This window comes from Moraxella bovoculi 237 (assembly GCF_000696305.2).
Taxonomy (GTDB): domain Bacteria; phylum Pseudomonadota; class Gammaproteobacteria; order Pseudomonadales; family Moraxellaceae; genus Moraxella; species Moraxella bovoculi.
Map to the genome: position 1 here is coordinate 1 of NZ_AOMT01000004.1, position 45642 is coordinate 45642.

Consider the following 45642-nt stretch of genomic DNA (forward strand, 5'->3'; position numbering starts at 1 on the left):
AAAGCAGTGTTTGACCCTAATGGGGTTATGAATCGTGGTAAAGTCTTTGATATCGAGTAATATCCTACTCACAAAAACGCCTTGATAGATCAAGGCGTTTTTTCATTGGTGCCATCTGAGGTCTGGGCGGCATGATTTAAATTTGAAGTTAGTCAGCAGTGTGCTAAAATAGCGCGATTTTTAATAACTAAGGTCCGTCATGGCAAATTTTCGCACCCATCTCACCGTCGCGGCAGCGGCCAGCACTGTGCTCGCTGCCTGCGGTGTGTACGCCAAATTATTCGGACTAACAACAGGCGTGCTGTGCGCCATCATTGGCACAATTGGCGGATTACTGCCTGACATTGACCTAGATCACTCCACCCCTGCCAAGCGAGGGTTTTTCTTAGGTAGCCTCATCACCTCCATGCTCATTGTGATACCGTATGCCAATGCCTACCGGCAAAATGAGCTGATCTTAGACTCTTTAATCCTATGGGGGATCAGCTTTATCATCATTCGCTTTGTGATCATTGAGACATTTAGCCGCTTGACGGTACATCGTGGGGTGGTGCATTCTGTGCCTTATATGGCGGTATTTGGGCTCTTGGTGGTGCATGGGGTGTTTTATGGATTGCAAATGACTGCTTTTGTAAGCTGGATGTTTGGGCTATTTTTATTCATTGGCAGTCTCATTCATCTACTGCTTGATGAGATTTATAGCGTCAATGTACTAGGGCTTCGACTCAAAAAATCCGCAGGTACGGCATTCAAATTCTTCGAAATCAAAAAACCACTTCATTATGCCGCGCTATATACCGTGATGATCGGTCTGTTTTTTACCGCGCCGCCTTATCAAGATGCTTGGCGTGTGATAAAAAAGCTCATCGCTTAGCCGCGGAACATCGCCCCCGTCACCACAAACGCCACGCTCCACAGACAGATCAGCGCCACATGAACGCCCATCACCTTTAAAGTGCTGTCCGTATAAATGCCCTGTTCAAGCTTGGCAACGACGCGAAACCTCGCGTGCAATGCGGTAATGATCGTTAATGCCAGCCATGTCAATTTACCATGAATCAGCGCTGACAAAAACCCCATTGGCTCGCCCCACATGCCAACAGGCACAATGTCATGCATCATGTATAGTCCTGTCATCACCTGTACAGCCAGCGCACTCATGCCCAGTGGTTCATAGCTTTTTTCAAATTTTAAAAACCCTGCCACGTCATTATGACGAATAAACCCAGGCATCAAGCGAATGAGTAAATACAGATGGCCGCCAACCCAGATGCTTGCGCCCAATAAGTGCAAAATCAATGCCATCTGATACATACTCACGCCCTTCTCCCCGATCTAAACACATTCGCATCATCATAAAATGACGCATCTTCATTATCCCAAAAATACGGCACGCCCAAAATTGGCAATGGCGAGAGGTCTCTTGGTGTCGCCCCATCAACGAGCCATTGATCCAATCTGCTCGCAAGCACCTCATCCACATATGCCAGCCTATCCGCCAAACCAAGCTCAAAAAACTCATCATCCACGCTCAAAATAAGTGTATGGCTACAAAGTGGCTTGCGCGGATAAATCAACTGCTCAAGCAAAGCATGGCCAAAGATAAAAATCTGCGCAGCATCATCAGCACTTGGTAGAGCTGGGTTATGCCATTGATTGCGCGGCTTGACAAGTGCATTTTGCCAATCAAAATTCTGCAGCGCCTTGCCAATATCGCGATCTTTTACCATAAGTATCGCGCCATTTTCATCAAAGACTGTAATCGCATCGCGGACACGGTTGCGCCCATTATGCTCATTAGCGCCCTTTGCCATCTCGCGGATGTGAACGTGGTTTAATACCGACTTTGATTTTGGAAATGCTGACCACACGCACGCACCGAACCAGTCGTGCAGATTATTGCGTGTTGGGATATTAGCAGTTGCATGGATGTGCGCCTCGTACGCTGTGCCGTGTGGTAGATCGTCTTGATTGACGAATGTTAGAGGATTATTCGAATTATGCAATGTCGGCTTGATGGCATGATCTTTAAAGTAGCTATTTAGCCAGTCGGCAAGCTCACCCGTTGGCAAATCCTGATTGAAAACTTGATGTATGCCCAGATAAGGCATAAGCCAAGGTGCGGACAAGTCGATGTTCTTAAAGGCAGGAATAAAGTCACTCATAATCAATGGTTCGTTATCGTCATTCGTTTATTTTACAACGTTCGGTCTGATTTCGCCATGTTCTTAATCAATAAAAAACGCCCAACTTGTGAGCGTTTTTTATTGATATTGATTATTTCAGCAGCAGTTTGTTGATGCGTTTTAGGTAGCCTGCTGGATCTTCAAGCTGACCACCATCTGCCAAGAGTGCTTGATCGAACACCACCTGCGCCAGATCATCAAAATCGCTCGATGTCTCTAGACGCTCGATGAGTGGGTGCGTCGGGTTAATCTCAAGGATGGGCTTAACGTCAGGCACAGGCTGCCCCATTGCTTTTAACATCTGCGCCATCTGCGGCGTCAGCTCGCCATCACCAACGACCAGGCAAGCAGGACTGTCCACCAGACGGCTCGACACGCGTACTTCTTTGGCACGATCAGCCAGGGCGCTTTGCAGCTTCTCAACGACTGGCTTTAGGCTCTCTTCGGCTTGGCGAGCTTCTTCTTTTTCGGCTTCATCAGTCAGGTCACCCAGATCAACCGCACCTTTGGCGATGTTCTGTAGCGGCGTACCGTCAAATTCGGTCAGAAAGTTCATCGCCCACTCATCCACGCGCGCCGTCATTAAGATGACCTCGATGCCTTTTTTGTTAAACAACTCCAGCTGCGGACTATTCTTGGCGGCGGCTAGGTTGTCAGCGGTCAGATAGTAGATCGCCTTTTGACCCTCTTTCATGCGTGCTTTATAGTCAGCAAAGCCTGTATTCAAGGCATCATCTGTGCTTGTGGCGTAGCGTACTAGCTTGGCGATGCGCTCTTGGTTTGAGATGTCCTCGCCCAGACCTTCTTTTAATACATCGCCAAACTCACGATAAAAATCAGCGAATTTGGCTTGTTTATCCGCATCTTCAGAATTGGCAAGGCTTGCAATCATGGTAAGTACGCGGCGCGCATTACCCTCGCGGATAGACTTGGTGTCGCGCGACTCTTGAAGAATCTCACGGCTGACATTCAGCGGTAGATCCGCCGTATCAATCACACCTTTCACGAAGCGCAGGTACATTGGCAACAGCTGCTCGGCATCGTCCATGATGAAGACGCGTTTTACATACAGCTTTAACCCACGCTGCTGCTCGCGCGCATACAGATCCATCGGGGCTTTTTTGGGAATATAGAGGAGCTGAGTGTACTGCACACGACCTTCGACACGGTTATGTGACCACGTCAATGGCGCATCAAAATCATGCGTCAAATTCTGATAAAAATCCGCATACTCTTCATCGCTCACCTCGCTAGGCGTACGTGTCCACAGCGCAGTGGCTTTATTGATGGTCTCGTATTCATCAGTTAGGACATATTCGCCCTTACCCGTCGGCTCGCCTGCATCATCCAGCTCATCTTGCCAGACTTGTTTGCGCATCTGAATGGGTAGACTGATATGATCAGAGTATTTATTTACCAGTGATTTGATGGTGTATTCATTGGTATAATCCTGCTCGCCTGTACTGTAGTCGTCTTTTAGGTGCAAGGTGATGGTCGTGCCTTTGTTTGGCTTGGTGATGGTCTGTGTGGTGAATCGACCTGTGCCGTCAGACACCCAGCGCACGCCAACATCATGTGCTTCGCCTGCCTTACGACTCTCAACGACAATCTGATCCGCCACGATAAATCCTGAATAAAATCCCACACCGAACTGACCGATGAGATTACCGTCTTTCTTATCATTATCAGACAGACGCTCCAAGAATGCCTTAGTGCCTGACTTGGCAATGGTACCTAGGTTGGCAATCGCCTCTTCTTCTGTCATGCCGATACCATTATCGCTAAAGCTGATGGTCTTGGCATTCTTATCGATGTCGATCTTGATGGCAAGCTCGCCATCATTCTCATACAGACTGTCGTCCGATGTCGCCAAAAAGCGTAATTTATCACACGCATCAGACGCGTTCGATACCAATTCACGCACAAAAATATCCGCATTAGAATACAAAGAATGCGTCACCAAATGCAAAAGCTGTGCCACTTCGGCTTCAAATTGATGTTGGTTAATGTCGCTCATGATCTCTCCAAGATGTTAAAAATCTACCCAAAAAAATAGGGTCGTTTTCTTGCTTTTCAAGGCAAATCCCAAAAAGATGCCCAAAAATCATGCTACAATATAACTTAATTTTTGGTTAATGTATTGTCGTGAAAAAAGTGTTTAAGATTATATTTAAAATACTGCTGTTATTTGTGATTATCATATTAGTGGCGGCAGCGTTAGGCTTTGGATATTTATTATCTAAAGAGCAGACACAGGGGGAAGTCTCATGGCAGTCCTGCTATCGCCCGACATTTTGGTCATGGTTTAGTCTGCCACCGCCCGCACAGCTACAGTGCGCTGCCATTGAGCTGCCCTTAGACGATACCCAAGACAAAACCATCACGATCGCCATGACGCGCCTGCCATCAGCCAATGCCGATGCCAAAGACTTGCTGTTATTAAGCGGTGGACCCGGTGGTCACAGCCTTGACATGATCGGCTGGCTGTCTGATGATGAATACACTCGCACCCTAAAGGACAGCTTTCACGTCCTAGGCGTCGCACAGCGCGGTGTGAAGCCATCCACTGCGATCGACTGCGGTGGCGCACTCGAAGAAGATGGCGCAAAAGCCTATGTTGATGCGTGCGTGGCGCATTCAGGACTGGATTTTATCAAGTCCATCAGCACCATCCACACCGTACACGACTTAGATAAAATACGCACCAAGCTAAATATCGACAGCTGGTCGATGCTTGGCTACTCCTACGGCACAAAAATCGTCGCCCAGTACGCCGAATATTACCCGTCGCACCTAAGAGCAGGCGTATTAGACGGCGTGGTGGACACAAGCGAGGATTTATTTACGATTTGGGCGAATCAGCAGACAGGCGCTCAGATTGCTTTTTATCGATTCATGTCAAATTGCCATCAAGATGAATCTTGTATCTTTGGTCAATCTGATGAACAAAATCGTGAATTTTTGACAAAAATCGCCAAACTTGCCGCCCAAAAACTCACCGATAAGAACAACGATCCCATCGATGAGCGAGCGATTCTAGGCCTGATTGAAAATAATCTGGGTGATGAGCTGGCTTGGCCGGAGATGTATGTCATGCTTGATGAATTAAGTCATGGCAAAACGAGCAAATATAACGAATTGCTATTCATTCAAGAATTTGGCGAGCAGGATTTTAGCCAAGATGCCTTTGTCGGGATTAACTGTGCAGATTCCGCCCCAAAAGATCGTAGCAACTACCTAAACAGGACAAAAGCCATCGGCAAAATCGCCGCCTACAACGACATTGAGCGCAGCGATGATGAGCTGCTGGATGCTTGCTATTATTGGCCTTTTGATGGTGCGGATGACTTAGATGCCAATCTTATCAGCGATGCCACGCCAACACTACTGTTCGTGGCGCAGGCGCATGACTTCGCCACACCATTATCGAACGCCAAGAACATGGCGAATCGCTTTGGTGATTATTTGATTTATACGCCATATTTCGGTCACACCATCAGCTTATCAGGCGCCAATGCTTGCATCGATGGTGCGGTGGTTGATTATCTGATAAATGGTGATGAGCCTGATGTGATGGTTTGCCACTAATTAAAGCGCCATCAAGAAATCCACCAAAGCGCCCATCTCTTCATCGTTTAGCGCCAAAGGCTTGATGAGCGGATCTAAGTGATTCTTGTGAGCAATGGCGGGTGCATTTTTGATGGGTGGGATTGTCATGCCTGATTATAGATTGCCACCACACCCCATAAATTTGTAAATAGTCCATGATGAAACCAAGGCTTTGAGCTGGATAGATTTCTTAAAGACGGTGTTTTGAATTTGCCAAAATCCTTAGCATCTCTCGTGACAGCACACTTACCAAAATCTTGACGCGGCCGCCCTGCCAGAGTCTGATTTAGATTATGAAATTTATCATCGCTCATTGCCATCCCAAAATGGCAATTCATACATCTGCCTTTGGTACGAAATACATACAATTCCAAAAGCTCACTGTCGGATAATGCCGCACTGTCACCCAGCAAGAATTCATCAAATCGGGTACGTACAGGCGTAAGAGTAATAAGATATGCATTTAAAGCCTGAGCAACTTGGTCAATCTCAATAGCGGTCAATGTCTCACCAAATACTAATTCAAACTTCGGCAGACAGCCTTTTTTGATTCAAGCGCATTGGCACACTTTCTAGCGTTATGTCCATTTCGTTGGGATCAGTTAAGGGCATGAGTGCCTGCTCAGACAGACTGCGCGCCCTTTCATCCCAAAAAAATCCTTGCGACTTAGAACTTAATCCTAGGTGTATCAAAGACTGGCTATTACGACTGCCTTGCCTGCCATACACGCCAATCGAAACAGCCCTTGGGTCTGAAAACCCATAAAGTGGATCATGACAATTGACATATCCAACCCGCCCATCTGATGATAATGCGGTTTCAAAAAAATAACTGCCCACCCAGAATGGCAATTGGCGTAGGCGATTTATCATCAATAACAATCGGCGCAAGCTTCAACCATACCACACCCTCATCAACCGTTGGTGGATGCCATTGGCTGCTGGGCTTTTGATAATGATTGCGCAAGCATATTAAGTCATAATGTTTGTCTTTTTGGCAAAAAGCGTGGGCATGAACACCTATCAATCCCATCCATATCGCCAAAAGCCAGCCACGCATCAGCAGTCCTGATCTGCCTTACATGCCTGATACGCCATCGTTACGCCCTGTATGATGGACGGATAAGCATTCTCACCGTGCGAATAACCTGAATTAAACTCAAAGTTAACTTTGGCATTGGGCAGTTGTTGCTGCAAAAACTCATACATCAAATACGCGTCGCTATTGGGCAGATCTGTGCTCGGCGCGTTCGGATTTCGATGGCGCGCGGTTAGCTCCTGCTCGCCTAGCGTGATAAGAACATTTTTGATATTAGATGTATCAATCAGCCCGCTTCTATGCCCCAGAATACTCTTATCGTTCCACCAGATTGACGGACTTGCGATCGCATAATGATCAAAGCTCTCACTGCGAGAAAATAGCACATACAACCCAAACAGCCCACCATACGAATGACCAATCAGCGTGCGATAATTCGGATTGATGCCAAATTTTTTATCGAGCATGGGTGCTAGCTCATCTACCATAAAGGCATGAAAATAATCAGCACCACCAAAAGCCACTTGCTCACCTTTTGGCTCTGGATAATCTTCAGCTGGCGGCGTGTAGTCGTGCGTGCGTTTTGGAATGTCAAACTGCTTGCCTGAAGTATAGCCAATCCCAACCACCATGAAGGATTTGGGATTTTTTTCACTTGGCTTGCCATGCATCATCTGCGCGATGGATAATGCTACCGCAAAGAATGCATTGCCATCAAGCACATAGATGACAGGATAGCCGCTGGCAGGTCTATCACCAATGGTCGCCACTTGAATCAAATATTCCTTATCTGTATAGGATGGATGCATGATCGTCTCTTGGCTATTTAGCATCGTCGCGGGCTGCCAAGTTGCCACTGGCTCACTCAAAGGCTTAGTCGCACAGCCTTGGAACATCAACGCCATCAAACTGACAGCTGCTAACTTTTTTATCATGATTGGACACCCAATGTCATAAAAAGAGCGGAAAAAATCCGCTCTTAATGGTTAAAACTCATATTTTAACCTGGCGAAGTAAGATCTTCCCGGCTCATTATAGATTTGGCTAATCGTATTGTCACGCAGCTTTTGTTTGTCGAACAGGTTATTCACGCCGATGCGTCCACTTAGATAATCATTGAGACGGTAGCCAGTATTGAGTGAGACAATATTATGGCTTTTAACTTCTTTGTTATGCAATAAGTCATCTTTTGCAGAGTTTTGGATGTTACTCTCGGCAAATTGGCGCGGCTTTTGGCGACCGTATTGGGTAAAGGTGAAATTCACATCCCAATTATCATCAATGTCATAACCAAAAATCGAATTCCATGTATAATTTGGAATCATCGACAATGGGTTGCCGCTGCGCTTATCAATGGACTCCATCATATAGGTGACGTTGTTCGTCCAGCGCGCATCGCCCCAATTCCACGTCAAGCTACCTTCCACGCCTTCGATTTTGGCTTCAGGGATGTTTTCCCATTGCAGCAGGTTATATCATGTCACTAGTAGTTCTGCGAGCCGTGTAGGGCAATGTCACACTACCAATCAGCGTATTACCTGCGGTGATCTTATCCTTATAATCACTGTGGAAATACGTCAAGCTGGCGTTAGTCACCGCATCACGATATTGAATGCCAAGCTCGGTGTTTAATGAGGTTTTAGGTTTTAGGTTTCCATTGCCTTGAAGCACACACCACTGACCTGCTGGCACAAGATAAATCGGACAACCCTGTCCACGCGTGCCCAACAGATAGTCATTTGAAATTTGATAAAGATTTGGCGCTTTATAGGCGCGCGCCACGCCTGCCTTTAGTGTCCAGTTGTCATTCAAATGATGCGTTAAGTTTAAGGCAGGGCTTAGGTCTGAGCCTGATTTGTTGTGATGATCATAACGCAATGCTAGCATAAGATTCGTGTTCTCGTTCAGTTCTAAGTTATCCTCAATGTGCGCTGAAGTAATCTTTGAGGTGCTTTTGCTTCGATCGCCCGTTACAAAGGCATCAGCATACAGCGCATTAGCATCTGTACCAGTTAAAGTACTTTCATCCATGTTCGCGGTGTCTGTCAGCTCATCTTTGACATATTCGGCGCCGATGGTGATTTTGTGAGGTACACCAAAGGTAAAAGGGATACTCGTCTCGCCGTGGGCGCGCCATGTTTTTAGCTCAGTATCTTCAAAAGTCGGCGCCTCATTATTCACCGAACGTATCACCCCTTCAGGACCGCCTGCTAAGCCTTTGTCAAGACGGGTGTTTTTGGTTTGGTCATATTGCAGGGTAAATTTGCTATCCCCCAATCATACAGCCCGTCGTGCGTCAATGAATAGCTGTCTTGGCGCATGATGTTCGTCTCGGTGCCAATCAGGCTGTTTAGCAAGGCGTTGCTTTGGGCTTGGTTGCCTGTGGCTTTCGCGCTAGAGTCACGGTTGGAGTATTGGGTATCGCCAGAGTATTCATTGCCTTGGCGACCATAAGCAGCATCAAAGGTCAGTGCATGATCAGGGTTGATCTGATAGGCCAGTCGCAGACCCGCGTCTTTATTCTCAACACCTTCACGCCCTGCTGCGCGTGCCAGATAGCTTGAACCATTAGCATTCATATAAGGAACAAGCGGGTTAATGTCTACCGCATCCATGTCATTCTTATCCCTTAACTTGCATTTGTGCCAAACTTCCCCTAACATAGCTATCTTTATAAGGACAAAGACATCAACTCATGGATAAATTCACGCCCTATCACGAACGACTGTCCGCCTTGCAGAATGCGGGTAACATCCGCAGTTTTCGCCTTCAGACGGACTTATTAAACCTCTCTAGCAATGATTATCTTGGGCTAGCGCGCTCACACCTAAAGGATGAATTCATCAGAACCCATCAGCACCACGCCGATTTTTGTTTTGGTGCTTCATCTTCTCGTCTTTTGACGGGTAATTTTGATGCTCACGAAATGCTAGAGCAAGCCCTGCAAGCTGCCTATGGGCGATCGGTGCTGACCTTTAATAGTGGTTATCACATGAATATTGGCATCCTGCCTGCCATCGCGGATGATCAGACGCTGATCTTGGCGGATAAATGGGTGCACGCCAGCATGATTGATGGCATCTTATTGGCCAAAGAGCGCGGGGCGAAATTCTTCCGTTATGCGCATCAGAATCTGACCCAGCTGGCTCAGCTTCTTGATAAGCACCATGCCAATTATCGCCACATCATCATCATGACTGAGTCGGTATTTAGCATGGATGGTGATGTGACCGACCTGCAGGCACTCATCACCCTAAAACAACAATACCCAAACGTCTCGCTATATGTCGATGAGGCGCACGGCGTGGGCGTGTTCGGTGAGTGTGGTCTTGGCGTAGCAGAGACGCTGGGCGTGATGGATGAGATTGATTTTTTGGTGGGGACATTCGGGAAGGCATGGGCAAGCGTGGGCGGCTTCATCGTCTGTGATGACATCATCAAGCAGCTACTGATTAACAGCATGCGCCCTTTGATTTTCAGCACCAACGTACCGCCCGTCAACGCACTGTGGTCTGCTTTTGTGTTCAATCAGTCAATCACGATGCAAACTCAACGTAAGGCACTGCTGGACAATGCCAGATATTTTAGAAATAAAATCAAATCTTTAGACTATGAATGTCCTTCAGACAGCCACATCATCCCCATCATCATCGGCGACAATCAAAAGACCATTGATTTGGCAGAAGCACTTCAAGACAGAGGCTTTTATGTGCTGCCCATCCGCCCACCCACCGTACCTGTGAACACAGCACGCATTCGCATTTGTCTGACCGCAGGCATTACCACAGATCAGATTGATGAATTCTGCCGAACACTTGAGGAATTGACACGATGTTAAATGCCGACATCAGTACAGAATTCATCGCGCATAATTTTAAAAAAGCACATGCCACTTACGATCAGTCTGCATTGGTTCAGCATCAGATGTGTCAGCATCTTATCACACTCATCCAGACACGCCTGCCCGATGCATCGCCCAAGTCCATCCTAGAGATCGGCTGCGGCGTGGGCAATCTGACCAAACTTTATCACCCACTATGGCAGATAGATGAGCTCTATCTGAATGATCTGTACGATGTGCATTCTGCCATTGACCGCGCCAAGTTTATCATCGGCGACATTGAGCACATCGATCTACCTAGGGTGGACATGGCGCTATCAAGCTCAGCATTGCAGTGGATGAAAGATCTACCCACCCTGTGCCATCGCATTCATCACGCACTGTCAGATGCTAGCACGTTCGCCTTTGCCACATTCGGGCAGGATAATTTGCATGAGATGAAGACGCTGACAGGCATCGGGCTTGATTATCACAGTCTTGATGACATCATACAGATGCTGTCTAAGGCTGGATTTGATGTCATCCATACCGAACAAACGCCGTACACGCTATATTTTGATCAGCCAAAGCAGATTCTACGCCACATCAAAGAAACGGGCGTATCTGTGGGCAGCGTAGGATGGACGAAGTCGTCATTGGCACAATTTTATGAAAATTACCGCAAAAAATTCGCCATTTTCAACGATGGAAAATGGCGATATCCTTTGACTTATGATGCCATCTATGTGATCGCGGTCAAACGCTAGACGCTCGCACCCACACTTCGGGCTAAGGCGATGCCATCTTCGATGGACAGATAGGTTTTTTTGCTCGGTGTGTCTCTAAACACCACATCACCATCTTGGAAAACCAAGCATTCATCCACCGCGATCTGTTGCCACGTCTCGTTTTTGGTTAAAGGGATGGTTACAAGAATGGTCACCTTGTCCTTATCGGTGGTCAAATCGCCAAAATTCACGCTCATCTCGCCATCAGACAGATGCGCTTCGCCAAATGGCGCCTTGCGAGTCAGATAAAACAAAAGGCTGCCCGCATACGCCAACTGCCAATGACCGTTCGAAATCAGACAATTAAACAGCCCATTAGCGGACAGATAGCGGCATTGTGCGGTCAAAAAGGCAAATAACGCTTCGTCTGATGGGCGAGATTTAAAGGTTGATTTTAAGCGGTTTAATAGATAACAGAACGCTAACTCGCTGTCAGTCATACCCACAGGCGAATAATGTTCTGCGTTGCCATTGTCATGCAGCCTTTGGGTGCGACGAATGAAGCTGTCTGTCATCTGCCCATTATGCGCAAATGCCCACTGCTCGCCCCATACCTCACGGACGAAGGGATGCGTATTAGCAAGGCTGTTTTTCTCGCCGGTGGTTGCCTTACGAATATGCGCAATCACGTTCATCGCCTTGATAGGATGATGATTGATCAGATCAGCGACAGGCGACAGATGGCTTGGCTTGTTGTCATGAAATTGACGCAAGCCTAGCCTACCCGAGTCACTGCGCTCAAAAAACGCAATCCCAAAGCCATCTTCGTGATGATCCGTTCCACCGCCCCGCTGACGAAAGCCAGCAAAGCTAAAACCGATGTCGGTTGGCGTGTTGCAATTCATTCCAAGTAGTTGGCACATTGTAAATTCACTTATTAATTGGTGGGTTTGACTTTATTCCAGTGATAGCTTGCCAGCCGTTTCATCAAATCAGGATTTTTGACCATGATGTCATCGCCCGTCCGCCCTTGCTCACGGTTATAGCAGATGACGTTTAGACGCAGTAGCCAAAAAATCGTGGCAGAGTAGGCAAGCATGACAGGCAGGGCGGTTTTTTCGTTGTCGGTCAAGGGGCGGACGCTCTCATAGCCGTCTATAAAGGCAGTCATTTTGTCGGTGTTAAAATTCACGCTCTCGCCGTCTGTCGCATTGCCCCAAGTCGTACAAAAATCGTTAATGGTAATGGCAATGTCCATCAAATAATGCTCAACCGATACTTCGGTAAAGTCCAAAAGCCCCGTAAGTGTAGCCGTATCCCCCGAAAAATCCCACAAGGTATTATCAGTAAACATATCCAAATGACAAAGCCCCTTTGGCAAATCATCGGGCAGATTGGCATATGTTGTCCAGATGTCGTTCATCAGGCGGGCTTCATCGGTGGGCATATAGGCGGTTTCACGCTTTTTGACTCTTGCCCAGTCGTACAGTGGCACGCCATAGTTTTCGGCAGGTTGCAGGGTTTGTAAGGTCTCGTGCAGTGTCGCCAACGCTTGTCCCATAGTGTGGCACATGGCGGTGTCTGTATTGGTGGGGTGCCTACCTTCTAGCTTTGGCACGACTAGGATTGCCTTGTTTTCGTATCGCATGACGCAGTCGGTGCCGATGTCATCGCCTTTGGCGGTAAGCTTGACAAGCGGCGGGGCGATTGGCAATTTGTCTTTTAGGGCGTGCATGACGGTTGCCATTTTGATAATATCAGCAGGCACACGCTCTTCAAATAGCGTAAACACATAGCTAAACTCATCGCCCACGTCGCTGTCCTTCTGAATGAACCAGTTGGAATTTTTGACACCTTGCACGATGGGAATGGCTTTTTTAAATTTTACGCCAAACAAACCACAAAACGCAAAAAATTCATCATCGGATAGGTGGGTATAGACGGACATGGACTTTTCCTGCTTTTACCAAAAGTGCATATTTTAAAGGGTTTTTACTGATTTTACGAACACTTTCTTGGAATTTTTGGGTTTTAGTTATTTGGCAAACCCTGCCTTATCAGCTCAGAAAACTCACGACTGCTCATATCCACACACGTAAGGTGCGCTACATTCAGCATTGTCGCCATAAATATAAAGAATTTAGGTTGTATAAAACGGTCTTTATTGTCATAATATCGCAACATAATATCAGCCAAAAATGAAGAGAAAATCATGCTAGCCAAACGCCTAATCCCCTGCCTTGATGTTGAAAATGGTCGTGTCGTCAAAGGCGTGAACTTCGTGGACATCAAAGATGCAGGCGACCCTGTACAAGTCGCCACTCGTTATAATGATGAAGGTGCCGATGAGATCACCTTTTTGGACATCACTGCCACCTCTGATGGTCGAGATACGACCTATCACATGGTAGAGCAGATCGCCAAGAATATCTTTATCCCGCTGACCGTTGGCGGTGGCGTACGTAAGATCGATGACATTCGCAATCTGCTTAATGCAGGCGCTGACAAGGTTGGTATTAATTCTGCTGCCATCACCAACCCCGATCTTGTTAATGATGCCGCTTCACGCTTTGGCAGTCAGTGTATCGTGGTATCCATCGATGCCAAGCGCGTCACCAGACCAGATGGCAGTATTGGCTTTGAGATTTTTACTCATGGCGGGCGTAAAGTCACAGGCATCGATGCCATTGACTGGGCGGTGCAGATGACCAAACGTGGTGCAGGCGAATTGTTAGTGACCAGCATGGATGGCGATGGCACACGCCAAGGCTACGACCTACTGCTCACCAAGACCATCAGCGAGCTAGTTAACATCCCCGTCATCGCATCAGGCGGTGTTGGCAACCTACAACATCTGGCCGATGGCATATTACAAGGCGGAGCTGATGCTGTGCTTGCCGCGAGCATCTTCCATTTCGGTGATCACACGATACGCGAGGCCAAAGAATTCATGGCAGCCCAAGGCATTCCTGTACGACTGTAATTCTATTAGAATTCATTTGGTAATTTTCGCATCAATTTGGCATGAAAATCGCCCACTCCATGGCAAAATATGCTAAAATAAACGATGATTTTCACTCATAAAAATAGGCGAGAACATGAATTACACCAACCAAAAATCAGCCGTTACCCATCTAGATGGCGCACTTGACCAGAACCAAGGTCTTCGCATTGGTATCGCGGTTGGTCGTTTTAATGGTTTTTTAGTAGAGAGCTTGGTTGAAGGCGCGCTGGACGCCCTACTTCGTCACGGTGTACAAGGCGAGAACATCACCGTTGTGCGTGTGCCAGGTGCGTTCGAGCTACCACTGACCGTCAAGCGCATGGCAACTTCTGGTAAATATGATGCGATCGTGGTACTTGGTGCGATCATTCGTGGTGCGACACCGCATTTTGATATCGTGGCAAGCGAGTCTGCCAAAGGCTTATCGCACGTGGCGCTACATCACGACATCCCTGTGATTAACGGCATCTTAACCACCGAAAACATCGAGCAGACCATCGAGCGTGCCGGCACCAAGGCAGGCAATAAAGGCTACGAAGCTGCCATGACCGCCATCGAGATGGCAAGCGTCCTAAAAGCGCTATAATTTGACCTCACACTCTAGGGCAAATTTACGCAATTTGCCCTTTTATTATTTAACAGCATAATCGGTCATTATCACACAACAACGTAAAAAGATGAGATCTTCACGATTTTTTGTTATGATAAATTACCCAATGACAAGGCTTTGACATGAATACTCCGACTTCTGACCAATCTTTTGACATTAACGAAACAGGCTATAAGACCAGTTATACCGCCATTCGTAAGGCACGTCGTTTTGCCGTGCAGGGGCTTTATGAATGGCTGATGACCGATTATCGCTTCGCCACTCAGCAGCGAGATCTCCTGGGCGGTAACGAACCGCACACCATCGTTGCGCGCACTCGCAGCGTGAACGCCATGCACACCGTACATCTTGGCTACTATCACGAGCTGATGCGTGAGATTCCGATGAAGGCAGGTGAGCTCATCGTGGACATCACCCGCTATCTTGAACGCAGTTTTGATAAATTAGACACCATTGAGAAGGCGATTTTGCTCATTGGTGCTTATGAGCTTAAGCACAGCCTGCACATTCCTTATAAAGTCGTGCTGGATGAAGCCATGCAATTGAACACCCATTTTGGGGCAACCGATGCACATAAATTCATCAATGCCATCCTAGACAGATATGCCAAAGAAGTGCGAGAATTGGAATATCAAGCGAACAAAGCTGAGAAAAAAGCCAAAAAAGAAAGCGAGTAATTAAAAGGGTGGATAATTCTGCCCTTTTTTAAAATCATCAAATAAATAACCATGTCCGAATTTTCCCTAATCTACACCCATTTTAAACACGCCACTACACGCCACCCAAGCACCGTTTTGGGCATTGGCGATGACTGTGCGATAAGCCACATTCCGCCAAATAGCCAGCTTGTCAGCTGTGTGGATACGCTCGTGGCAGGACGGCATTTTGTTCATGAGACCTGCCCGCACGCCATTGCCTATAAAGCGGTGGCGGTCAATCTGTCCGACCTTGCCAGCATGGGGGCGACACCTTACGCCATTTTGGTGGGATTATCCTTGCCAAAAGCTATGGCGAATGATGATTTTTGCAAGGCATTTGCACACGGTTTGGCGGATGCTTGCACGCCCTTTGGCGTGGAGCTGATTGGGGGTGATACCACAGGCTCGCCTGTTTTGACGATTTCGGTTACGGCTTTGGGTTTTGTTCCGTCAAATCAAGCAATCACACGGCAAGGAGCGTGCGTGGGTGATGTGGTGTGCATGAGTGGCACGGTGGGGCTTGCAAGCCTTGGGTTGCATCGGATTTTGGACGATTTGAACGGGGACGGTCACGCCAACCGACCGCCAGACACTCTGCCCCACGACTTACACCAAGCCCTGCAATACCCTGCCCCACAGGTGGCACTTGGTGGGCGACTCATCGGCTTTGCAAGCAGCATGATTGACGTCTCGGACGGCCTGGGGCAGGACTTGGGGCATATTTTGAGGGCAAGTGGCGTGGGGGCGGTGATTGACCTTGATGCCATACCAAGCCATGCCCTGCTTGATGCCTTGCCCCACGCCCAAAAATGGCAACATCAAATCAATGGCGGAGACGACTATCAATTGTGCTTTACCATGCCTTCTGCTAAACTTGATTTATTCAAAACCCAAAATCCTGATATGCCAATTTATCCCATTGGGCACATTGTGGCGGATAAAGGGCTAGTGTTTTTGCGCAATAAAAAAGAAGTGGATTTATTGGTAAAAGGGTGGGAGCATTTTTAATTAAATATTTGCCAATCAAAAGGCGTTAATCATGAATAAATTTATTTTGACAATATTATTATCTCTTAACCTGTTTAATATAAACGCTATCGCTCAAAACACCCAAAAGGCGATGACAGATGCTCAAAAAAGTGCTTATGTTGACTTTCAGACCAATGCTGATATTATTCGTTTAAATCATTTGGTTTATTGGGGTAAATTGATTGATGAATATCATCAAAAAATGGGACATTATCCTTTTGCTAATCAATCAAAACACCCCATTTATGTGGAGATTGCCACGCCATTACAGCAAAGTTTCTTTAACGGCAATAAACCGCCTGCACCTGCAACAATAAAATCCATGAAAGATTTCGTACAAGAGTTAGAAAAAGGCTTGGGGCGAACCATTGATGAATATTATGACCCACAATATGCCCCAGACGGCAAACCAAATTTTTATATCTATATGATAGACGGGCAAGACTATTATTTGGCGGTACATACTTTTTCGCCGTTTTCTTTTGCTCGTCATATTGATGTTAATTATCATAAGGTGGAAATTTCTAATATCAAAAATCGCACGCTTAATATCACAACTTTGCAAGAATTATTAAACAACAATGCCTTTAAAAAAGCAATGAATAAGCCGATTGATAAGATTGGATTTTTTAATCAGCGAGAACAAAAAAATTTGCACAGCACCAAAGAGTAACTTGAATGCAAAACCACAAACCCGACATTCGTAAATCAAACCTTTGTCCGCCCTATCCGCCCACCGCCACCGCCTTTGAAAGATGCGTATATTGGCTAGGGATTGGCTTAGGTTCTGGTCTGCCCAAAAAAGCTGCTGGTACTTGGGGGACGGTGGGCGGAGCCATCATTGCTTTACCCATGCTTTTATTGGGATTTTGGGGATTTTTGATAATTACCATTATTGGCTGTCTGATTGGCAGTTATATTTGTGGCAAAACGTCTGATTTAATGAATACTCACGATGATCCGCATATTGTTTTTGATGAATGGGTGGGAATGTGGATTGCATTATTACCAAGCGTTTGGTTGTTGATAGGAATACCGGATGATAAAAGCGGATTGGCATATTGGCACCCAAGTTTAATTTTATTTTTGATTATCCCTTTTATCTTATTTCGTTTTTTTGATATTATTAAGCCTTTTCCGATTAAATGGGTGGATAAAAACGTCTCTGGCGGATTTGGCATATTGATTGATGATATATTGGCAGGGGTGATGTCGGCGGTGGTTATGCTGGTCATTATGTCTATCGCGCTATGATCGAAGCTACCTAAGCAATCGCCATCCATTAATAATCACCACTACCGAGAAATACAACACCGTCAACACAATCAGCAGCAGCTGGAATATACCAAGCATCGACGCAGGGTCATCGCCATATAGTGGCAAGCAGGCGATCAGCATGGCGAAGAGAATTATTGATAAGGTTTTCTTGCCTGACAAAGACTGGATTTGGCGTGTCTGCTGCGTAATCCCATCATGCCCGTAGGATGATTCATACAAAGCCCCTAATGATGCGTCCTGCCGATACCTCTTAGCTTCATGATAACCGCACACCGCATACAGAGCGACACACACCAACCACACCGGTATAAACACAAAAAACAAATGCACACCGCCCATTAATAAGCCAGCCGCCAGCATTAGCCCTGCCAACCATGTGATGATGGCGCTTTTATTGATGCGATTCTTAACTCGCCATAGCGGACGAATGCCAACTCTTGGCAGGATAAAGTGCTCCGCCGCAATCATCGCCCCTACAGGCGCCATGATGATGTTAAAATACGCCATCAAGTCCAGCCAGCGCAGGAATATCAGCGGAAAGCAAGCAATGATGGTTGTTATCGTGCCCAAGAATACTGTCATCTTCACAAAGCCAATTCGGCACACACCATCGAACGCCAGCGTCGCTCGGTACAGGCTGGGGACAGCTGTCGTGATGGATGCCAGCACAACGGCCGTCACGCCTGCCACGCCAAGCACTGGCACCACCACACCACCAATATCTAGATTGCCAATCGGTACACCCATCAGTAGTGCGCTGGTCGCACCCAGCATTCCTGCACCTACCCACGCCACGAAGTGACCGCCGTAGGTTGCCCAAGCTGAATGATAACCATACTGCCATTTTTTGGCAAATCTAAGCGTGCTCATGTCGCCCATGCCTAGATGCAGGGGAAGGTTGAGCCCCCATGCAAAAGCTGCAATGTGCCAGATACTAAAAGGCTCTTTGCCATCAGGTGTTCTGCCCGTCCAGATATACACCTCAAAAATCCGCCAAAATCCCAGACCTTCTGCCCTGCCCATCTGCCAAAGCAGCGGCAAGCTCGCCAAACCACACACCACGAATATCGTCAATAGATAAGGCGACAAATAACGAGCGACAGTCGTGAGTCGATGAAAACCCAAAGTGCTAATCATCATCACCAACATGCCCACTAGCGCAACCATCCCAATGAAGGCAGGACTGTCAGAATACCAGTTCGTCTGAGCAGGTAGCCCCAGCGCAACATGTAATGCCTGCGCGCTGATGGTTAGCATTCCACCGGCAATCACCGCAAAGATGATGCCATTAACGACGTTAAACACCTTGACAAAACCCACGCCAGCCATGCGTGACAAATATTCATATAAGGTTAATCTGGCGCGCACCGCAACAGGACTGCACACCCATGCCCAGCTGAGCACCGCCAACAGATTGCCGATGATCAGCCCCATCAATACCGCCGACGGAGACGCACCCCATGCAGCGAACGCAGCCCCCACCACGAACTCGCCGCCCGCGACGTGCTCAGCACTATACCCTGCCGCAAAATGACTGCCGCCCAAAAGCTTGTTGCTGGGCGGTCGAGATGTTGGGTATTCTTCGCTGCTGTGCGGGTAGGTCATGATCTTATAAATTAGGCTTGTGGTGAAATTTTGCTCATTTTATCATAACTCACCGATCGGATAATTGACTATTTTTTATGATTATGATGAGTTTTGATCAATGACTAACAGCATGACGCACCACCTCAATCCACCAACCATTTTTAACCAATCTTAACACACCCTCTTAAACGCCTGCGACGAATATGCTAAAATACACCAATTTTATTCATCATTCACATTGGAAATCTCATGTTAAATATCATCATTTTAGCAGGTGGCAAAGGCACTCGCATGAAGTCGGTTAAGCCAAAAGTATTACAAACCTTAGCGGGCAAACCACTACTTCGCCATGTATTAGATACTTGCCGTGCATTAAATGCTGATAATACCATTTTGATTTATGGTTATAACGGTCAAATGGTCAAAGATGAGATTACCGACAGCGATTTAATATGGGCGGAGCAAGCCGAACAGCTCGGTACAGGTCATGCGGTGCAAATGGCATTGCCCCATTTGCCAAAAGACGGCAAAAGCCTAATTTTGTATGGCGATGTGCCATTGACAAGATTGGATGCTCTGCAAAATCTTATTGAACAAAACACGCATGGCATTAGCATGCTGACAATGAGTGTGGACAATCCTTTTGGGCTTGGGCGAATTGTCCGTCAAGATGATAAAGTCATCGCCATTGTCGAACAAAAAGACGCCACCGCCGCCCAAAGACAAATTAAAGAAATTAATAGCGGTATTTATTGCGTGGATAATGCACTATTGCATAAATATTTGCCAAAGCTCGATAATAACAACGCCCAAGGCGAATATTATCTGACCGATATTATTAAAATGGCGGTGGCGGATAATATTGAGATTAACACCATTAGCCCAACGTTCGAATTTGAAATAGACGGCGTGAATGACCGCATTCAACTTGCCAATTTAGAACGCACTTATCAAGCTCATCTGATTCACGAGTTACAATTAAATGGCGTGCAATTTGCCGACCCCAATCGTGTGGATATTCGTGGTACATTAAAATGCGGTAGCGATGTGTTTATTGATATTAACACCGTATTTATGGGCGATGTGGTATTGGGCGATAATGTACAAATTGATGCGGGCAATGTCATCTCCAATTGCACAGTTGGTAATAATACCCACATTAAGCCAAATTGCGTGCTTGATGATAGCACCATTGGGGCGGATGTTGCCATCGGTCCTTTTGCCCATATTCGCCCAAAAGCGGATATTAAAGATAAAGTCAAAATTGGCAATTTTGTAGAAATCAAAAAATCTACATTAAACCAAGGGGCGAAAGTAAGTCATCTAAGCTATATTGGCGATGCTGATGTGGGGCATGATGTTAATATTGGGGCAGGGGTAATTACTTGTAATTATGACGGCGTGAATAAATTTAAAACGCACATTGGTGATAATGCCTTTGTGGGTAGCAATAGCTCGCTGGTCGCCCCTGTCAAGATTGGAGCAAATGCCACGATTGGGGCGGGGTCTGTGATTACCAAAGATACGCCTGATGATAAGCTAACTTTAGCTCGCAGCAAGCAAAGCACCATCGACAGCTGGGCACGTCCGACCAAGAAGGCATAACAGATCCCCAAGATTTATGATATAGTGTATCAAATTTAAGATTGGTGTGTGGCGATTTCAAAGCACGCCAATTTTTTATGGTAATTATCTGACTGTTGATTTTGTGGTAGGTCATCAACTGTGGTTTGACATCAAAGGAACACTCATGTTAAAAGCCTATCTTAATAGACAAAACATCGTATTCTCATGGCAGCGCTACGGCATTGACGCCTTAAATGGCATGGCACTGGGCCTATTTAGCTCGCTCATTATTGGTCTTATCCTAAAAAACATCGGCACATGGACGCACTTCTCACCCTTAGTCACGGCAGGTGGTCATGCTCAGGCGGCAGTGGGTGCGGCGATCGGCGCGGGTGTGGCATTTGGGCTAAAGGCACCGCCTTTGGTGCTGTTTTCTAGCGTGGCAACTGGTCTGGTTGGTGCAGAGCTTGGCGGCGTGGTGGGCGCGCTGGTGGCGAGTGTGATCGGTGCAGAGCTTGGTAAATTCGTCCATAAGACTACACCCGTTGATATCATCATCACGCCTGCCATTACATTATGTGCAGGCATGGGCGCAGCGTACGCCATCGCACCCGCCATCGCAAGCCTGATGACCAGCCTAGGGCAGTTCATCGGATGGGCGATGGAATTATCACCCATCCTAATGAGTATCATCATTGCGATCACGATGGGAGCGCTTCTAACTTTGCCCATCTCTAGTGCTGCGATTGCCATCAGTCTAGGGCTGTCAGGGCTGTCAGCAGGTGCGGCGACGGTGGGATGCGCAGCACAAATGATTGGCTTTGCCGTGATGAGCTATCGTGATAACGGCATCTCAGGCGTGGTCGCTCAAGGGCTTGGCACCAGTATGTTGCAGATGCCAAACATCCTAAAAAACCCTAAAGTCTGGCTACCGCCCACCCTGGCAGGGGCGGTTTTGGCACCTTTTGCCACGGTCATCTTTGGCATGACAAACATTCCCATCGGTGCAGGCATGGGCACATCAGGTCTGGTTGGTCAGGTTGGCACGCTCGATGCCATGGGGGTTAGCATTTATACGATTGGGCTGATCGCACTGTTTCATGTCGTGCTGCCTGCCATTTTAACGCTCATATTTGCAAAAGTCATGCGCAGCCGCGGCATGATCAAAGATGGCGATCTCAAGCTCCCTGAAGCCTAAACTTAGCAGTACGCAATTAAGTATCGCCATTTGATAAAATTTATTTTAAAATTAAACACAAACTTGCTATCATACGCAACCTAAAAATTATCCATCATAAGGCAAACTCATGACCCTAAATGTCCACATCATCGACCACCCACTGGTTCGTCACAAGCTATCACTCATGCGCGCCGCTGAGTGCAGCACCTACAAATTCCGCACTCTGACCAAAGAGCTTGGCAGACTCATGGCGTACGAAGCGAGTCGCGATTTTGAAATTGAGACTTTCAAGATACAAGGCTGGTGCGGCGAGATCGGTGGCGAACAGATTAAAGGTAAAACCGTTACCTTAGTGCCGATTCTGCGCGCTGGCATTGGTATGCTAGATGGCGTGCTCGACCTTTTACCTACCGCAAAAATCTCTGTGGTCGGACTACAGCGCGACGAAGAGACGCTTGAGCCTGTGCCTTTTTTTGAAAAGTTTGTCAGCGACATCGACAAACGCCCTGCTCTTATCCTAGACCCAATGCTTGCCACTGGCGGCAGTATGATCGCCACGATCGACATGCTAAAAAAACACGGCTGCACGAACATCAAAGCATTGGTGCTGGTCGCTGCGCCCGAAGGTGTTCGCTTGGTCAATGAAGCGCATCCGGATGTTAAAATTTACACCGCCGCCCTAGACAGCCACCTTAATGAGAACGGCTACATCATCCCAGGTCTGGGCGATGCTGGTGATAAGATTTTTGGCACAAAACAGCTGTAATCTGTATCCACACATAAAAAATATCCGCCATGTCGCGGATATTTTTATTTATTATTCATTCTAGCCAAATTAGCAAAACATCACGCATCGGGCAATCTTGCCATCCATATCGCCGTTACGGCGCAGATTGCCGCTGTTAGGATAGTGACCCACATCTTGTCAGGTGGTAATTTAAAATACATAAACACACACGACGCCGTCATCATGCTCCATGCCAGATACTTGGCAAAGCGTGGCATCGCACGACGTTCTTCCCAGTCTCTTAGCATCTTTCCGAAGATCTTATGGTGCATGAGCCAGCCGTAGAACCTCTCCGAACTCTTCGCCCAGCAATACCCCGCAAGCAAGATAAATACTGTCGTTGGCATGCCAGGCAATACCGCGCCCAAAATCGCCAATCCCACAAAAGCAAATCCAAGCAAAAAGAACACCCAACGAACCAGCCTATTGGCGTGTACGGTGTGTTTTTTGGTGTCAGATGACGGGTTATCGAACGAATCTTGCATGTATTAACAATCTAAATGAAAATAAGTACCAATTTTATTTGAACATTATCAGCAATAGCCTATAATTATGGGGATATTGTAACACCATTAGATCCCAGATCGTTGTGTCATGAGTACTGATTTTATTAATGATTGTCAACAATCAAATTAATACTACTTATGATAGCACAAAGTATCGCATTTAATAGAAACGATTATCTTTATTTTTAAACAATAAGTCAATTTTGCGATTTTTTGGACAGTTTTTCTGCGGTTTGACCGCTTTTATCATAAAAACAGGTGAAATATGAGCCAACTTACCCTAACCGAAGTCCCACACATGATGCGGTGGATTATCTGCTCATGAGCATGAATCCATTCGCTAGCCATGACAACTATCGCAAGTTCCTACAAGCACAATACGAATTTCACAGCACCGTGAACCCCATCTATCAAGACGCTCAATTGGCAGGTCAGTTTGATGGTCTGACAGATCTTGCTCGCCTTGACCGCGTAAAATCCGACATGAAAGACTTGGAGGTTGAACCCTATGGCAAAGATGTAGAAACCTCTGTCATCACAGGCAGCGAAGCCATCGGATGGCTATATTGCGTCGAAGGCTCTAATGTCGGCGCTGCAATTTTGTATAAAGAATCAGGTAAAATCGATCTAAAAAGACGACTTTGGTGCATCTCATCTGGCGTCACACGCCGATGGTCGTATGCCGCACTGGCGCGACACCAAAGCCAAGATCGATGAGCTACCGCTCACAGATGAAGATCGTGCAGCCACGATGAAAGTTGCTGATGATGCCTTTGCTTACTTTAAGCGTGTCATCTGCAAGATCTACAACGTGACAGAATAATCCTTTATTTACAGCGTTAATTAGACCGCCAAGCTGGACGGTCTTTTTTATCATCACAAAAAACACGCCCAAAGGCGTGTTTTTAAATGAATCAGTCAATCTCACCAAAACGACGTTTTTCTTTTTTTGCTTGACGCTTGGCGAAGAATACTTCTTCAACTGGCTTAGGTTTCTTGTAGCCGCGTGGCTTGTCAGTTTTGTCGAATTTTGGCTTATCGAACTGGCGCTCAGTGCGGCCACCACCAAATTCACGGCGACTGCGATCACCTTGGCGATCATCACGGCGATCGTGACGCGTTGCATCATAGCCCCTACGTGATTCACGGTCGAAGCGCGGTCTGTCAGCTCTATCATCACGACGATCGAAGCTGCGCTGCTCACGCGGACGATATTCGCCATAGCCACGATCTTGGCGATCGCCATAACGACGTTCGCCACCTTGGCGCTCTGGGCGGTCATTACGATAGTAACCAAGCTCTTCATCGAAGCGGCGTTCAACACGATAAGGTTCACGCTCAAAACGCGGTTTATCATCAAAGCGGCGCTCACGATGATCATTATAATTGCGCTCGCCACGACGCTCAAAACCAGCATCAGCATGGCGATCACGACGATCAAAGCGATCATCACGACGTTCATTATAGCGCGGCTTATCGTCGAAACGACGCTCTGAGCGCTCAGCACGAGCGCCAAATCCACGGTCATCACGACGCTCAAAGCGGCGACGCCCTTCGCGGCGATCTTGACGACCGCGACCGTCTCTACCGCCTTTTTTGCGGCGTTCTTCTTGCTCGAATGGCGCGCGTTTTGGCTCTAGACCTTCGACCACCGCCTCGCTCATGTTGCGCTTTAGGTAGCGATTGATGTTACGTAGTTGCCCACGATCATCAAAACTACACAGATTCATCGCCACACCCGTACGGCCAGCGCGACCACAGCGTCCGATGCGATGCACATAATCTTCAACTTGGCGCGGTAAGTCGTAGTTTACAACATGGCTAATCGCAGAAATATCAATACCACGCGCTGCCACGTCAGTTGCGATCAAAAAGTCGCATTTACCGTTTTTGACATCACTGATGATGCGATTGCGCTTACCTTGTGGCAGATCGCCATGCAGATAACGCGCCTTTAGACCTGCATCGGTCAGCGTCTCGGTCAGCTGCTCGGTGCTGCGCTTGGTGGCGGTAAAGATCACTGCTTGATTGATGTCTTGGTCGTTAAGTAGTTCAAGTAGGATCTTGTTTTTGTGATGGAAATCATCACAAAAATACACAGATTCTTCAATGTGCGCACTCTCAACCTTGATAGACACACGCTCAGGATTAACGGTAAAGCTCTCAGCGATTTTACCGACCGCACCGTCCCACGTCGCAGAAGACATGACCGTCTGACGAGTTTGTGGTGCATTTTCTAGGATGGTTTTGATGTCATCAGCAAAACCCATGTCAAGCATGCGATCCGCTTCGTCTAGAACCAATACGTCCAGTTTCGATAGATCGACACGACCTTCATTCATGTGGTCGATCAGACGGCCAGGGGTTGCGATGACAATCTGCACGCCCTTTCTTAGTGCGCGAATCTGCCCACTATAAGGCGCGCCACCCACCAGAGGAATGCTATAAAGACCACGCACATTCGCACCATAGCCGCGCACGCTGTCATGCACCTGCTGAGCAAGTTCGCGCGTTGGCGTTAGGATAAGCGCATAAATGTTCTTCTCTAGGCGTTCTTCACGGCTTAATTTGTCCAAGATCGGCAACACGAACGCTGCTGTCTTACCCGAACCTGTTTGAGCGGATAACAATAGATCGCGACCGTCTAACGCATGCGGAATTGCGCCTGCTTGGATGGGCGTTGGATTGGTATAGCCGCTTTTGGTTAGGGCTTTTAGGATGGGTTTGTTTAGCTTTAAATCTTCAAAAGTGATGGCATCGCTATTGGCGGTGTCATTTTCTGTGGCAGCACAGTGGCTTGGCTGCGCATCGTCTTGGATGGCGGCATCGATATGATGAGTCATAATTTACCTTTTTATCATTAAGACCACGAGATGAGAAAAAACACAAGCCGCCAAATAACTGGCGAGTTTAAGGCTGAACGTTTTGGCATTTTGTCGGGGTGAAAAAATGGGCAAGTCGCCCTCAAAATCATCGCGGCTTAGGAAAGGAAGTCTGCCACACGGCACAGATAAAGTGTGTTTTTCTGACAATTAATTGTCCAAACACGCATATACAACTCAAATCAAAAATGCGATGTCATCTTAGTAAGTATCTTTTTGGCAAGATTAGCCTACAAGATAGTAAGCTCAAGATTATAACACAATAACGAGCAATCACCAAGGTAAATTTTTTAAAATATTTTTACCATCAAGACAAAAGGATTTTGGTGATTTTGCTTTAAAAAACACGCAGAAAATGCCATAATATCCGATACTTTCAGCAGATGATAATAACCTAGGGAAAAAGGAAATCTCGTGGTACAAATTCGTGAAGGCTTACCGCTTTTGGGCGGGGCGAACAGCGACACCGACAGCGCAACTTTGGCAGCCAGCATGGTCGCCAAGGAGCTTCACCCCGATTTTAAGGCTCAGCTTAATAACCCCAAGCTTACCACCACGCTTGATTATTCCAATCAAAGCCGATCTCCTGCCAGCATCAGCGAGTCAGACATCGATGTCGAGACATGGCTTGAGAGTGTTGCGGCTCGCATTGGCAAGGATGATCTACCCCTACTGCGCCGCGCGTGTGAATTTGTCAAAGTCCATTCCAACAAACCCCACGTCAGCCGCTCAGGTGCTTATGCCACAGGGATTGGCATGGCGGATATTTTGGCTTATTTATTCCAGGACGAGAATGCCTTGGTCGCCGCCATGCTGTATCGTACGGCGCGCCGCGAAGTGGTTAGCGTTGATACCATCAAGAATAATTTTGGTGAAGACATCGCACATCTGGTTGAAGATACGCTTGCCATGGGGCGACTCTCAGAGAGCATCGAAGGGAATAAGCGCCTAGAAGACTACTTTGAAAGCGAACAACGCGATCAGCTCTCCACCATTTACAGCATGCTCATCAGCACGACCAACGATGTGCGAGCGGTACTTATCAAGCTTGCCGAGCGCACCTTTGCCATGCGCGAGCTGTCATTCGCCCCGCCCGACCGCCAAAAACGCGTCGCTCGCGAAGTGATGACCATCTACGCACCGCTGGCGCACCGCCTGTCCATCGCCCAATTAAAATGGGAATTAGAAGACCTTGCGTTTCGCTACCTTGCCCCCGATGAATACAAAAAAATCGCAAGTCTACTCTCAGAGAAGCGCAGCGAGCGTGAAGCCTATATTGACATCGTCAAAGAAGACCTAAGCCAAGCACTGGCAAAAGCAGGCATCGACGCAGAAGTATCTGGCCGCGTCAAGCACATCTACTCCATCTGGCGTAAGATGAAAAAGAAAAATCTGTCTTTTGATCAGTTGTATGACATCCGTGCGCTGCGCGTTTTAGTGAACAGCAATGCGCAATGTTACTACACGCTTGGCATCGTGCATGGACTTTGGCGGCACATACCAGAGCAGTTCGATGATTACATCACCAACCCTAAGCCCAATGGCTATAAATCACTGCACACCGCCGTCATCGCCAATCACCGCACGCTAGAAGTGCAGATTCGCACCTTTGACATGCACTTTGAGGCCGAGCTTGGCAAGGCAGCGCACGTCAATTACAAAGAAGGTCTAAAAGCCAAAAAAGACGACTACCTTACCCAAAAAATCAGTTCACTACGTCAATTGCTCGCCAATGATAAGCCCGAGAATGGCGCAGAAGCCGAAGACGATCTTGATCTAGACAATGCAGAACGCATTTATGTGTTCAGCCGTGATGGCGATATTACTGAGCTACCAAAGGGCGCAACGGTGCTGGACTTTGCTTATTATGTGCACACCGAAGTTGGCAACCAAGCTCAAGGCGCGCGCGTCAATGGTCGCTATGTGCCGCTTACTCACCAACCCAAGACAGGCGATCAAGTTGAAATCATCACTAAGTCGAATCGCGAACCTAATCGCGATTGGCTCGTGTCATCGCTGGGCTATATTCACACTAACCGTGCCAAATCAAAATTACGCCAATGGTTTAACAAACAAGACCGTGATAAAAACATCGAGATGGGTCGAGGCATGTTCTTTCGCGAGCTGGACAGACTCTCCATCAGCCCAAACCAAGTCAATATCAATGACCATCTAGAAGAGTTTAACACCAAGAACGAAGATGAACTATTTTTGTCTTTGGTCATGGGTGATGTCGGTGTGCTGCAACTGGTCGGCAAAATCAGCAATAAGCTAAACCTAGGTACGCCGCCGGTTGATGAAGAAAGCATTGAGATTAAGACGCCTTCTCGCCCCAATAAATATCAAATTGATCTGGATGGTTTTGATAATGTCGAGATCCATCTGGCGGGCTGCTGCACGCCTGTGCATGGTGAGCCAATTGCTGGCTTCGTCACGCTATCGCATGGCGTTAGCATTCATAACGCCAAGTGCCCAGAATATCTGCGACTGATCGAGCGCGAGCCAGAGCGTCAAGTGAGTGCTAACTGGCAGGAAAGTTTTGGCCGTTATCAACCCGTCACAATTCATGTCGAGGCCAATAACCGCCGCGGTCTTCTAAGAGATCTCGTCAATATCATCGACAAAGAAAAAGTGAACATCCATCGCGCCGAGACCGTCAGCACTGACGAATCAGTCAGTCATATGAAGTTTTATGTTGAGGTGGCGGGACTGGCTCACTTATCACGCCTCCTTGCCAAAATCGAACAGCAGCCAGACGTTCTACACGCCAGACGCAGCACCAACTAAGAAGCTTATGCCTGAATTACCCGAAGTTGAAACTACCAAAAAAAGCCTAGAACCCCTACTGAATCATGCCGTGACTAATGTTCACGTCTATCAGCCAAAACTTCGCTACATGATGCCGAATGACTTGGATAGCTTGGTGGGATTTTGCCTAGATAAATTAGAACGCCGCGCCAAATATCTGCTGTTGCATTTTTATCACGAAACAGACAACAGCCGAAAGGTGCTCATGGTACATCTTGGCATGTCAGGCAGCCTCCAGCAGCATCCTATTAATGATGAGCTTGAGCCTAGAAAGCACGACCATCTCATCATATGCTTTGGTGATATTGCTCTACACTATCACGACCCCAGACGCTTTGGCATCATTCTGTGGGCAGATAATGACGATCATATCGATGATAAAGACAATGCGCGCGATCGATTTTTGAATCATCTGGGTGTTGAGCCTCTTGATGAGACTTTCAATGCTGCCTATCTATATGGGCATATTCAACGCCGTGGCAAGAAGTCCAAACCCATCACCAAGCCCATCAAGACCCTCATCATGGATCAGGCAGTCGTCGTTGGTGTGGGCAATATCTATGCTGCCGAGAGCTTATTTTTATCAGGGATTCACCCAGCAAAACCTGCCAATCAACTGGATGAAATCCAAATCGAACAGCTTGTAAATCACATCAAAAACATTCTAGCCAAAGCCATCGAAAAAGGCGGTTCAACCTTACGCGACTTCACAGTGGGCAATGGTAAAACAGGCTATTTTCAGCAGACTCTGCTGGCGTATGGCAATCATGGTAAGCCCTGCACTATCTGCGGCACCATTCTTGAAAATCAAAAAATCGGCGGACGGGCTAGTGTCTACTGCCCCAATTGCCAGCCCATTTAATTTAAATTTCACATAAAAAACACCTTAAAAAAGGTGTTTTTTATTTTGTTCACGCTTTATTTGCAGAAAACTTCAGCAGTGTGTGGCGTGTAGATACCCAAAGTTAGTACTGTTAAACCAATGTCTTTTGGTTTTTGTAAGCTTTGAACTTTAGCAACCTTATCAGCAGCACCACAAACCTCTGCAGCATTAACGGTCTTTTCTTGACCAATGCCTGAGATATAAAAACTCTGTGACTTACTGAAAGTAGGTTCTACTTTTGCGCCATTTTGGATAAATGCAGTTTGGGTAGCACAGCCAGTTAGAGCAAACAAGCCAAGGCAAGCGATAATGTGTTTCATTGATATTCCTTAATGATTGTTTATTTGCAATAAATGCGTACTTGGCGCGGAGTATAGATGCCCGAGCTAATCGTGCCTAGAACGCCATTTAGGAAACTGTGCTGAGTTTCAACCTTAGCAACATTGTTCGCGCCATTACAAACTTCAGCTGCGTTAATTTCTCGCTGCTGAGCCAACCCGCTAACAAAGAAAGTCTGAGCCTTATCAACACTTGGTGTAGCCTGGGATTGATTGGATAGTAGGTACGTTTGAGTAGCGCAACCTGTGCTTAATGCGGCAAATACACCTAAGAATACTAGTTTCTTCATGATTACTCTCTATGGATAGAATGTTATAAAATTTAATAACGTTTGCTATTATATAATATTTTTACCAAAAGGCAAGCTTTAGGTAATAAAAAACAACTTTTAGAAAGGTGTTTTTTATTACCTAAAGCTGGTTACTTACGTTCGCCCAGCTTTGCGCTGATTTCACGAAGTAATACCACTTCTTCTGACGTTTCTTCAGGTGCCACCTCTTCTTCTGAGTTACGGCGCATCTTATTCATGCCTTTAACCCTCATAAAGATGATGAATGCTAGGATGATGAATTAATAACCACTGTTAAGAAGCTACCGTAAGCAAGCATTGGCGCGCCCGCCTCTTTAAGTGCATCATAAGTCATCGGTACGCCTGCTGGTACATCGCCGAATAGAACGAACATATTTTTGAAATCAATGTCATCACCAACGATGAATGCAACGATTGGCATGGTGATATCTTCAACGAATGAAGTGGTGATTTTACCAAAAGCAGCACCAATGATCACACCCACTGCTAGGTCGATCACGTTGACTTTTAGGGCAAATTCTTTAAATTCTTAAATCATACCCATGAGGGAATCTCTATTTTGAATAAACTATAAAAATACAGACCTAAATTAGGTCTGTATTAATTATATTGACAGATACTTTAGCCCTATTATAACAATAGTCGCAGCAAAAAAATGTTTTTTGTATGCTATTATTGTTAAATATTGTAAATGACTATCAATCTTTTTTACGACCGAAACGCTTACGCTCATTCTCTGTCAAATAACGCTTACGGATACGGATTGATTTTGGTGTTACTTCAACCAGTTCATCATCTTCGATAAATTCAAGCGCTTGCTCTAGCGTGTATTCTAGCGCGGGAGTTAGGATGATGGCATCGTCAGAGCCAGAAGCACGAATGTTCGTTAGCTGCTTGGCTTTGGTTGGGTTAACTACCATGTCATCAGAACGCGAGTTGATACCTACGATCATGCCTTCATAAACTTCAAGCTGTGGCTTAGCGAATAGACGGCCACGTTCTTGCAAGCTAAATAGCGCATAACCCAAGCAAGTGCCTGTCACCATAGAGATCAGAACACCATTTTGACGTTTTGCCACCGAACCTTCTTTGGCAGGTCCATAATGCGAAAAGCTTGATGTCATGATGCCAGTACCTGACGTCATGGTCAAGAATGCCGAACGGAAGCCAATTAGGCCGCGTGATGGTACGGTCGCCTCAATACGGATACGGCCTTTGCCATCAACTTCCATATTAGTCAGCTCACCTTTGCGCTCGCCCATCTCTTGCATGACTGCGCCTTGGTGCTGCTCTTCTACGTCAAAAGTCACATTCTCATAAGGTTCGCTCATCACACCATCAATCTCTTTCATGATGACTTGAGGACGAGACACACCAAGTTCAAAGCCTTCACGGCGCATGTTCTCAATCAATACTGACAGGTGTAGCTCACCACGACCTGACACTTTAAATTTCTCAGGACTGTCAGTATCTTCAACACGAAGCGCCACGTTATGGATCAATTCACGATCCAGACGTTCACGAATGTTACGCGATGTGACGAATTTACCTTCTTTGCCTGCAAACGGTGAATCATTAACTTGGAAAGTCATCGAAACTGTTGGTTCATCTACTGACAAAGCAGGCAGAGCTTCAACATTGGCAGGATCGCAGATGGTATCTGAGATGTTTAGATTATCAAGACCGGTCACACACACGATGTCACCTGCTTGTGCAGAATCCACATCTACACGCTCAAGGCCGTGATAGCCCATGATTTTTAGGATACGACCATTACGCTTATTGCCGTCTTTGTCAATCACAGTCACAGGTGTGTTCGTCTTGATTGAACCACGCTGAATACGACCAACACCGATCACACCAACAAAGCTGTTATAATCCAAGCTTGAGATTTGCATTTGGAATGGACCATCAACGTCAACCTTTGGTGGCTCAACGATGTCTACAATAGTCTCAAATAGTGGCGTCATGTCAGATGCAAGATCATCAGGTTCAAGACCAGCGATGCCATTAATACCTGACGCATATACAATCGGGAAATCAAGCTGTTCATCAGTCGCTTCTAAGCTGTCAAATAGATCAAAAACTTGATCAATTACCCAGTCAGCACGTGCTGCAGGTTTGTCGATTTTGTTAATGATGACAATGGGCTTAAGACCACGCGCGAATGCTTTTTGAGTTACGAAGCGCGTTTGTGGCATTGGGCCTTCTTGAGAATCCACCAGCAGTAGAACGCAGTCTACCATCGACATAACACGCTCAACCTCACCACCGAAGTCGGCGTGTCCCGGGGTATCGACGATGTTGATACGATATTCTGTATTGGTACGTTTGTCCAGCCATTTAATAGCAGTGTTTTTTGCCAAAATGGTGATGCCGCGCTCGCTTTCGAGTGCGTTAGAGTCCATCACACGCTCAATCTCACCTGAACGCTCGCCAAGCGCGCCAGATTGTTGTAATAGTTTATCAACTAGGGTGGTTTTACCGTGGTCAACGTGAGCAATAATTGCGATATTGCGCAAATGCTTAATGTCGTTTGCCATAAATACTCGTTTTTAATAGGGTTGCTGATTAGCAAAATTAAATGAAAGAGGATACTCTTGGATAGCTCTTATTTACTGATATGAAATAAAAGCAACCGTTTATTATAGCATAATTCACACTATAGTAAAAGCAAGCACAAATAAAAAGAACCGCCAATTGACGGTTCTTTTTTTTACTACTTACTAAAGGGCTGATTATTGTACAACCATGTCTTTAGTTTGTTCTACAGTAGAAGTTCTGTTGCCAGAGATAACCGCGATTACACGACGGTTAAGCGCACGACCTTCGTCAGTAGTGTTAGGCGCGATTGGACGATCAAAGCCATAACCAACAGCGTTTAGACGGTTAGGAGCAATGCCGAACTCGTTAGATAGCATTAACTTAACAGCGTTTGCACGTGCTTCAGATAGACGTTGGTTGTATTTAGCACTTGAACGATTGCTGTCTTTAGATGCGTGACCTTCAATTACAGCAGTCGCGTTCGGGAATTCTCTCATAGATTGTGCAACTTTCGCTACTTCTTCACGGAATTGTGGTTTGATAGCAGACTTGTCACGATCAAAGAATACACGCAGTTCACGACGTAGTTCTTCGTTTACGTTAACCTGTACTGGGCAGCCACGTGCATCAACAACTACGTTTGTAGGAGTGCCTGGGCAAGCGTCTAGATGATCAGGAACACCGTCATTGTCGCTGTCAACGATATTGTCTTCAACAACTACAGGTTCAATAACAACTACAGGTTCAACAACAACTACAGGTTCAGCAACTTCCGCTACAGGAGCTACAGGAACTGCTGGCGCTAGACGACCACCCAGAGTTACTTCCAGACCTGCTAGGGCTAGACCTTCCCACCATTTATTGTCGAAGTTGTGGATTGCACGAACTTCACCACGCAGTGCTAGTGCATCATTTACTAGGTAGCGAGCACCCAAACCAATGTTGCCAATGGTGTCTTTTGAGGTCGTTACTTCTGTACCAGCAGTCACTTTCTGATCTTTAGCAATTTTGCCATATGGTGCATTAGCATTATCTGCTTCATAGGCTGCTTGGTTTTCAATTTTAGTTTTTTGTTGACCAGCACCGATCAATACATAAGGCTTGAACTTGCTGTTAGCATTGTAGCCAGTGAACTGCTCAGTACCGATTAGGAAGTTACCGCTGATGGTTTGTTGCTCAGAGTCAAAACGATTAGCAGCGTCTAGATTGAATGAGCGATCAGAAGCTTTTGCGTCGCTGTTAGAAACAGCATATTCTACTTGTAATTGGGTAGATGGGGTAAGTTCTACACCAAGACCTGCACCAATCCACAGATCGCTATCAAGAGCAACACCATCTTTTACTTGATGATCTGGGTTTAATTGCTTGCCAGTGCGTAATACTTCTCGTTGCTTGTCATGCGCTTCATCATTATAGTGGTAGCCTAGTAGTACTGGGCTTACAGTTACACCAGCAGAAGCAGCGGTCGCTGCAGTAGCAAGTACTGCTAGAGCGATTTTATTTAGTTTCATAAATTCCTCCAAAGGAACGGTTGGTTTTTCAGAATGCGTAACACAACATTACCATGTCATATTCTACCATTAACTAATCGCCTCTGCCAACCATAATTTACCGCAGTAAGGCAATATTTGTTTCTGATAGATATGGGTAGCTTAACGGCATTTTAAGGATTTTACAAGCCTTTTTTTTGCAATAGCTACACAATGTTACATAAAGATATTGATTTTTTACAAATCGCCGCTTAATCATGAATAGAAACTCAAACGCTTATTATTCAAGATTAAGCGGAACTCACGGTGTTATTATAACACATTTGCTTACAATTTTGTCAATTACACCACAAATGCGGCTCGCATTTCTTTGACTGCTCGTTCAATCCCCATAAATACGGCATCTGCAATAATGGAATGGCCGATGTTCAGCTCATGGATGCCGTCTATCTGAGCGATATTTGCGACATTATCTCTGGTTAATCCATGTCCTGCATTAATAAGCATGTTATCCGTTTTTGACTTAGTATACGCCACCGCTTCGCGAATACGGTCTAATTCGCGGTTAAGCGTCTGCACATCCTTATCCAAATCTGCATGTGCGTACGCACCTGTGTGAAGTTCAATCGCGTCGGCGCCGCATGATATGGCGGCGTCAATCTGATGCACATCAGGGTCGATAAATAATGACACTAAAATACCCGCTGATTGTAGTTTTTTGATGAATTGAGGTAGCTGTGGCAAGTTAGTTACATCAAGCCCGCCTTCTGTGGTCACTTCTTGGCGCTTTTCGGGAACCAGACAGACCCAAGCAGGCTTAACATCAAGAGCGATGGCAAGCATCTCATCCGTGACAGCCATCTCCAGATTCATGCGGGTTTTAAGCTTATCTTTCATCGCATAGACATCTACATCCTTAATGTGGCGGCGATCTTCACGCAAATGCAGCGTGATGCCGTCCGCACCCGCCTGCTCGCAGCTGAGCGCCGCCTCGATCGGGCAAGGATAATGTACGCCGCGTGCATTTCTTAGTGTCGCTACATGATCGATATTCACCCCAAGCAGTGGCTTAGACATAGTTTTTCCTTTTAAATCAAATTATACAGACTGATATTGCAAGCTTTGTCGCCATAAGTTACGACTGTGCAGCGGCTTATATTCTAATAGATAGTCCATCACATCACGCTGTAACTGACTAAACGATTGTAGATGCTTGACATACAAATCCTGATTACTCTGCGCACGCGCCATCTCTAATAGATCTGAACCTAGGTATGATACTCGGCTTAATTTTTTACCTTCATCGTTGGCTTCATTAATCAATGTCGATCCAATTGTCACAAAGCCAACTTCAGGCACGAAACGATAATAACCATCGGTGTCGATACTCTCACCCAAACCATCACACTCAAAATCAAGACTCACACCCAATTCATCAAATAACGCCCTCTCGAACCGTCTGAGCGCCTGTTTTAGATCACTAAGAGAATCACAAGCTTCAATCATACCAAGCTTTCGAAGCTGCATGATCTCATCATGATAAACCTGCCAAAGCACCTCGCAAGGACTCTCAGGCACCAGCAGTCGAGACAACACCTCATTCATGTAGAGTAGCGCATACTGAGTCTGACCCATGATGGGCGTAAGGCTAACTTCTGGCGATGGCTGTATTTGGGTGAAAGATTTCAGCGCATTCTTGCCTGTGGCGAATAGGGTCACCGGCACAAAAGACGGCATGCCTCGCGTACCCACACCGCTCACCACACCAAACTCGCTACTAAAAAATTGATAAATTGCGCGTTTTTCTTGATAAGCTCTGGCGTGCAGAATATAACCTGTCAGTGGTTGTTGGCGCAAGAGAATTAATACCCCAAGCTCGTCAAGGCGCGCTCATCATCGGACCAGCCTTTTTTGACTTTTACCCAAAGCGTCAGCATAATCTTGCGGTCAAATAGCGCCTCCATGTCCTTGCGTGCATCAATGCCGACCTGTTTAATTCTTGAGCCTTTATCGCCAATGATGATGGTTTTTTGACCTGCACGTTCGACAAAGATGGTCGCATCGATGAAAGTCACTGCTTTACGCCATTTGCCCGTCTCGGGATCTTTGTGCGCGGGTTCGTCTTTAAAGGTGTCGATTTGTACAGTCAAATCATACGGCACTTCATCGCCTGATGCACGCATGATTTTCTCGCGGATAATTTCACTTGCCAAGAAGCGCTCGGAACGATCGGTGATCTGCTCAGGGTCAAAAATCGGCGGACGCACCGGCAAAAACTGCCCGATCACTTCTTTTAATCTGTCCAAATTATGCCCGCGTAATGCTGACACCGGCACAATATCTGCAAAATCAAAACTCTCACTAAATCCTTCGATCAATGGCAGCATCTGTGTTTTGTCTTTGACAGTGTCGGATTTATTGATAACCAGCACGACGGGCAGATTGGTCGCTGACAATTTCTCTAGCGTCAATAGATCATCTTCGCGCCACTGCAAGCCATCCACCACAAATAGCACCAAATCAACATCAGATAAGGCCGATACCGCAGCTTTATTCATGCGCTCATTGATGGCTTTTACTTCCTTGCTGTGAATGCCTGGGGTATCAACGAACACAATCTGCATCTCATCATCAGTCAAAATACCGTGGATACGGTGGCGCGTGGTCTGAGGCTTGCGCGACGTGATGGATAATTTTTGCCCAAGTAAGTGGTTCATGAGCGTTGATTTGCCAACGTTCGGGCGACCAACGATCGCCACAAAGCCTGATTTAAAATCATCGCTGATGGTGGGTGCGCTATTTTCAAAAAATGCCGTGATCATATCATCATTGGCAGGTTCTGGCGCTTGGTTGTTATCGGTCATGTGTTACCTTGTTTTTAGATATTTAATAGCCTATTAAAACACAAAACCGCCCGTTTTTAAAGGCGGATTTGGTAATTTGACTAGGCTGAATATTATGAATTTTGAGTTTTGTTGAGCTGATTTATCATCAGCTCGGCGCATTTTTGTTCTGCTATGCGACGCGATTCGCCTGTCTGAGTGATGGGCTTAATGCCGTCTAGATTCACTCGGCAGGTTACGACGAATGTTTGGTTCGGTGCGTTGCCAATGATTTCGTCAAGCTCATACGTTGGTAAGGACAGTCGATTGCCCTGTAGCCACTCTTGAAGGCGAGATTTGGCATCTTTTAACACCTTTTCCTCGCCCACTTCTAGGATTAATGATTCGTACCAGACTTTGACAAGCTCTTTGACCAAATTCATGTCGCCACTGTCTAGATAGACCGCTGCGATCAGCGCCTCAACAGCATCTGCCAAGATTGAGGCGCGATGACGGCCGCCGCCCTTACGCTCGCCCACGCCCAAGATTAGATGGCGTGATAATTCAAGCTTCTCAGCGATCTGAACCAGCGTCTCTTGGCGCACCAAAGTGGCACGCATGCGCGTAAGCTTGCCCTCATCATGGCGCGGAAAATGCGTAAACAAGGCTTCTGCAATGATGAGCCCAAGTAAAGCATCGCCCAAAAACTCAAGACGTTCATAGCTTTCTTTGGGATTATAAGAACGATGCGTCAAAGCACGACGTGGTAAGCAAATATCACGAAACTGATAATTTAGCTTCTCAGACAGCACTGGCAACCCCTGCTCAAAATTGGCAAAATGAGGCAATTTATCCAGCATGGTTGTATTTCCCTTAGGGGATGATTTATTTGGGTTGGTCATTTTTCATCCAACGAAATTAACATCAATCAATCGCACCTGCTCGACCAAAACTTGGCAGCTTAAAGCCAGGTTCCTTATGCATCCAAATATAAGTTGCCTTACCTGAAAGATTGTCTTCAGGCACAAAACCCCAATAACGAGAGTCTTGGCTACTGTCGCGATTATCGCCCAGCACAAAGTACTGACCTTCAGGCACGCGCACCGTCCACTGTCTTCCCTCTGTTGTGATGACATCAGGCGAGTTATCTTGCAAGAATTGACCGCCTGCTGATGAATTTAAATCGCCAATATAGCGGACGTTGTAACGATGACTGCCTAGGCTCTCTTGGTAATAGCGCGCGTAATTTTCTTCTTCTTGACCGAATCTTGCACGCTCTTTATCGCTAAATACATGGCTGCCGATTTGCGCTGGCAACAGCTTATTCACCAAAGACTCACCCATACTGTAGCTGGTCTGCTCTGTGGTGACAGCTTCGCCGTTAATGGATAGCACACCATCATTATAAGATACCGTATCGCCAGGCAAGCCAATCACGCGCTTAATGTAGTAACGTTTCGGCTCAAGCGGGTAACGGAACACCGCCACATCCCCACGCTCAGGGCTGCCAGTATCGACAATCTTAGTGTGCGTAATAGGCAGGCGAAGCCCATAAGATGCCTTATTCACCACAATAAAATCGCCCGTGTACAATGTCGGCACCATAGAGCTAGATGGAATGTTAAATGGCTCAATCACAAACGAGCGCACAAGCACGATAATCAGCAGAATCGGTAAAAACTCATACGCCCAGCGTATAAGCACATTCTCGCCCGCAGTTTCTTGATTAACCTTGGCAAGCGTTGCATCACGTTTGGCGATTTGATGGGCTTGATGTGCGTCTTTGACAGCTTGGGGCGTGGCATCCGTGACAATCAATGTATCAACATCGCCATTTAGCTGATGTTGTTCTAGGGCGGTTTGTAGGTTATTTTGGCTTGATTTTAGCTGCTGCTGTGCCGTGAGTAGATTTTTGTTGGCAATTTTTGCCACGCGATGCTGTTTTAGGGCGAACTTATCAACAAGCCAAACCACAAGCAGCACCAACGTCACCGGCACAAGCACAAGATTAATATCAAATTCCACAACGCTACCCTTTATTTAATTCATCAATTAGCTATCGACTTTTAACACCGCCAAGAACGCTTCTTGTGGGATTTCCACCGAGCCAACTTGCTTCATGCGTTTTTTACCTGCTTTTTGTTTTTCTAGCAGTTTTTTCTTACGGCTTACGTCACCACCATAACACTTGGCAAGTACATCTTTACGCATCGCTTTAACGGTCGAACGTGCAATGATTTGGCTGCCGATGGCGGCTTGAATTGCCACATCAAACATCTGACGAGGAATCAGCTCTTTCATTTTTTCGACCAGCTGACCGCCACGGCGGCGCGCATGCTCTTGGTGACAAATCATGGCAAGCGCATCAACTTTCTCGCCATTAATAAGCACGTCCACACGAGACAGTTTATCTGCTTGATAACGTTCAAATGCATAATCGAGTGATGCAAAACCACGCGATGCTGATTTTAACTTATCAAAGAAATCCATCACCACTTCGCCCATCGGGATATCAAAGATCACCTGAACTTGGCGCGCCATGAACTTCATGTCCACCTGAACCCCGCGGCGCTCAATGGCAAGAGTAATCACATTACCCAAGTACTCTTGAGGCACAAGAATATGACAACGAGCGATCGGCTCACGGAATTCTTGAATGACGCCCACATCTGGCAGGCGCGATGGGTTGTCCACATAGACAATGTCGCCGTTCTTCTTGACCACTTCATAAATTACCGACGGTGCGGTGGTGATCAAATCAAGGTCGTATTCGCGCTCAAGTCGCTCTTGGATAATCTCCATGTGAAGCATGCCCAAGAAGCCACAACGAAAACCAAAGCCCAGCGCATCAGAAGTGTCCGGCTCAAAGAACAGCGCCGCATCATTGATTTGTAGTTTTTGTAAGGCTTCACGGAATTTTTCAAAGTCACTTGAGTCGATTGGGAACATCCCTGCATAGACCTGCGGTGTTACCTTTTGAAAGCCTGGAATGTTCTCAACTTCTGGCGTCTTGGCAAGCGTAATGGTATCACCCACAGGCGCGCCTTGAATGTCTTTAATGCCCGCAATCACAAAGCCAACTTCGCCCGCCTGTAGAATCCCTGTCTCTAAGCGTTTTGGGGTAAAGACACCAATAGATGTTACCAGATGCGACTCGCCTGTCGATTTTACAAAAATACGATCGCCGGTTTTTACCTGACCTTCGCGGACACGCACCAATGACACCACACCTAGATAATTATCAAACCATGAGTCGATAATCAATGCCTGTAATGGCGCATCGCGATCGCCTGTGGGCGCAGGGATTTTCTCCACCAGTGTTTGGAGTAACTCGTCAATGCCCAAGCCTGTCTTGGCCGAGACGCGTGGCGCTTCTACCGCCTCAATGCCGATGATGTCTTCAATCTCTTCGATTACGCGCTCAGGCTCCACCTGAGGCAAATCAATTTTATTAAGCACAGGCAGCACTTCAAGTCCCTGCTCCACCGCTGTATAGCAGTTCGCCACTGACTGAGCCTCAACGCCTTGTGCAGCATCAACGACCAGTAGCGCACCTTCACAAGCCGCCAATGAACGTGATACTTCGTAACTAAAGTCCACGTGACCTGGCGTGTCGATGAAGTTTAGCTGATACTTTTCACCATTGGGGTGATTGTAGTACAGTGTAACCGACTGAGCCTTAATCGTGATGCCGCGCTCACGCTCAATATCCATGCTATCTAGGACTTGCGCTTGCATTTCACGGTCGGACAAGCCGCCGCAGACTTGAATAAAGCGGTCGGCCAAAGTGCTCTTGCCATGGTCGATATGAGCAATGATCGAGAAATTACGAATGTGAGTTAGATCGGTCATAAGTGCAATTAAAAAATAAAATAATAGCAGGATATTGTAGCAGTTTTTTAATTTAAAAACACTGCTAATTGAATGATTTAAGGGATTTTTTGATAATTAGTGACGGCTTAGTTACTTTTGTCATCAAGATAGGCGATCGTCCAAGGTGACGCGCCATGGAATGAGCCGTTGAGCTGGGTTTGCTCGATGAGATATTCACGGAATTTTAGATAAGATTTACGATTGGGCGCGACAGGGTTCGCCCAAAATGCGTCTAATGACTGCTGATCAGAAGACCCTTGATGTCATAGAGTGTACGCCCCACGATTTTGGAGTGTAATCGCCTACGGTCAAATGCGCATCATAAGTAAGTGCGCCCTGTGTGCGAACTTGTCCATTGACCGTGATGACTGATGTTTTTGATGGAATATGGATCACATCACCTTGCTCTAGGATGATGTCCTGCCAAGAATTTGACACCAAAGCTACGCGAACAGCAGGCTCTACACGTCTTGCTTTTGCGATGAACTGCTCAACCAACTTGGCATCTTCAGAACGCAGCTGCGCTTCTTCTTTTGTGGTTGATTGCGTCGCAAGCGTCATCTCTTCTAGGCGGTCTAGCGCGCGATTGTTCGCTTCTTTTTGCTGGACTTTGACCCACTCACGATAGATGGTTAGATTGTTAACATTTGCCAAACTTGAAGGTTCAAGCTGCGCCACCACATCTTTTGATCGAGCACCATAAGGTAAAATCACCGTACCATTACCACGATGAGCACCTGTCACCTGAACTACGATCGAGCCTTGATAACGGTCAGCAGTTACCACCAGTCTATCGCCATTATTGACAGGCACATTGGCAGCCTCGCCCAAAGAGTAATATTCTGCTGTCTGAGCTCGGACGCCGGCACGAGTGATGCTAATATTGGTCGCATCTGCCAGAGGATTTGCAATGCCTAGCACGTCTGAGGTGGTCAATCATTGACACCAAATTCAAACACATATTCATTTTGCACTCGCCCAGAGATCTCAAAAGTTTTCTTCTGCGGCGCAACTGTAAGCACATCACTATCACGGAACTCAAATGGCGCCAATCAGCCTGCGATCAAAAATTTATAAAGGTTAATCTGCTGAACCAGTTGCCCACCGCGGCGCACCTGAATGTCAATATAACTACCACGCTCAGAATCAACACCGCCCGCTCTGTCTAAATAACTTAGTACCGAGTCTGCCGCCAAGCCACCGTAATAACCAGGCTGCTTAACAAAACCGGTCACGAAAACCTTCACAGGCTGGGCATTTTCCAAAGATGCATACACACCGACATTAGAGCGATAAATGCGGCCGATGGCGGTTTGCACAACATTTTGCAGATTGCCATTTTGCACCCCCGCTACTTTAACAGGGCCGACATTCGGCAAAATATTGCCTTGCGGATCGACTGTCGTCGTGGCTGCGTATTGATACGCGCCCCACATACGAACCTGAACATTATCGCCAGGGCTGATCACGTAACTGTCGTTGAACGTCGGGCCAGACGTGGTCGAAAAGGCACCACGGAATAATTGATCACCAAAAATACGTGGCTTAGTATTTACCGGTTGATAATTGCCTGAATTATTAATGATGGAGTTTAAGCCTAGGTTTGCCGCTGCCACCGCTTCAGATTGTGTGACCTTAGCAGGCACTTGACGACTATCCACGACGCAGCCAAGCGATCCACATTGTTCGCTCGATTAGCAAACGCACTTTGGGGTAATGATGCGCCGATCAGCATCGATACTGTTAAACCAAGGCTTGTTTTAGAAGATCTCATAACCATTCTTCCATTATTCGCCAACTTATTTTGCATGATCGCGAAAGACTGACAGCACCAACACAATAAAACCATACAAGATCAGCAGCAACGCCAATGATGTTGCAATCACATAAGACTTGCGCGGATACAGCGCTTCTTCTGCCAGATGCGGCGGTGAAATCACAATAAGATTCTTCATCTTGCCAATCGCCTCAATGCACGAACTCTCAAGCGAGATTAATGCCAATTTATAAAGCTCTCCTGCAAATTCAACATCGGACTTGATGCTTTCAAATTGAGCGGTTTGCTCGTTAAGTTTACTGTCATTTGGCGAGGTTAGCTTGCCTTGCTCATCACGAATTTGCTTCTCTACCGAAGTAATTTGTCTGCGCAGACTGACAATTTGAGACGCTTCTAGATTTAGGTAGCTAAGAAGTTGACACTCTTCGGTTCTAAGGCTACTTAGTTGGGCTTGTAAGGTTGCAATGACTTGAGTGACAATTTGTGCGTTGGTTTGAGGATCAAAGATCTCATTGGCATTTTGATAATCAAGCATGGCTTTTTTGGTGTCGTTCAGACGCGCTTCGGCTTCTTGAACTTGCGTGGTCGCAAAAGCCAATTGTTCTTTTGCCACTTTTTTGGAAAATGAAGTCAGAACCGGTTAAATGATAATTTTTACGAACTCAAATTTCTTATCCAATTTATCAATCATGTCATCTGACAGCATGTACTTAGTCAAATACAATGCATCATCCCGACTGGTGTTATTCACACCCAGTAGCGCACAGATGCCAGAAGTAGACATTGCCTACTCGCTGACCTGCTTAATCACCAATTGGATGTGCTAATATACCTAGGATTTGCCAAAAGCAGAACGTAGGCAATGATTGCAATCCAAGGTATAATCACAATGCCAACAAATAACAGCTGACTGATGCGTTTATTTTTTAGTTTGGTGGACATGTTTTTTATATACCTTAGTCGCTTCTTTCACATTATGAAAAACTCGTGCCGTCTGATCCATCAGCACAATGCCAACATCGCAATTACGCTCGATATCGCCTAGATTATGCGAAACAACCAAAAATCCAGCTTGCTCGCGTCGGGCTTGTAGAATCTACTCGCCTCTTTTGCGGAATACTGCATCGCCTACAGCACCGACTTAATCAAGCATATAATAATCAAAATCAAACGCCAAGGAAACACCAAAGGTCAATCGCGCTCTCATGCCCGAAGAACAGCTTTTGACAGGCATGTTAAAATACTTACCAATGTCGGCAAACTCTTCCACAAAGCGGATCTCTTTCGTCAATATAATCACCACTTGAATAAAGGCGGCAGACAAAGCGAACATTTTGACGACCTGTCAAGCTGCCCTGAAAGCCACCTACAACACCGACAGGCCATGAAGTGGTACTACCTCTCCAGAGTCTGGCTCATCTAGCCCACAAATGATGCGCAGCAGCGTGGATTTACCTGCGCGATTTCTGCCAAGCAATCCTACAGACTGCTTGCCTGCAATGGTTAAATTCAAATCTTTTAATAGATAACACCTACCATGTGGTGTCTTAAAAGATTTGGTGATGTTTTTAATCTCAATCATAATATCACTTCGTGCAAATTAGATCTCTTTCAAATGCTTTGTGTAAAAGCAAGCCTAAAAAATTCACACAAATTGTCCATTTGATAAAATAGCTCATGCTCACATGATAAATCGGGTAAGTTGGCGATAAAACATGACGAATCATCTCAAGGTTGTGAATAAAAGGATTGTACATAAGATACGACAAATAAGGCTCGGGTATCACGTGTACCGAATAAAGGACCCCAGAAATGAAGTACAATATGGTAAACACAATACTAATCAACTTACTCAATTCACCACCATAATATCCCACAATCATCAAAATCATTGCCAAACCAAAAGTAAAGGAAAACATCATGAGCCAACAAAAAAAGCACAACATCCAAGTGTGCAACACTAAATGTAATACCAAAATCAGTATTACAAAATATATAATGAGCTCAAGCACAGATCATGCAATGATTACATCAATATGGCGCACTGCACGATACATTACTGATACTACACCTAGTCAGCGTGTGGCAATTCTTTGCATCATAAAGAAAGATGTAAATCCAGCCACCAAAAACAGCATATAATCCATGCCTGGCAGCGCACGCTTCATGATTGTACCAAAGATAACCCATAATGACCGTCTGCAAAATCACCTCTAAAAGCGCCCAAAGACAACCCAAACGATAGCTACCAAAGCGGGAAAGTTAAAAACTACTAACAAAACCACAC

49 protein-coding genes and 1 pseudogene are annotated in these 45642 nt (G+C 46.3%); 17 read left to right on the plus strand and 33 right to left on the minus strand.

Annotated elements, in window-relative coordinates:
- Positions 1-199 precede the first annotated feature (199 nt).
- A complete protein-coding gene (locus tag MBO_RS00225; RefSeq protein ID WP_052585179.1) occupies positions 200-874 on the plus strand; it encodes a metal-dependent hydrolase in 675 nt (224 codons plus the stop codon).
- Here MBO_RS00225 and MBO_RS00230 read toward each other — a convergent pair.
- The 3 genes from MBO_RS00230 to htpG form a co-directional block, all read right to left on the minus strand.
- Entirely contained in the window at positions 871-1320 is a 450-nt protein-coding gene (locus tag MBO_RS00230) for a copper resistance protein CopD (protein ID WP_152545065.1), read from the minus strand. The genes MBO_RS00225 and MBO_RS00230 overlap by 4 nt on opposite strands.
- A complete protein-coding gene (locus MBO_RS00235; protein WP_036361823.1) occupies positions 1317-2165 on the minus strand; it encodes a DUF3025 domain-containing protein in 849 nt (282 codons plus the stop codon). Before MBO_RS00235 ends, MBO_RS00230 begins: the two co-directional genes overlap by 4 nt.
- 112 nt (positions 2166-2277) lie before the next feature.
- A complete protein-coding gene (gene htpG / locus MBO_RS00240) occupies positions 2278-4203 on the minus strand; it encodes a molecular chaperone HtpG (RefSeq protein WP_036361826.1) in 1926 nt (641 codons plus the stop codon).
- A gap of 173 nt (positions 4204-4376) precedes the next feature.
- Between htpG and MBO_RS00245 the strand changes: the two genes are divergently transcribed.
- Positions 4377-5774: an alpha/beta hydrolase gene (locus MBO_RS00245; protein ID WP_152545066.1), complete on the plus strand. Its 1398-nt coding sequence runs from the start codon at positions 4377-4379 to the stop codon at positions 5772-5774.
- Here the strand turns inward: MBO_RS00245 and MBO_RS10130 are convergent, their stop codons facing one another.
- Genes MBO_RS10130 through MBO_RS00280 form a run of 8 tightly spaced genes read right to left on the minus strand, consistent with a single transcriptional unit; the run spans position 5775 to position 9497 of the window.
- Positions 5775-5903, minus strand: a complete 129-nt coding sequence (locus MBO_RS10130) for a hypothetical protein (protein WP_257791629.1) — start codon at positions 5901-5903, stop codon at positions 5775-5777.
- Entirely contained in the window at positions 5900-6298 is a 399-nt protein-coding gene (locus MBO_RS00250; protein WP_052585180.1) for a cytochrome-c peroxidase, read from the minus strand. Before MBO_RS00250 ends, MBO_RS10130 begins: the two co-directional genes overlap by 4 nt.
- Positions 6299-6317: 19 nt before the next feature.
- Entirely contained in the window at positions 6318-6668 is a 351-nt protein-coding gene (locus MBO_RS00255) for a cytochrome-c peroxidase (RefSeq protein ID WP_080702118.1), read from the minus strand.
- Positions 6616-6855, minus strand: coding sequence for a hypothetical protein (locus MBO_RS00260; RefSeq protein WP_052585181.1), 240 nt, complete (start codon positions 6853-6855; stop codon positions 6616-6618). The genes MBO_RS00255 and MBO_RS00260 overlap by 53 nt, the downstream gene beginning before the upstream one ends.
- Positions 6855-7769 carry an alpha/beta hydrolase gene (locus tag MBO_RS00265; protein WP_080702119.1) on the minus strand — a complete coding sequence of 305 codons (915 nt, stop codon included), beginning with the start codon at positions 7767-7769 and terminating at the stop codon, positions 6855-6857. Before MBO_RS00265 ends, MBO_RS00260 begins: the two co-directional genes overlap by 1 nt.
- A gap of 51 nt (positions 7770-7820) precedes the next feature.
- Positions 7821-8249 carry a TonB-dependent receptor domain-containing protein gene (locus tag MBO_RS10135; protein ID WP_265013571.1) on the minus strand — a complete coding sequence of 143 codons (429 nt, stop codon included), beginning with the start codon at positions 8247-8249 and terminating at the stop codon, positions 7821-7823.
- Positions 8250-8304: 55 nt separating this feature from the next.
- Entirely contained in the window at positions 8305-9111 is an 807-nt protein-coding gene (locus MBO_RS10140; RefSeq protein WP_152545068.1) for a TonB-dependent receptor domain-containing protein, read from the minus strand.
- Positions 9045-9497: a hypothetical protein gene (locus tag MBO_RS00280; RefSeq protein ID WP_152545069.1), complete on the minus strand. Its 453-nt coding sequence runs from the start codon at positions 9495-9497 to the stop codon at positions 9045-9047. Before MBO_RS00280 ends, MBO_RS10140 begins: the two co-directional genes overlap by 67 nt.
- Positions 9498-9529: 32 nt before the next feature.
- Between MBO_RS00280 and MBO_RS00285 the strand changes: the two genes are divergently transcribed.
- Both MBO_RS00285 and bioC read left to right on the plus strand, forming a co-directional pair.
- A complete protein-coding gene (locus MBO_RS00285) occupies positions 9530-10672 on the plus strand; it encodes an aminotransferase class I/II-fold pyridoxal phosphate-dependent enzyme (protein WP_052585186.1) in 1143 nt (380 codons plus the stop codon).
- Positions 10666-11421, plus strand: a complete 756-nt coding sequence (gene bioC / locus MBO_RS00290) for a malonyl-ACP O-methyltransferase BioC (RefSeq protein WP_036361832.1) — start codon at positions 10666-10668, stop codon at positions 11419-11421. Before MBO_RS00285 ends, bioC begins: the two co-directional genes overlap by 7 nt.
- Here bioC and MBO_RS00295 read toward each other — a convergent pair.
- Positions 11418-12305 (minus strand): class II glutamine amidotransferase, encoded by an 888-nt coding sequence (locus MBO_RS00295; protein ID WP_036361834.1) that lies wholly within the window; start codon positions 12303-12305, stop codon positions 11418-11420. The two genes, bioC and MBO_RS00295, sit on opposite strands and share 4 nt — an antisense overlap.
- A gap of 14 nt (positions 12306-12319) precedes the next feature.
- A complete protein-coding gene (locus tag MBO_RS00300) occupies positions 12320-13330 on the minus strand; it encodes a homoserine kinase (protein ID WP_036361836.1) in 1011 nt (336 codons plus the stop codon).
- 264 nt (positions 13331-13594) lie between these two features.
- Here MBO_RS00300 and hisF point away from each other — a divergent pair, with 264 nt between their 5' ends.
- From hisF to MBO_RS00330, 6 genes are all read left to right on the plus strand, one after another.
- Complete coding sequence (hisF, locus tag MBO_RS00305; RefSeq protein ID WP_036361841.1) at positions 13595-14365, plus strand: imidazole glycerol phosphate synthase subunit HisF; 771 nt, start codon at positions 13595-13597, stop codon at positions 14363-14365.
- Positions 14366-14480: 115 nt separating this feature from the next.
- Positions 14481-14972 carry a 6,7-dimethyl-8-ribityllumazine synthase gene (gene ribH / locus MBO_RS00310; RefSeq protein WP_036361843.1) on the plus strand — a complete coding sequence of 164 codons (492 nt, stop codon included), beginning with the start codon at positions 14481-14483 and terminating at the stop codon, positions 14970-14972.
- A 146-nt stretch (positions 14973-15118) separates the two neighbouring features.
- The gene (gene nusB / locus MBO_RS00315; RefSeq protein ID WP_036361846.1) at positions 15119-15673 is read left to right on the plus strand and encodes a transcription antitermination factor NusB; all 555 of its coding nucleotides are present in this window, start codon (positions 15119-15121) and stop codon (positions 15671-15673) included.
- A 51-nt stretch (positions 15674-15724) separates the two neighbouring features.
- Positions 15725-16702, plus strand: coding sequence for a thiamine-phosphate kinase (thiL, locus tag MBO_RS00320; protein WP_036361848.1), 978 nt, complete (start codon positions 15725-15727; stop codon positions 16700-16702).
- A gap of 31 nt (positions 16703-16733) precedes the next feature.
- Positions 16734-17396 (plus strand): hypothetical protein, encoded by a 663-nt coding sequence (locus tag MBO_RS00325; protein WP_036361851.1) that lies wholly within the window; start codon positions 16734-16736, stop codon positions 17394-17396.
- Positions 17397-17401: 5 nt separating this feature from the next.
- The gene (locus MBO_RS00330; protein ID WP_036361855.1) at positions 17402-17977 is read left to right on the plus strand and encodes a phosphatidylglycerophosphatase A family protein; all 576 of its coding nucleotides are present in this window, start codon (positions 17402-17404) and stop codon (positions 17975-17977) included.
- Between the two features lie 6 nt (positions 17978-17983).
- Here the strand turns inward: MBO_RS00330 and MBO_RS00335 are convergent, their stop codons facing one another.
- Complete coding sequence (locus tag MBO_RS00335; RefSeq protein WP_046697711.1) at positions 17984-19606, minus strand: hypothetical protein; 1623 nt, start codon at positions 19604-19606, stop codon at positions 17984-17986.
- 231 nt (positions 19607-19837) lie between these two features.
- Between MBO_RS00335 and glmU the strand changes: the two genes are divergently transcribed.
- The 3 genes from glmU (at position 19838) to upp (ending at position 23100) form a co-directional block, all read left to right on the plus strand.
- Positions 19838-21193, plus strand: a complete 1356-nt coding sequence (gene glmU, locus MBO_RS00340; protein ID WP_036361857.1) for a bifunctional UDP-N-acetylglucosamine diphosphorylase/glucosamine-1-phosphate N-acetyltransferase GlmU — start codon at positions 19838-19840, stop codon at positions 21191-21193.
- A 46-nt stretch (positions 21194-21239) separates the two neighbouring features.
- Positions 21240-22352 (plus strand): PTS transporter subunit IIC, encoded by a 1113-nt coding sequence (locus tag MBO_RS00345; RefSeq protein ID WP_265013572.1) that lies wholly within the window; start codon positions 21240-21242, stop codon positions 22350-22352.
- A gap of 109 nt (positions 22353-22461) precedes the next feature.
- Positions 22462-23100 (plus strand): uracil phosphoribosyltransferase, encoded by a 639-nt coding sequence (upp, locus tag MBO_RS00350; RefSeq protein ID WP_036361861.1) that lies wholly within the window; start codon positions 22462-22464, stop codon positions 23098-23100.
- Between the two features lie 80 nt (positions 23101-23180).
- Here upp and MBO_RS00355 read toward each other — a convergent pair whose 3' ends face one another.
- Entirely contained in the window at positions 23181-23606 is a 426-nt protein-coding gene (locus MBO_RS00355) for a YbaN family protein (protein WP_036361863.1), read from the minus strand.
- A 279-nt stretch (positions 23607-23885) separates the two neighbouring features.
- Here MBO_RS00355 and MBO_RS00360 point away from each other — a divergent pair, with 279 nt between their 5' ends.
- Together MBO_RS00360 and MBO_RS09970 are read left to right on the plus strand one after the other, a co-directional pair.
- Complete coding sequence (locus MBO_RS00360) at positions 23886-24344, plus strand: biliverdin-producing heme oxygenase (protein ID WP_227712634.1); 459 nt, start codon at positions 23886-23888, stop codon at positions 24342-24344.
- On the plus strand, positions 24307-24450 hold the full coding sequence (locus MBO_RS09970) for a hypothetical protein (RefSeq protein ID WP_226997782.1): 144 nt from the start codon (positions 24307-24309) through the stop codon (positions 24448-24450). Before MBO_RS00360 ends, MBO_RS09970 begins: the two co-directional genes overlap by 38 nt.
- A gap of 91 nt (positions 24451-24541) precedes the next feature.
- On the opposite strand, the gene MBO_RS00365 is transcribed toward MBO_RS09970, so the two are convergent.
- Positions 24542-26470: a DEAD/DEAH box helicase gene (locus MBO_RS00365; protein ID WP_052585187.1), complete on the minus strand. Its 1929-nt coding sequence runs from the start codon at positions 26468-26470 to the stop codon at positions 24542-24544.
- A 453-nt stretch (positions 26471-26923) separates the two neighbouring features.
- Between MBO_RS00365 and MBO_RS00370 the strand changes: the two genes are divergently transcribed.
- Both MBO_RS00370 and mutM read left to right on the plus strand, forming a co-directional pair.
- The gene (locus MBO_RS00370) at positions 26924-29296 is read left to right on the plus strand and encodes a RelA/SpoT family protein (protein WP_036361866.1); all 2373 of its coding nucleotides are present in this window, start codon (positions 26924-26926) and stop codon (positions 29294-29296) included.
- 7 nt (positions 29297-29303) lie between these two features.
- Positions 29304-30179, plus strand: coding sequence for a bifunctional DNA-formamidopyrimidine glycosylase/DNA-(apurinic or apyrimidinic site) lyase (mutM, locus tag MBO_RS00375; RefSeq protein WP_036361869.1), 876 nt, complete (start codon positions 29304-29306; stop codon positions 30177-30179).
- Between the two features lie 56 nt (positions 30180-30235).
- Here mutM and MBO_RS00380 read toward each other — a convergent pair whose 3' ends face one another.
- From MBO_RS00380 to MBO_RS10150, 17 genes and pseudogenes are all read right to left on the minus strand, one after another.
- Entirely contained in the window at positions 30236-30520 is a 285-nt protein-coding gene (locus MBO_RS00380; RefSeq protein WP_036361873.1) for a Bor family protein, read from the minus strand.
- Between the two features lie 20 nt (positions 30521-30540).
- Positions 30541-30828: a Bor family protein gene (locus tag MBO_RS00385; RefSeq protein ID WP_036361875.1), complete on the minus strand. Its 288-nt coding sequence runs from the start codon at positions 30826-30828 to the stop codon at positions 30541-30543.
- 131 nt (positions 30829-30959) lie between these two features.
- Positions 30960-31348, minus strand: a pseudogene (mscL, locus tag MBO_RS00390) (large conductance mechanosensitive channel protein MscL).
- A 199-nt stretch (positions 31349-31547) separates the two neighbouring features.
- Positions 31548-33392 (minus strand): translational GTPase TypA, encoded by a 1845-nt coding sequence (gene typA / locus MBO_RS00395; RefSeq protein WP_036361878.1) that lies wholly within the window; start codon positions 33390-33392, stop codon positions 31548-31550.
- Between the two features lie 195 nt (positions 33393-33587).
- Positions 33588-34904: an OmpA family protein gene (locus tag MBO_RS00400; protein WP_036361881.1), complete on the minus strand. Its 1317-nt coding sequence runs from the start codon at positions 34902-34904 to the stop codon at positions 33588-33590.
- 321 nt (positions 34905-35225) lie between these two features.
- Positions 35226-35960 (minus strand): pyridoxine 5'-phosphate synthase, encoded by a 735-nt coding sequence (gene pdxJ / locus MBO_RS00405; protein ID WP_036361885.1) that lies wholly within the window; start codon positions 35958-35960, stop codon positions 35226-35228.
- A 21-nt stretch (positions 35961-35981) separates the two neighbouring features.
- The gene (gene recO, locus MBO_RS00410) at positions 35982-36740 is read right to left on the minus strand and encodes a DNA repair protein RecO (protein ID WP_036361888.1); all 759 of its coding nucleotides are present in this window, start codon (positions 36738-36740) and stop codon (positions 35982-35984) included.
- 5 nt (positions 36741-36745) lie between these two features.
- Positions 36746-37747, minus strand: coding sequence for a GTPase Era (gene era / locus MBO_RS00415; RefSeq protein WP_036361891.1), 1002 nt, complete (start codon positions 37745-37747; stop codon positions 36746-36748).
- Between the two features lie 92 nt (positions 37748-37839).
- Positions 37840-38607 carry a ribonuclease III gene (gene rnc / locus MBO_RS00420; RefSeq protein WP_036361894.1) on the minus strand — a complete coding sequence of 256 codons (768 nt, stop codon included), beginning with the start codon at positions 38605-38607 and terminating at the stop codon, positions 37840-37842.
- A 22-nt stretch (positions 38608-38629) separates the two neighbouring features.
- Positions 38630-39466 carry a signal peptidase I gene (gene lepB / locus MBO_RS00425; RefSeq protein ID WP_406812845.1) on the minus strand — a complete coding sequence of 279 codons (837 nt, stop codon included), beginning with the start codon at positions 39464-39466 and terminating at the stop codon, positions 38630-38632.
- A 291-nt stretch (positions 39467-39757) separates the two neighbouring features.
- The gene (lepA, locus tag MBO_RS00430) at positions 39758-41557 is read right to left on the minus strand and encodes a translation elongation factor 4 (RefSeq protein ID WP_036361899.1); all 1800 of its coding nucleotides are present in this window, start codon (positions 41555-41557) and stop codon (positions 39758-39760) included.
- Between the two features lie 267 nt (positions 41558-41824).
- Complete coding sequence (locus tag MBO_RS09975; RefSeq protein ID WP_052585188.1) at positions 41825-42514, minus strand: hypothetical protein; 690 nt, start codon at positions 42512-42514, stop codon at positions 41825-41827.
- A 116-nt stretch (positions 42515-42630) separates the two neighbouring features.
- Positions 42631-43239: a polysaccharide biosynthesis/export family protein gene (locus MBO_RS09980; RefSeq protein ID WP_052585189.1), complete on the minus strand. Its 609-nt coding sequence runs from the start codon at positions 43237-43239 to the stop codon at positions 42631-42633.
- A gap of 138 nt (positions 43240-43377) precedes the next feature.
- Positions 43378-43968 (minus strand): hypothetical protein, encoded by a 591-nt coding sequence (locus MBO_RS09985; RefSeq protein ID WP_052585190.1) that lies wholly within the window; start codon positions 43966-43968, stop codon positions 43378-43380.
- A 27-nt stretch (positions 43969-43995) separates the two neighbouring features.
- The gene (locus MBO_RS09990) at positions 43996-44139 is read right to left on the minus strand and encodes a hypothetical protein (protein ID WP_227540013.1); all 144 of its coding nucleotides are present in this window, start codon (positions 44137-44139) and stop codon (positions 43996-43998) included.
- A 357-nt stretch (positions 44140-44496) separates the two neighbouring features.
- Positions 44497-44688 (minus strand): hypothetical protein, encoded by a 192-nt coding sequence (locus MBO_RS10145; protein ID WP_265013573.1) that lies wholly within the window; start codon positions 44686-44688, stop codon positions 44497-44499.
- A 33-nt stretch (positions 44689-44721) separates the two neighbouring features.
- Positions 44722-44868, minus strand: a complete 147-nt coding sequence (locus tag MBO_RS10150; protein WP_265013574.1) for an ATP-binding cassette domain-containing protein — start codon at positions 44866-44868, stop codon at positions 44722-44724.
- Positions 44869-45642 lie beyond the last annotated feature (774 nt).

Bases quoted from the DNA above. Each gene is read 5' to 3' on its own strand.
- MBO_RS00225 (WP_052585179.1), top strand. From the start codon at position 200: ATGGCAAATTTTCGCACCCATCTCACCGTCGCGGCAGCGGCCAGCACT.
- MBO_RS00235 (WP_036361823.1), bottom strand. From the start codon at position 2,165: ATGAGTGACTTTATTCCTGCCTTTAAGAACATCGACTTGTCCGCACCT.
- htpG (WP_036361826.1), bottom strand. From the start codon at position 4,203: ATGAGCGACATTAACCAACATCAATTTGAAGCCGAAGTGGCACAGCTT.
- MBO_RS10130 (WP_257791629.1), bottom strand. From the start codon at position 5,903: ATGACAATCCCACCCATCAAAAATGCACCCGCCATTGCTCACAAGAAT.
- MBO_RS00255 (WP_080702118.1), bottom strand. From the start codon at position 6,668: ATGATAAATCGCCTACGCCAATTGCCATTCTGGGTGGGCAGTTATTTT.
- MBO_RS00260 (WP_052585181.1), bottom strand. From the start codon at position 6,855: ATGCGTGGCTGGCTTTTGGCGATATGGATGGGATTGATAGGTGTTCAT.
- MBO_RS00265 (WP_080702119.1), bottom strand. From the start codon at position 7,769: ATGATAAAAAAGTTAGCAGCTGTCAGTTTGATGGCGTTGATGTTCCAA.
- MBO_RS00280 (WP_152545069.1), bottom strand. From the start codon at position 9,497: ATGTTAGGGGAAGTTTGGCACAAATGCAAGTTAAGGGATAAGAATGAC.
- MBO_RS00285 (WP_052585186.1), top strand. From the start codon at position 9,530: ATGGATAAATTCACGCCCTATCACGAACGACTGTCCGCCTTGCAGAAT.
- bioC (WP_036361832.1), top strand. From the start codon at position 10,666: ATGTTAAATGCCGACATCAGTACAGAATTCATCGCGCATAATTTTAAA.
- MBO_RS00295 (WP_036361834.1), bottom strand. From the start codon at position 12,305: ATGTGCCAACTACTTGGAATGAATTGCAACACGCCAACCGACATCGGT.
- MBO_RS00300 (WP_036361836.1), bottom strand. From the start codon at position 13,330: ATGTCCGTCTATACCCACCTATCCGATGATGAATTTTTTGCGTTTTGT.
- hisF (WP_036361841.1), top strand. From the start codon at position 13,595: ATGCTAGCCAAACGCCTAATCCCCTGCCTTGATGTTGAAAATGGTCGT.
- ribH (WP_036361843.1), top strand. From the start codon at position 14,481: ATGAATTACACCAACCAAAAATCAGCCGTTACCCATCTAGATGGCGCA.
- nusB (WP_036361846.1), top strand. From the start codon at position 15,119: ATGAATACTCCGACTTCTGACCAATCTTTTGACATTAACGAAACAGGC.
- thiL (WP_036361848.1), top strand. From the start codon at position 15,725: ATGTCCGAATTTTCCCTAATCTACACCCATTTTAAACACGCCACTACA.
- MBO_RS00325 (WP_036361851.1), top strand. From the start codon at position 16,734: ATGAATAAATTTATTTTGACAATATTATTATCTCTTAACCTGTTTAAT.
- MBO_RS00330 (WP_036361855.1), top strand. From the start codon at position 17,402: ATGCAAAACCACAAACCCGACATTCGTAAATCAAACCTTTGTCCGCCC.
- MBO_RS00335 (WP_046697711.1), bottom strand. From the start codon at position 19,606: ATGACCTACCCGCACAGCAGCGAAGAATACCCAACATCTCGACCGCCC.
- glmU (WP_036361857.1), top strand. From the start codon at position 19,838: ATGTTAAATATCATCATTTTAGCAGGTGGCAAAGGCACTCGCATGAAG.
- upp (WP_036361861.1), top strand. From the start codon at position 22,462: ATGACCCTAAATGTCCACATCATCGACCACCCACTGGTTCGTCACAAG.
- MBO_RS00355 (WP_036361863.1), bottom strand. From the start codon at position 23,606: ATGCAAGATTCGTTCGATAACCCGTCATCTGACACCAAAAAACACACC.
- MBO_RS09970 (WP_226997782.1), top strand. From the start codon at position 24,307: ATGCCGCACTGGCGCGACACCAAAGCCAAGATCGATGAGCTACCGCTC.
- MBO_RS00365 (WP_052585187.1), bottom strand. From the start codon at position 26,470: ATGACTCATCATATCGATGCCGCCATCCAAGACGATGCGCAGCCAAGC.
- mutM (WP_036361869.1), top strand. From the start codon at position 29,304: ATGCCTGAATTACCCGAAGTTGAAACTACCAAAAAAAGCCTAGAACCC.
- MBO_RS00380 (WP_036361873.1), bottom strand. From the start codon at position 30,520: ATGAAACACATTATCGCTTGCCTTGGCTTGTTTGCTCTAACTGGCTGT.
- MBO_RS00385 (WP_036361875.1), bottom strand. From the start codon at position 30,828: ATGAAGAAACTAGTATTCTTAGGTGTATTTGCCGCATTAAGCACAGGT.
- typA (WP_036361878.1), bottom strand. From the start codon at position 33,392: ATGGCAAACGACATTAAGCATTTGCGCAATATCGCAATTATTGCTCAC.
- MBO_RS00400 (WP_036361881.1), bottom strand. From the start codon at position 34,904: ATGAAACTAAATAAAATCGCTCTAGCAGTACTTGCTACTGCAGCGACC.
- pdxJ (WP_036361885.1), bottom strand. From the start codon at position 35,960: ATGTCTAAGCCACTGCTTGGGGTGAATATCGATCATGTAGCGACACTA.
- era (WP_036361891.1), bottom strand. From the start codon at position 37,747: ATGACCGATAACAACCAAGCGCCAGAACCTGCCAATGATGATATGATC.
- rnc (WP_036361894.1), bottom strand. From the start codon at position 38,607: ATGACCAACCCAAATAAATCATCCCCTAAGGGAAATACAACCATGCTG.
- lepA (WP_036361899.1), bottom strand. From the start codon at position 41,557: ATGACCGATCTAACTCACATTCGTAATTTCTCGATCATTGCTCATATC.
- MBO_RS09990 (WP_227540013.1), bottom strand. From the start codon at position 44,139: ATGTCTACTTCTGGCATCTGTGCGCTACTGGGTGTGAATAACACCAGT.
- MBO_RS10145 (WP_265013573.1), bottom strand. From the start codon at position 44,688: ATGTTCGCTTTGTCTGCCGCCTTTATTCAAGTGGTGATTATATTGACG.